Origin of the sequence: Desulfitispora alkaliphila, from assembly GCF_050433185.1 — a bacterium.
GTDB lineage: Bacteria > Bacillota > Desulfitisporia > Desulfitisporales > Desulfitisporaceae > Desulfitispora > Desulfitispora alkaliphila.
Window position 1 is genome coordinate 1 of the sequence record NZ_JBNPXS010000013.1, and the last position, 57,671, is coordinate 57,671.

General features: G+C 38.2%; 58 protein-coding genes and 1 pseudogene. 48 read left to right on the plus strand and 11 right to left on the minus strand.

Features of this window, described 5'->3' with window-relative positions; all coding sequences use genetic code 11:
- Nucleotides 1-275 precede the first annotated feature (275 nt).
- The 4 genes from GGQ84_RS06375 (at nt 276) to GGQ84_RS06390 (ending at nt 4,924) form a co-directional block, all read left to right on the plus strand.
- Nucleotides 276-1,841 carry a BCCT family transporter gene (locus GGQ84_RS06375; protein WP_429160702.1) on the plus strand — a complete coding sequence of 522 codons (1,566 nt, stop codon included), beginning with the start codon at nt 276-278 and terminating at the stop codon, nt 1,839-1,841.
- A 174-nt stretch (nt 1,842-2,015) separates the two neighbouring features.
- Nucleotides 2,016-2,561, plus strand: a complete 546-nt coding sequence (locus GGQ84_RS06380; RefSeq protein WP_429160705.1) for an RNA polymerase sigma factor — start codon at nt 2,016-2,018, stop codon at nt 2,559-2,561.
- Nucleotides 2,562-2,894, plus strand: coding sequence for a hypothetical protein (locus GGQ84_RS06385; RefSeq protein ID WP_429160708.1), 333 nt, complete (start codon nt 2,562-2,564; stop codon nt 2,892-2,894).
- A complete protein-coding gene (locus tag GGQ84_RS06390; protein ID WP_429160710.1) occupies nt 2,891-4,924 on the plus strand; it encodes a tetratricopeptide repeat protein in 2,034 nt (677 codons plus the stop codon). Before GGQ84_RS06385 ends, GGQ84_RS06390 begins: the two co-directional genes overlap by 4 nt.
- On the opposite strand, the gene GGQ84_RS06395 is transcribed toward GGQ84_RS06390, so the two are convergent.
- Nucleotides 4,898-5,254: a DUF1694 domain-containing protein gene (locus GGQ84_RS06395; protein ID WP_429160712.1), complete on the minus strand. Its 357-nt coding sequence runs from the start codon at nt 5,252-5,254 to the stop codon at nt 4,898-4,900. The genes GGQ84_RS06390 and GGQ84_RS06395 overlap by 27 nt on opposite strands.
- A gap of 215 nt (nt 5,255-5,469) precedes the next feature.
- Here GGQ84_RS06395 and GGQ84_RS06400 point away from each other — a divergent pair, with 215 nt between their 5' ends.
- Nucleotides 5,470-5,892 carry an SHOCT-like domain-containing protein gene (locus GGQ84_RS06400; RefSeq protein ID WP_429160713.1) on the plus strand — a complete coding sequence of 141 codons (423 nt, stop codon included), beginning with the start codon at nt 5,470-5,472 and terminating at the stop codon, nt 5,890-5,892.
- A 70-nt stretch (nt 5,893-5,962) separates the two neighbouring features.
- Here GGQ84_RS06400 and GGQ84_RS06405 read toward each other — a convergent pair whose 3' ends face one another.
- Nucleotides 5,963-7,282, minus strand: a complete 1,320-nt coding sequence (locus GGQ84_RS06405) for a hypothetical protein (RefSeq protein WP_429160715.1) — start codon at nt 7,280-7,282, stop codon at nt 5,963-5,965.
- A 116-nt stretch (nt 7,283-7,398) separates the two neighbouring features.
- Here GGQ84_RS06405 and GGQ84_RS06410 point away from each other — a divergent pair, with 116 nt between their 5' ends.
- The 7 genes from GGQ84_RS06410 (at nt 7,399) to GGQ84_RS06440 (ending at nt 14,869) form a co-directional block, all read left to right on the plus strand.
- Entirely contained in the window at nt 7,399-8,778 is a 1,380-nt protein-coding gene (locus GGQ84_RS06410) for a tryptophanase (protein WP_429160717.1), read from the plus strand.
- Between the two features lie 128 nt (nt 8,779-8,906).
- Nucleotides 8,907-9,704 (plus strand): polysaccharide deacetylase family protein, encoded by a 798-nt coding sequence (locus GGQ84_RS06415; protein ID WP_429160720.1) that lies wholly within the window; start codon nt 8,907-8,909, stop codon nt 9,702-9,704.
- A 163-nt stretch (nt 9,705-9,867) separates the two neighbouring features.
- Complete coding sequence (locus GGQ84_RS06420) at nt 9,868-10,212, plus strand: hypothetical protein (RefSeq protein WP_429160723.1); 345 nt, start codon at nt 9,868-9,870, stop codon at nt 10,210-10,212.
- Entirely contained in the window at nt 10,212-11,498 is a 1,287-nt protein-coding gene (locus tag GGQ84_RS06425; protein WP_429160726.1) for a hypothetical protein, read from the plus strand. The genes GGQ84_RS06420 and GGQ84_RS06425 overlap by 1 nt, the downstream gene beginning before the upstream one ends.
- 101 nt (nt 11,499-11,599) lie before the next feature.
- Nucleotides 11,600-13,924, plus strand: coding sequence for a bifunctional diguanylate cyclase/phosphodiesterase (locus tag GGQ84_RS06430; protein ID WP_429160729.1), 2,325 nt, complete (start codon nt 11,600-11,602; stop codon nt 13,922-13,924).
- A gap of 65 nt (nt 13,925-13,989) precedes the next feature.
- Nucleotides 13,990-14,598 (plus strand): stage II sporulation protein R, encoded by a 609-nt coding sequence (gene spoIIR / locus GGQ84_RS06435; protein WP_429160732.1) that lies wholly within the window; start codon nt 13,990-13,992, stop codon nt 14,596-14,598.
- Nucleotides 14,599-14,641: 43 nt separating this feature from the next.
- On the plus strand, nt 14,642-14,869 hold the full coding sequence (locus tag GGQ84_RS06440) for a sigma factor G inhibitor Gin (RefSeq protein ID WP_429160735.1): 228 nt from the start codon (nt 14,642-14,644) through the stop codon (nt 14,867-14,869).
- A 6-nt stretch (nt 14,870-14,875) separates the two neighbouring features.
- On the opposite strand, the gene GGQ84_RS06445 is transcribed toward GGQ84_RS06440, so the two are convergent.
- A complete protein-coding gene (locus GGQ84_RS06445) occupies nt 14,876-15,112 on the minus strand; it encodes a hypothetical protein (RefSeq protein WP_429160737.1) in 237 nt (78 codons plus the stop codon).
- Nucleotides 15,113-15,254: 142 nt separating this feature from the next.
- On the opposite strand from GGQ84_RS06445, the gene GGQ84_RS06450 reads away from it, so the two are divergent.
- Genes GGQ84_RS06450 through rsmI form a run of 7 tightly spaced genes read left to right on the plus strand, consistent with a single transcriptional unit; the run spans nt 15,255 to nt 20,860 of the window.
- The gene (locus GGQ84_RS06450) at nt 15,255-16,721 is read left to right on the plus strand and encodes an aminotransferase class I/II-fold pyridoxal phosphate-dependent enzyme (protein WP_429160740.1); all 1,467 of its coding nucleotides are present in this window, start codon (nt 15,255-15,257) and stop codon (nt 16,719-16,721) included.
- Nucleotides 16,722-16,743: 22 nt separating this feature from the next.
- Nucleotides 16,744-17,367: a dTMP kinase gene (tmk, locus tag GGQ84_RS06455; protein WP_429160743.1), complete on the plus strand. Its 624-nt coding sequence runs from the start codon at nt 16,744-16,746 to the stop codon at nt 17,365-17,367.
- A 1-nt stretch (nt 17,368) separates the two neighbouring features.
- On the plus strand, nt 17,369-17,812 hold the full coding sequence (locus GGQ84_RS06460) for a YaaR family protein (RefSeq protein WP_429160746.1): 444 nt from the start codon (nt 17,369-17,371) through the stop codon (nt 17,810-17,812).
- A gap of 31 nt (nt 17,813-17,843) precedes the next feature.
- Nucleotides 17,844-18,821 (plus strand): DNA polymerase III subunit delta', encoded by a 978-nt coding sequence (gene holB / locus GGQ84_RS06465; protein ID WP_429160754.1) that lies wholly within the window; start codon nt 17,844-17,846, stop codon nt 18,819-18,821.
- Between the two features lie 15 nt (nt 18,822-18,836).
- Nucleotides 18,837-19,658, plus strand: coding sequence for a PSP1 domain-containing protein (locus tag GGQ84_RS06470; RefSeq protein WP_429160757.1), 822 nt, complete (start codon nt 18,837-18,839; stop codon nt 19,656-19,658).
- Between the two features lie 12 nt (nt 19,659-19,670).
- Nucleotides 19,671-19,976 carry an initiation-control protein YabA gene (locus GGQ84_RS06475; RefSeq protein ID WP_429160759.1) on the plus strand — a complete coding sequence of 102 codons (306 nt, stop codon included), beginning with the start codon at nt 19,671-19,673 and terminating at the stop codon, nt 19,974-19,976.
- A 5-nt stretch (nt 19,977-19,981) separates the two neighbouring features.
- The gene (gene rsmI / locus GGQ84_RS06480) at nt 19,982-20,860 is read left to right on the plus strand and encodes a 16S rRNA (cytidine(1402)-2'-O)-methyltransferase (protein WP_429160762.1); all 879 of its coding nucleotides are present in this window, start codon (nt 19,982-19,984) and stop codon (nt 20,858-20,860) included.
- A 96-nt stretch (nt 20,861-20,956) separates the two neighbouring features.
- Here rsmI and GGQ84_RS06485 read toward each other — a convergent pair whose 3' ends face one another.
- Nucleotides 20,957-21,205, minus strand: coding sequence for an AbrB/MazE/SpoVT family DNA-binding domain-containing protein (locus tag GGQ84_RS06485; RefSeq protein WP_429160882.1), 249 nt, complete (start codon nt 21,203-21,205; stop codon nt 20,957-20,959).
- A gap of 199 nt (nt 21,206-21,404) precedes the next feature.
- Here GGQ84_RS06485 and metG point away from each other — a divergent pair, with 199 nt between their 5' ends.
- The 7 genes from metG (at nt 21,405) to GGQ84_RS06520 (ending at nt 27,786) form a co-directional block, all read left to right on the plus strand.
- Nucleotides 21,405-23,366 carry a methionine--tRNA ligase gene (gene metG / locus GGQ84_RS06490; protein WP_429160765.1) on the plus strand — a complete coding sequence of 654 codons (1,962 nt, stop codon included), beginning with the start codon at nt 21,405-21,407 and terminating at the stop codon, nt 23,364-23,366.
- A gap of 17 nt (nt 23,367-23,383) precedes the next feature.
- Nucleotides 23,384-24,154, plus strand: a complete 771-nt coding sequence (locus GGQ84_RS06495) for a TatD family hydrolase (RefSeq protein ID WP_429160768.1) — start codon at nt 23,384-23,386, stop codon at nt 24,152-24,154.
- 179 nt (nt 24,155-24,333) lie between these two features.
- Nucleotides 24,334-24,891: a 3D domain-containing protein gene (locus GGQ84_RS06500; protein WP_429160771.1), complete on the plus strand. Its 558-nt coding sequence runs from the start codon at nt 24,334-24,336 to the stop codon at nt 24,889-24,891.
- Between the two features lie 62 nt (nt 24,892-24,953).
- The gene (locus tag GGQ84_RS06505; protein ID WP_429160774.1) at nt 24,954-25,757 is read left to right on the plus strand and encodes a 3D domain-containing protein; all 804 of its coding nucleotides are present in this window, start codon (nt 24,954-24,956) and stop codon (nt 25,755-25,757) included.
- Between the two features lie 56 nt (nt 25,758-25,813).
- The gene (gene rnmV, locus GGQ84_RS06510; protein WP_429160777.1) at nt 25,814-26,389 is read left to right on the plus strand and encodes a ribonuclease M5; all 576 of its coding nucleotides are present in this window, start codon (nt 25,814-25,816) and stop codon (nt 26,387-26,389) included.
- Nucleotides 26,370-27,236 carry a 16S rRNA (adenine(1518)-N(6)/adenine(1519)-N(6))-dimethyltransferase RsmA gene (gene rsmA / locus GGQ84_RS06515; protein ID WP_429160780.1) on the plus strand — a complete coding sequence of 289 codons (867 nt, stop codon included), beginning with the start codon at nt 26,370-26,372 and terminating at the stop codon, nt 27,234-27,236. The genes rnmV and rsmA overlap by 20 nt, the downstream gene beginning before the upstream one ends.
- A 94-nt stretch (nt 27,237-27,330) precedes the next feature.
- A complete protein-coding gene (locus GGQ84_RS06520; protein WP_429160782.1) occupies nt 27,331-27,786 on the plus strand; it encodes a Fur family transcriptional regulator in 456 nt (151 codons plus the stop codon).
- On the opposite strand, the gene GGQ84_RS06525 is transcribed toward GGQ84_RS06520, so the two are convergent.
- Nucleotides 27,763-28,560 (minus strand): glycosyltransferase family 2 protein, encoded by a 798-nt coding sequence (locus tag GGQ84_RS06525; RefSeq protein WP_429160785.1) that lies wholly within the window; start codon nt 28,558-28,560, stop codon nt 27,763-27,765. The genes GGQ84_RS06520 and GGQ84_RS06525 overlap by 24 nt on opposite strands.
- A gap of 221 nt (nt 28,561-28,781) precedes the next feature.
- Between GGQ84_RS06525 and yabG the strand changes: the two genes are divergently transcribed.
- From yabG to GGQ84_RS06560, 7 genes are all read left to right on the plus strand, one after another.
- Nucleotides 28,782-29,648 carry a sporulation peptidase YabG gene (gene yabG / locus GGQ84_RS06530; RefSeq protein ID WP_429160788.1) on the plus strand — a complete coding sequence of 289 codons (867 nt, stop codon included), beginning with the start codon at nt 28,782-28,784 and terminating at the stop codon, nt 29,646-29,648.
- Between the two features lie 118 nt (nt 29,649-29,766).
- Nucleotides 29,767-30,036 carry a Veg family protein gene (locus tag GGQ84_RS06535; protein ID WP_429160791.1) on the plus strand — a complete coding sequence of 90 codons (270 nt, stop codon included), beginning with the start codon at nt 29,767-29,769 and terminating at the stop codon, nt 30,034-30,036.
- Between the two features lie 100 nt (nt 30,037-30,136).
- Nucleotides 30,137-30,823, plus strand: coding sequence for a LuxR C-terminal-related transcriptional regulator (locus GGQ84_RS06540; RefSeq protein WP_429160794.1), 687 nt, complete (start codon nt 30,137-30,139; stop codon nt 30,821-30,823).
- A gap of 186 nt (nt 30,824-31,009) precedes the next feature.
- On the plus strand, nt 31,010-31,849 hold the full coding sequence (locus tag GGQ84_RS06545) for a CAP domain-containing protein (protein ID WP_429160796.1): 840 nt from the start codon (nt 31,010-31,012) through the stop codon (nt 31,847-31,849).
- 97 nt (nt 31,850-31,946) lie between these two features.
- On the plus strand, nt 31,947-32,981 hold the full coding sequence (locus tag GGQ84_RS06550; RefSeq protein WP_429160799.1) for a CAP domain-containing protein: 1,035 nt from the start codon (nt 31,947-31,949) through the stop codon (nt 32,979-32,981).
- 170 nt (nt 32,982-33,151) lie between these two features.
- Nucleotides 33,152-34,837, plus strand: coding sequence for a hypothetical protein (locus tag GGQ84_RS06555; protein WP_429160802.1), 1,686 nt, complete (start codon nt 33,152-33,154; stop codon nt 34,835-34,837).
- A 90-nt stretch (nt 34,838-34,927) separates the two neighbouring features.
- Complete coding sequence (locus GGQ84_RS06560) at nt 34,928-36,265, plus strand: YheC/YheD family endospore coat-associated protein (RefSeq protein WP_429160804.1); 1,338 nt, start codon at nt 34,928-34,930, stop codon at nt 36,263-36,265.
- 21 nt (nt 36,266-36,286) lie between these two features.
- Here the strand turns inward: GGQ84_RS06560 and galU are convergent, their stop codons facing one another.
- The 3 genes from galU to GGQ84_RS06575 are packed head-to-tail and all read right to left on the minus strand — an operon-like array spanning nt 36,287 to nt 39,451.
- Nucleotides 36,287-37,162: a UTP--glucose-1-phosphate uridylyltransferase GalU gene (gene galU / locus GGQ84_RS06565; protein WP_429160807.1), complete on the minus strand. Its 876-nt coding sequence runs from the start codon at nt 37,160-37,162 to the stop codon at nt 36,287-36,289.
- Nucleotides 37,163-37,178: 16 nt separating this feature from the next.
- The gene (locus GGQ84_RS06570) at nt 37,179-38,144 is read right to left on the minus strand and encodes an NAD-dependent epimerase/dehydratase family protein (protein ID WP_429160810.1); all 966 of its coding nucleotides are present in this window, start codon (nt 38,142-38,144) and stop codon (nt 37,179-37,181) included.
- On the minus strand, nt 38,141-39,451 hold the full coding sequence (locus GGQ84_RS06575; protein WP_429160813.1) for a UDP-glucose dehydrogenase family protein: 1,311 nt from the start codon (nt 39,449-39,451) through the stop codon (nt 38,141-38,143). Before GGQ84_RS06575 ends, GGQ84_RS06570 begins: the two co-directional genes overlap by 4 nt.
- Nucleotides 39,452-39,612: 161 nt before the next feature.
- Between GGQ84_RS06575 and galE the strand changes: the two genes are divergently transcribed.
- From galE to GGQ84_RS06600, 5 genes are all read left to right on the plus strand, one after another.
- Nucleotides 39,613-40,593 carry a UDP-glucose 4-epimerase GalE gene (galE, locus tag GGQ84_RS06580; RefSeq protein ID WP_429160816.1) on the plus strand — a complete coding sequence of 327 codons (981 nt, stop codon included), beginning with the start codon at nt 39,613-39,615 and terminating at the stop codon, nt 40,591-40,593.
- Nucleotides 40,594-40,662: 69 nt separating this feature from the next.
- Nucleotides 40,663-41,664, plus strand: coding sequence for a glycosyltransferase (locus GGQ84_RS06585; protein WP_429160819.1), 1,002 nt, complete (start codon nt 40,663-40,665; stop codon nt 41,662-41,664).
- Between the two features lie 23 nt (nt 41,665-41,687).
- Entirely contained in the window at nt 41,688-42,824 is a 1,137-nt protein-coding gene (locus tag GGQ84_RS06590; RefSeq protein ID WP_429160821.1) for a glycosyltransferase family 61 protein, read from the plus strand.
- 35 nt (nt 42,825-42,859) lie between these two features.
- Nucleotides 42,860-43,933: a glycosyltransferase family 2 protein gene (locus GGQ84_RS06595; RefSeq protein ID WP_429160824.1), complete on the plus strand. Its 1,074-nt coding sequence runs from the start codon at nt 42,860-42,862 to the stop codon at nt 43,931-43,933.
- A gap of 13 nt (nt 43,934-43,946) precedes the next feature.
- Nucleotides 43,947-45,170, plus strand: a complete 1,224-nt coding sequence (locus GGQ84_RS06600; protein ID WP_429160827.1) for a glycosyltransferase family 2 protein — start codon at nt 43,947-43,949, stop codon at nt 45,168-45,170.
- Between the two features lie 7 nt (nt 45,171-45,177).
- Here GGQ84_RS06600 and GGQ84_RS06605 read toward each other — a convergent pair whose 3' ends face one another.
- Together GGQ84_RS06605 and GGQ84_RS06610 are read right to left on the minus strand one after the other, a co-directional pair.
- Nucleotides 45,178-46,302, minus strand: coding sequence for a YheC/YheD family endospore coat-associated protein (locus GGQ84_RS06605; protein WP_429160830.1), 1,125 nt, complete (start codon nt 46,300-46,302; stop codon nt 45,178-45,180).
- A gap of 68 nt (nt 46,303-46,370) precedes the next feature.
- Complete coding sequence (locus tag GGQ84_RS06610) at nt 46,371-47,108, minus strand: hypothetical protein (protein WP_429160832.1); 738 nt, start codon at nt 47,106-47,108, stop codon at nt 46,371-46,373.
- 309 nt (nt 47,109-47,417) lie between these two features.
- Here GGQ84_RS06610 and GGQ84_RS06615 point away from each other — a divergent pair, with 309 nt between their 5' ends.
- The 7 genes from GGQ84_RS06615 to GGQ84_RS06645 all read left to right on the plus strand — a co-directional run bounded on the left by GGQ84_RS06615 (nt 47,418) and on the right by GGQ84_RS06645 (nt 54,195).
- Nucleotides 47,418-49,145 carry a DUF3794 and LysM peptidoglycan-binding domain-containing protein gene (locus tag GGQ84_RS06615; RefSeq protein ID WP_429160833.1) on the plus strand — a complete coding sequence of 576 codons (1,728 nt, stop codon included), beginning with the start codon at nt 47,418-47,420 and terminating at the stop codon, nt 49,143-49,145.
- Between the two features lie 120 nt (nt 49,146-49,265).
- Complete coding sequence (locus tag GGQ84_RS06620; protein ID WP_429160836.1) at nt 49,266-50,084, plus strand: electron transfer flavoprotein subunit beta/FixA family protein; 819 nt, start codon at nt 49,266-49,268, stop codon at nt 50,082-50,084.
- Between the two features lie 24 nt (nt 50,085-50,108).
- Entirely contained in the window at nt 50,109-51,356 is a 1,248-nt protein-coding gene (locus tag GGQ84_RS06625; RefSeq protein ID WP_429160839.1) for an FAD-binding protein, read from the plus strand.
- A 12-nt stretch (nt 51,357-51,368) separates the two neighbouring features.
- Entirely contained in the window at nt 51,369-52,670 is a 1,302-nt protein-coding gene (locus GGQ84_RS06630) for an FAD-dependent oxidoreductase (protein ID WP_429160842.1), read from the plus strand.
- A complete protein-coding gene (locus GGQ84_RS06635) occupies nt 52,667-52,942 on the plus strand; it encodes a ferredoxin family protein (RefSeq protein WP_429160845.1) in 276 nt (91 codons plus the stop codon). Before GGQ84_RS06630 ends, GGQ84_RS06635 begins: the two co-directional genes overlap by 4 nt.
- A 104-nt stretch (nt 52,943-53,046) precedes the next feature.
- Nucleotides 53,047-53,235 carry a hypothetical protein gene (locus GGQ84_RS06640; RefSeq protein WP_429160847.1) on the plus strand — a complete coding sequence of 63 codons (189 nt, stop codon included), beginning with the start codon at nt 53,047-53,049 and terminating at the stop codon, nt 53,233-53,235.
- Between the two features lie 69 nt (nt 53,236-53,304).
- Nucleotides 53,305-54,195, plus strand: a complete 891-nt coding sequence (locus tag GGQ84_RS06645) for a glycosyltransferase family 2 protein (protein WP_429160850.1) — start codon at nt 53,305-53,307, stop codon at nt 54,193-54,195.
- A 45-nt stretch (nt 54,196-54,240) separates the two neighbouring features.
- Here GGQ84_RS06645 and gdhA read toward each other — a convergent pair whose 3' ends face one another.
- Nucleotides 54,241-55,575, minus strand: a complete 1,335-nt coding sequence (gene gdhA / locus GGQ84_RS06650; RefSeq protein ID WP_429160851.1) for an NADP-specific glutamate dehydrogenase — start codon at nt 55,573-55,575, stop codon at nt 54,241-54,243.
- Nucleotides 55,576-55,823: 248 nt separating this feature from the next.
- On the opposite strand from gdhA, the gene hisC reads away from it, so the two are divergent.
- The 3 genes and pseudogenes from hisC (at nt 55,824) to GGQ84_RS06665 (ending at nt 57,597) form a co-directional block, all read left to right on the plus strand.
- Nucleotides 55,824-56,930 (plus strand): histidinol-phosphate transaminase, encoded by a 1,107-nt coding sequence (gene hisC, locus GGQ84_RS06655; protein WP_429160853.1) that lies wholly within the window; start codon nt 55,824-55,826, stop codon nt 56,928-56,930.
- Between the two features lie 75 nt (nt 56,931-57,005).
- Nucleotides 57,006-57,113 (plus strand): RCKP-type rubredoxin-like domain-containing protein, encoded by a 108-nt coding sequence (locus tag GGQ84_RS06660; RefSeq protein ID WP_429160855.1) that lies wholly within the window; start codon nt 57,006-57,008, stop codon nt 57,111-57,113.
- An 83-nt stretch (nt 57,114-57,196) separates the two neighbouring features.
- Nucleotides 57,197-57,597 (plus strand): annotated as a pseudogene (locus tag GGQ84_RS06665) (PaaI family thioesterase).
- The last annotated feature ends 74 nt before the right edge of the window (nt 57,598-57,671 follow it).

Here is a 57,671-nt window from a genome sequence, read left to right on the forward strand (position 1 = left end):
GAGTGAAACCTTTACTTTATTCAAGTCAAATAGCAAAATAAGCTGTTTGGTAAAGTTAATTTTTAAGCAAAAAGCTTATTTTGCAAAAGTCTCAAATAAGAGACTGTCATAGGGCAGTCTCTTATTTGTGTTAAACTATTTCTTAAAATTCTGAAGATTTTTACATAGGCAATAAGCCTTGGGTTATTAGCAATATTGTGTTAGGTTATAACTTATAAATTGGAACCCCTTGTAAAAAACTAGGGGTCACAAAAAACTAGGGGGAAATTTTCTTTATGAGTAAAAAAAATGAAATTGATTGGCCTGTTATGATTATCAGTGGAGGACTTCTTGTTCTATTTGTTCTGGCCTCGATAATCAATGTAAATTTTGTTAGCAATATAGTCAATGTGACATTTGGGTGGTCTGTAGACTACTTCGGTTATTTTTGGCAAGTGCTAATGGTAGCGACATTTTTTATTGCCATCTTTTTGGCTTTTTCCAGATACGGCCAGGTTAAACTGGGCAAGAAAGAAGAACCTGAAATGGGAAATTTTAAGTGGATTTCAATTATTATGTGTACATTATTAGCTGGTGGTGGAGTCTTTTGGGCTGCAGCTGAACCTATGTATCACTTTTTATCAGTACCTACGTATTACAATGCTGAAGCGGGTACAGCACAAGCGGTGGGCCCGGCTTTAGCGCAATCATACTTGCATTGGGGCTTTTTAGCTTGGGCTATCCTGGGGACACTTAGTGCAATTGTAATTATGTACGGTGCTTACCATAAGGGTATGCCACTAAAGCCTAGAACTTTATTATATCCAATGTTTGGTGAAAGCATAATGAAAAACAGCGTGCTTGGAACTGCAGTAGACGCTTTCTCAATAATAGCTGTTGCTGCGGGAACAATTGGGCCTATAGGATTTCTTGGATTACAAGCTGCCTACGGAGTCAATGCTTTGTTTGGCATTCCAAATACTTTTTTAACCCAATTCTTAATTATTGCAGGTTTAATTAGTATTGCATCTATTTCAGCTGTTACAGGAGTGCATAAGGGTATTCAAATCTTGAGTCGCTTCAATGTGGTTTTTACACTATGTTTAATCTTAGCTGTTTTAGCATTAGGACCTCACACTTTTATCCTTAAAAGTTTCTTTAACTCCATGGGTTCATATGCTACTGACTTTTTACCTATGAGCTTCTATAATGGTGATACCCAGTGGTTAGGCTTTTGGACTGTTTTTTTCTGGGGCTGGTTTATAGGGTATGGGCCAATGATGGCAATTTTCATTGGTCGTGTTTCTAGGGGGAGAACGATCAGACAACTGGTTACAGCTGTAGCCATTATTTCACCAATAGTGACTAACTTTTGGTTTACAGTGGTTGGAGGAACAGGTATATTCTTTGAACTGCAAACTCCAGGGTCTGTATCAGAAGCATTGAATACTGGAGGCATGCCTGCTGCCATGATAGCTATTGTGGAACAGCTTCCCATAGGGACATTTTTAGTAGCGGCATTTTTAATAGTAACAGTGTTATTTGTTGCTACTACCAGTGACTCCATGTCCTACACTATCTCTATGGCCTTGACAGGCGACAGTAATCCATCTAGCTCACTTAGAGTATTCTGGGCTGTTACTATGGGTGCTGTGGCCAGCGTACTGTTGTTAATTGGCGGTGGGGGCATTGATGCTCTACAATCATTTATTGTTGTAACGGCAGTACCTGTTTCAATAATCCTGCTGCCTATGCTGTGGCTAGCACCTAAGGTTTCTAGCATCTTAGCAGCAGAGCAGGGGATAGAAACATTACCAAAGGTATATAAAGAAACAGCTAGCTCCACTAGCTTTGGCAAATAGACAAACGCCTTACAGGCTGTATTAAAGGAATATTTCAAACAGGAGGGCAGCAGGCTTAAAGCTTGCTGCTTTCTAGGTTTTAAGAGAACATTAAAAGATTTTAAAAAAATATTTAATAATTTTGCAACCAACAGTAATTATTATGTGTCTAATAGGGTGAGAGGAAGTGAGTTCATGGTAAACTCCCGGGATGAGTTAGTACAGCGCTTACAACTAAATGATGAAGTTGCTTACCATGAGTTAATAGATGCTTATGGAGATAAAATAATTCGTCTAGCCTATATGGTGGTGGGGGATAGACAGGTGGCTGAAGATGTAGTTCAGGAGTCCTTTATCGCCTTATATCAAAAGGTAGGTCAGTTTAGAGGGGCTAGCTCCCTGGAGACGTGGCTCACTAGAATTGCCCTTAATAAGGCAAAAAATAAGGTAAGACCGTCTTTCTTGCAGCGGATTACATATATGTGGGAGTTAAATTTTGTAGACAAGAGGCCGTCACCCCAAGACAGTTATGAAAGCAAAGAGCGTCAAGAACTAATAAAGGAAGTAATGCTATCCCTGCCCCTAAAATATAGAGATGTCCTCTACCTCTACTATTATGAGGAGATGAAGATCAGAGAGATAGCAGAGGTTTTAGATATAACAATCTCAGGAGTCAAGTCTAGATTACAGCGGGGTAGAGAGCAGGCTAAAAAATTACTTGGAGAAAGGGGGCTGGAGTAGATGGATAAGCAAACAGGTGATGATATTCGATTTCTCTTTAAAGAGAATGTGAGTGACATGAGTTTGGGAGAAGATCGGAAGCGGGAACTCATTATGATGAAAGATAGGGTGAAACCAATGAGTCCGGTGGAAAAGTTTTTGGAGAAAGAAATCTGCATCCATGTATCTTCGTTAACTACAGCGGCAGGAGCTATGGTGGTGGCGGTTGGTCTATTGTTCAATGCCCTTTTGTTACCTGGTGATGTACCCGAGCCCAAGTATCAAATAATTGAGATGCATAACTCCTACTCTTATAACTATAGCCAAACAGATAATGGAGGTGGCCGGCCATGAAAAGACAGATTAGGTTTAAAGTAAAACACATATTAGGTTTAGCGGGAGCAATGATGGCAATTGTAATCTTGGTTTACGCCTTTTTACCAGCTACCTTGCTATCAATTGCAGAAGGGTACTATAGCAGTGGGGAAAGAGAAGTGGCTAAAGTTTATTATGAGAGAATCGATAACTATTTTCCCAATAGGAAAGAGAATGCCAATGCTCTAGAGCAATTAGCTCAGCTTGCCACCTATGATAGGGATGATATGCTGGTGATCTCACCCATGGGAATAGGGGGGGGCCACGGTGTGAAAGGAAATTTACCTGAGGAGGCGCGAGCATATTATACCAAACTAGTTGAGCGCTTCCCCGCTACTTTTCAGGGTAGAAGAGCGCTAATGGAGCTAACCAAACAAGAGGCTAGGGATTATGTAAATAGTGGTAAACCCGATGAAGCTGTCGCAGTAGTAAGGGATTACTATCAGCGTGATGATGTGCGGATTTATAATACGGATGTGGCAATGGACGCAGCTAGAGCGATGCAAATAAATGGTTACAATCCTCAGGGGATAGAGGTTCTTGAATACGCCTTAGAGGAAAATGAAAATGTAATTTACCCTGAATTGTTTGAGCTAGCAGGAGATTTATATGCCTTTATGGGCGACAAGGAGAATGCTCGAGCCTATTATGAAAAAACTCTAAGAAGCTATGAAGAAATAGAGAAAAAGGACAGGGAATTGATAGACGAGGGGCACCCAATTACTAAAAGTATTCATGGAGAGAGAAAAGAAGTGATAGCAAAAAAAATGGCTAGACTTACTGATGAACCATTAGAAACTGGAGCTGTAAAGGGAACGATTACTTTGTCAGGAGAGCCTTTAAGCGATGTACAAATGATGCTTCAGCCTTTAACACAGCCTAACGTATACCCTGTAAGTTCTTCTGATGCTATCTGGGTTGTCACTGACAGTCAAGGCCAATTTACCTTTGAGCATATTTCCCCTAGCTGGTATGCCTTGGGGTTTGTGCTGGATATAGATAGGGTGGGAGATGTGGTTCTTGAAGGAGGTCATTTTCCTCAGTCTAAATTTGACGTTGAGGCGGGAGAGACTTATAACTGGGACTTTAATCTAGTTGAGACTATGAAGGTGGTATCTCCAGTAAATGATGTGGTAATTAAAGAAGACACAATTGAGTTTTCGTGGGAACAATTTCCAGATGCGGCCTACTATAAATTAGAGCTGGGAATGTATCTGGGCAATGGTTCTTCCTGGAGAACAATCCCTGAGGAGCACCCCTCTAATCGGGCAACTTTAAGTATAGAGGAGCTACAATCTATTGAAACAGGTGTTAGTTATGACGAGGAAGGACCTACCCCGGAATCATTATTCGGGTACGCCATCATGCCTGAGGGCAAGTACTTCTGGGGTGTTATAGCTTATGATGAAGAGGGAAATATACTATCTGCTTCACGAGGCTATTTGAAAGAGCAAAATACGGATTTCTCCTTTGGTAATACAGAGATGACTGAAGGAGACAGGTTATTATTAGACAGACAATACGGAGAGGCAATTGAAGCCTATGGGGAAACCTTGACAGAAGAGCCAAATAATCTTCACGCCTTGAGAATGTTGGCCTCTATGCACCGGATTTCTATCTCAAATGATATAGCTGATTATCCATATACTGATTATAATAAAGCTGTTCAGTACTTTGAAAGGCTGTATGAGCTCACAGGAGACACGGTTTACCTGGATAGTATAAGCGGTCTATATTATCACTCCTTAGGGGAGTACGGAAAAGCACTAACTATTCTCAAGAAAAAGCAAGAAATTGACCAATTGAGTCCTTGGCAACAAATGATGCTAGCTAGACTTGAAAGTCACTTTGGCAATTACCATGAGGGGTTGAAGCAGCTATCCTTTGAAATGATTGAACCCTCCCTACGTAGAGAGGCGGACAGTCGAGTACAAAGCTATATCAGCAGAAATCAACATCACTTAGAGTTGGCAAGAATAGCATCAACATTGTTTTTGCACCACAATTAGCCTAACATCTCCCCGTAGCTCTGGATCGTTTACAGTGCGCACGGGGAGATCTTTTTCGTTTGCTCGCTGGCGATACTTGTTGACCCAATCCTGAAAGGCGATTTTACCTGAAAGCACAATATGGCTTATATCATCTCGATCGGTTGCTTCAACAAACCCTTTATCTAATGTGGGTTTGGCCATCTGAGAGGATGTCAAGGAGCAGACTACTCTTTCCTTCAGTTCTCCTAAATATCTTCTTCGCTCTTCCTTTTTTATCTCCACAGGACCATGAATTCCAGTAAATAAAGCTCTATCTATATCAGAAAAATCAGATGGTTTCTTAGTCATTCTGTTTCACCTCAGTTTATAAAATGATTGTTTCTGTTGTTAGTAATACTTAATCTACAAACAAATTATACCTGTACATTCTGCATTCGTCAAAACAGAAAAGGTAACCTTTCTGTTGACAGTATTTTAAAAGCTCTGTATATTAAAATTAATAGGAAAAACAAGAAATTTATTACATAGAGTCATGATAAAAATTTATGAAAGGGTGAGTTAATATGGAGAATGAAAAGCTTAAAATTTTGGAAATGATTCAGGAAGGAAAAATATCTTCTGCCGAGGGGCTAGAATTACTTAATGCCCTGCAAGGTTCTGGACAAAAGCAAAGTAGCAGTGTTAAGAATAAGGATAGGTTTTTAAGGGTGCGAGTGTCAGGGGAGGGCTCAGGAGTGAAAAAGGTAGAAGCCAACATTCCTCTGAGCTTGTTAAAGGTGGCTTCAAAATTTGTGAACATGGGGATGGGTATGATTCCCAGGGAAGCTAGAGAGCAAATGGAACAGCAGGGGATAGATTTAGCTCAGATAGACTTTGACGAACTAGTACAGTTAATTGACCAAGGACTTTCTGATGGCAAATTAGTAGACGTGGATGTGGAAGATCCAGAGCAGGGAAGAATTCTGGTGGAAGTATATGTTGATTAAGAAACTATTAATCTAGTTTTTTATTTAAAAGTTAAATCTGTTGGCAATAAAACACCTGATGGCGCCACTATTAAATAAGCAGCTTTAAAATTCTACTTGGCCTTCCTGCCTTACCAACTATCTTATTGCCTACAATTTCAATATATCCTGCTTGTTCAAGTTTTTTAATAATTCTGTTCATGCTTCTAAGTGAATTTCCAAACTCCTCAGACAGCTCTAAAGTGGTGAAGGTATCTTTTCTATATATGTCCATAATGCATTTTAATTGATAGATGGTGTTGATGCTGATACCGCTTTTCTCTGAGATGTCTTTGTAGGGGAGGTCTAAAGGCGTGCTATTGTTGTTGGCTCTATCTAATGGTGTGATTCTTTCCATTAGCTTTTTATCGTATACTACGAAACATTGATTTCCACCCATCTTCAAGGACTTATTCTTTCCAATAATAGCATTGGACTTGGCTTCCCTTGCTGTGATTCCAAAACCAATACCTACACTAATGGTATTGTTAGTTTTATTTTTCGTGGAACTCAGAATGGGAAGCTCCCTTAGATTCTTTGTCTCGAATTCCAATATTTGTTTTGTGGTGAAAAGTAAATAGTTTTTTTCTGTTTCTATTACTGCAGCTTGAATACGTTGCGCAAACTTATACACTTCTTCAGTAATTCTAGTCTTTTGAAGCATAACGCTATATTCATTCTCTAATATCATGTCATATTCATTATTTATATCGATTTCTATAGATATGACAACGATCTGACTGATAATCATATTTTCAATTCTAATCTTTTCCAACAGGTCGTACAGTTTGTTCTTAATTGCATTTACATTGGGTGTTAAGAGTAGGCTTGGGACATTATGGGATTGAAGCATCTTGCATACAGTTGAAATTCCAGTGATGGCGATTAAGTTTGGGTGTGATAAGTGGTTGTTTAGATGAAAGTTAAATAGATCATCTAAAAGAGTTTCATGGAAAATATCAATCTTTGATACATAGGCAAGGTATTGCCCGTTATTTAGTCCAAAGTCTTCATAAATGGTTTTCACAGTATCTTCAGAATAAGAGTCAATACTTATTTGAGTGATATCCATATTATGTTTAAGACTGGCTTCTAGTAAGCACCGCTGTAATTGACTCTCATCATTTTCAATATATACCCAAGGATTTTGAGAATGCATATTATGATTCATAATGTCATAAAGGATTTTTCCGGTGAAAATAATGCCATCAAAATCATTGATATGCTCTTTAAGATAATTCACAGTTGTTTGTATTTGGCTCATCTCATTGATTTCAATAGGGTAGGCATCGATGTTTGGAAAGCTCTCGTAAATGACCCGTTGAATTCGTTTGATGTTATCAATATGACCTATTATGCCGATTCTTTTCATGTGATCACCTCAATATGATTTTAGGGTAAATAATAAATAAAGTCAAATTAAAGACACTATAAGGCCTCAACTGCATATGTTAGACTTTAATCAATAAATCTAAAGGAGGTATTATAGTGATTAAATACGTTGCGGAACCCTTTAAGATTAAAATGGTTGAACCATTAAAAATGACTACAAGAGAAGAAAGAGAAGAGAAACTAAAAGAAGCTAACTATAACCTTTTCGGGCTTGATTCAGACGATGTTTATATCGATTTTCTGACAGACAGTGGTACTGGTGCAATGAGTGATACTCAGTGGGCCGGCATGATGTCTGGCGATGAGTCCTATGCTGGTGCAAGAGGATACAAGAGGCTTCAAAATGCTGTACAAGATATATTTAACTACAAGTACTGTCAGCCAGTGCACCAAGGTAGAGCTGCAGAGCAAGTTCTACTTCCAAGTCTGCTTAAGAAAGGCCAAAAATGTATTTCAAATATGCATTTTGACACTACAAGAGGTCACGTAGGTCTTCTTGGTGCGAGACCTGTTGATATCGTTGTACCTGAAGCAAAAGACACACAAACATATTTACCATTTAAGGGTAATATGGATATTGAAAGACTGGAAGCTTATATAAATGAAGTTGGTGCTGAGGACGTTGGACTGATTATCGTGACAATTACCAACAACTCTGCTGGTGGACAGCCTGTTTCAATGGCAAACATTAAAGCTACAAGAGAAATCGCTGATAAGTATGGTATTACAATGATCATTGATGCAGCAAGATATGCTGAAAATGCCTACTTCATTAAGGAAAGAGAAGAAGGGTATGCAGATGTTGAAATAATCGATATTGTTCGAGAAATGTTCAGCTATGCTGAGGCATTTACAATGAGTGCCAAAAAAGATGCTATTGTAAATATGGGTGGCCTCATCGGTGTTAAAGATTCTGAAAAACTTTATACAGAGGTAAAAGGCCTGACAATTCCATACGAAGGTTTTGTAACTTATGGTGGGCTTGCGGGTAGAGATTTAGAAGCGCTTTCTATAGGTCTGTACGAAGGTCTAGACAAGGATTACCTTCGATACAGAATAGGTCAAATAGAATATCTTGGTGCAAAGCTTAAGGAAGCGGGAGTTCCATTTCAGTACCCTGTTGGTGGGCATGCGCTATTCCTTGATGCAAAAGCGTTGCTTCCGCACATTCCGTACTTCCAGTTTCCAGGCCATGCACTTGCGTGTGAACTGTATCTTGAAGCAGGTATTAGATCCTGTGATATTGGGTCTTACCTTCTAGATTTAGACCCTGAGACTGGTGAACAGCAGGAAGCTGAAATGGAATTTACAAGACTAGCTATTCCAAGACGAGTATACACTCAAGCTCATTTTGACGTGGTTGTCGAGGCTCTGAGTAACATCAAGGAAAGAGCAAGTGAAATCAAAGGTTACGAAATTACATGGCAACCGCCTGTACTAAGACACTTCACCTCAAAGCTAAAGCCAGTTGAATAATGATAAGCTAAAGTTACAAAAGCCAATAAGATAAAGAAATCTTATTGGCTTTTGTAAAATTGATTTTCTTTAATAGTATTAAACACACTTCATGGACATATATATTTAAAAAATATAGTGTTTTGGAGGTGAGAAAGATTAAAGTTATTACAATCTCTCGTAAGAGAATATTTCAGGCTTTGACTGGAGGAGTTGCCTTAATAGCGCTTTTTGTTTTAGCAGTTGTTCCTCTTATAGGTGGAGCTACTAATTTAGTCGCTACAGTAACTGGAACAGGAACTGCCAAATTGGTACCCATTTACAGTGTAGCCACAGAGGAGAAAAAGGTGGCTATTTCATTTGACGCCTGCTGGGGGGCCGAGTACACTGACGATATCCTTGAAGCTATGGATAAATATGAACTAAAGACTACATTTTTTCTAGTAAACATTTGGCTAGAGGAGTATCCGGAGCTGGCGAAGGAGATAAGCGAAAGAGGACATGAGCTTGGGCTGCATACGGTAAGCCATCCACATTTAGGAGGGCTGTCTGAGGGGGAAATCAGAGAAGAACTTACAGATAACGCTAATCTAATTGAGGACTTAACAGGCCAGAAGCCAAAACTCTTTAGGCCTCCCTTTGGGGAATATAATAATAAAGTGATTAAAGTGGCTGACAGTCAAGGTTTTCAAACTATTCAATGGAGTATCGATTCTTTGGATTGGATGGAGGGCAAGACTGCACAGCATATAGCTGATCGGGTGCTGGATAACATTGGGCCGGGTGACATAGTTCTCTTTCACAATAACGGGGAACATACTGTAGAAGCCTTAACCCCAATAATAGAGCAGTTAAAGAAAGATGGATATGAGATAGTTCCCATCTCTGAATTAATCTATCATGAGGACTTCTACATAGATTCAGCAGGGATCCAGCGGAAAAAATAAATTTAGAGCTTAGGTCAACAGTTTTCCATACCAAGGAAGTTGACTTAGGCTTTTTTTATAGGAAGAAAATTGATATTAGCAGGTATTTAGAAACATTTGTGGAAGACATTTTATTGGCCAAATCGAGGGGATCTAAATACTAAACTAGGAGTTTGAGTAAAGTATGAACATATTAATCTTTGAGGAACACGAGAACTTACACCAAATGCTTAGGTTTTTAGTAGAAGGTTGCGGATATAGTCCCATAGACACCTATGATCAAGAAGTGAAGATAGCTATTTTAGATTTAGAGTGGATGGGAAGAGAACAGGTAGAAGATTACATTAGCAGTAAGTTTTCCGGGATAGAGAAGTTTATAATTCTTACTAATAATCAGAGGGAATTTTTGGAGGGAACCAAAGATAAGCGCATAAAAATAGTTCTTTCTAAACCATTTGAAGTACTTGAATTGAGCAGTTACTTAAATACTATAAAATCACAATCACAGATAGCAGATGAGGTAATTTAATGCAACTAGCTATTTTCAACTTTGGACATTCTTTTTTAGAAGCTTTTTTATCTGCATCCATAATCTTAACTTTATTCAATATCCATGTGAGACAAAAGAGTTACTCAGTTATCAAATACGCATTTTTTATCAGTTTAACTGTATTTCTGTTAAATTTTCTTGATACCGCTCTTTGGCTCAGAATACCAATTATTTTATTGGTGGCTTCTATACTTATAGCATTTTTTTGTAGGCTTAGGTATCTTGAGGCTTTTGTTGTCCATTTTTTTAGTTGGATTATAATTTTATTTGCAGAAATCATTGTGTTTTTGGTGTTCAATTTTGGTTTTGGAATATCTATTGGGGATGTAGTTGAAAATAGTGTTCGCTTTTTTATGATTGCAGGAGTTGCTCATCTCTTAATATTAGCTTTAATTCTTTGCGTTTTCCACAAGGTAGATAATAGGCACTTTCAAGAGCTATATAAAACTTTGATTAAAATTCAAAAAAGCAGAAAAGAGCAAGTGATTATTTTTTTATTCATTTTATTAATTAGTCAAATAACAGTCAGCTTTCTGTTAATAGTAAATACCTTGTTTGAAGTTCAGGAAACAGGAAATTATATACTGTTAGGGCTATTTTTACTATTGCTAGTTATAATCTTTCTAACATTTTCGGTGATAGAGCGAACAGTTAATTATATTCAAGAAGATGCTGGAAAATCATACATGAGAAACATAGAGGATATGTTTATGGCCTTTAAGATTCAACAAGCAAGCTACACAAATGAGTTGCAGGTTCTAACTGGATATTTGCAGCAGAATCAAACCAGTGCTATGAAGGAGTATCTGGAAGAGTTAGTGGGTAAGACTAAGCAAAACAACTTATTTTTATATTTAGGCAATCCCAGTGTGAGCGCGTTACTCAAAGCGAAAATGACAATATATGAGCAAAAGGGAACAGTCTTATCTGTAGAGTCAAACAGCAGTTTAACAGACTTGCCCATAAGCGACTATGATCTAATTAGATTATTAGGTCTAGTACTGGATAATATCCAGGCTGAGGCAATCAACCTAAGTTTCCAAATAGATAAGGGACAGTTTTTAATAAGAATAGGTACTAAAGAAAACTTAGAAGTAATTAATAAATTTAAAGAGGGGTATAAGCGGCATTTCTTTGAGCCCATAGATAAAAATGAATTAGTTGGATATATTCTAAAAAAACATAGAGGAAAAATATATGAAAGTAAGCGTAATGGGTTGCACTATATAAATATATTATTCCCAAGAAAAAATTTAACCGCCTAAGAAAAATCAGGCGGTTTTCTTTATGCATTTGGTATATTTTGCAGGGGATTAGCGCTGTGTCGAAGAATGTAGAACAAACTAGAAATAAAGCGGGTGATTGAATGAGGGCATCAATTCGAATGCAGATACTTATCTATTTAATAACAGGTTTAATTACCATCTTTTCTGTGCTCAGCTTCTTTATAGGTATTAAGCTGAACTTGTTGCCCGAATATGCTAAGGAGCAATATTTACAGATAGCAAGCGCTAGAGCTGACGAGGTCAGTAAAGAGTTGAACGGATTTTTAGAGCAAATGCAAATCATATCTCAGTCACCAGTAATTAAAACAATGGACTTTGACTTGATTAAGGAATACTTGCCAAAAATGGTGCTTGAGGGTAAGCATCGCAATATGACTATCGCTAATACAAAGGGACAGGCATGGAGTACGATGGATCAACACCTATCTATTATTGGGCAAGAGCAGTATGAAAAGATCATCTTAAATGGTGAGGAAAGTTTAATATCCCAACCATTTATCAGCGAATATGCGGGGGCTACACCCATCACAATAATATCCCATGCAGTAAGAGATGATACAGGGAAGTTACTTGGACTAGTGAACGTTGTTATAGAAATAGAGTTCCTAAATAACATCGTTGAGCAGATGCAATTTGAACATACGGGCTACGGGTGGATTATAGGGCAAAATGGAGTAGTAGTTTCCCATCCAGATATGAGTCTACCTATGAGCAAAAATATTGCAGATATAACTTCAGTGGATAGCCAAAAGGTGGATAAAGTTCTCACAGCGGATTGTGGAGCTTTCGAGTATTTCAATGAAAATGGAGAGAAAATTATAGCTGTATATCATACCATTGCTGGGTCACCAGACTGGAAGCTGATTATCTCCATACCTGAGGACGACTTCTATGCAGAGGTTATAAGTGTTCGCAATATAATTTTGGGAGCAATTCTGATAGCCCTTGTGTTAGCTGTATTCTTTTTGTACAAGCATTCTGCCAATATTTCTAGGCCCATTATAAAGTTGCGAGAGGTTTTTAAAAGGGCAGCAGACGGGGACTTGCGTGTCAAAGCAGATGAAACAGTGCCTAATGAGATAGGACAGGCTGCTAAATCTTTTAATCAAATGTTGGAAAAGATTAAAAGCTTAACATATAAGGATATTATCACGGGGCTTTACAACTATAATGGTTTTACTTTAGAGATACCCTATAAGCTTGACAAATTAAGGCACGGGGAAATGGCTGCTATAGTAATTATCTCCTTAGATGACTTCAAACACATCAATAGTATTAGTGGATATGACGGAGGAAACGAGTTACTGGTAGACTTGTCGAGGAAATTAAAAAACTTTATTGGGGATGGCGAGATAGTAGCGCGTTTTTTTGGGGATGAATTTATTTTAATGCTTCGGAGTGAGAGTATGTCTTCCTTGAAAGACCGAGTATATCATTTGAGGCAGCGATGTAATGATGTGATAACAATCAAGGATAATAATTACAAGATTAAGACGAGCATTGGCGTTAGCATAGTAGAAAAAAACGAAAGCTTAGGGGAAACCATTGATCAGGCTACCATTGCAAAATTAAAAGTCAAAAAACTAGGCGGAAATAGTGTTCAATTTTACAATATGGATATTGCTGCAGAATTAAAGACAGAGCAGAAAATAGAAAACAGCTTAAGTGATGCCATTAAGAACAATGAGCTTTATTTAGTATATCAGCCAATTATAGATACTGTTTATGGAAAAGTGATAGGAGCAGAAGCTTTACTGCGCTGGAGGCATAAGGAGTTTGGAGAGATTTCCCCCATTACAATCATAGAAGTTGCTGAAAAAGGGGGCTTGATCTTAGAGATAGGAAACTGGGTGTTACAAGAGGCCTGTAGGCAGAACAAAAAATGGCAGGAGCAAGGGTATGTGCCCGCTGTGATTTCTGTAAACGTTTCTGCTCTCCAGTTAGAACAGGCTAATTTTGTGGAAATGGTTAGGAGTGTCCTCATAAAAGAGGGGCTAGAGGCCAAATATCTTGAGTTGGAAATTACTGAAACCCATGCCATGTCAGGAGTAGATGACAAAATGGAAAAAATGAAGCTACTGAAGGAAATGGGAGTTCGTATTGCAATTGATGACTTTGGGACTGGATATTCTTCTCTAACTTATTTTGCTCAATTTCCCATTGATACTTTAAAAATAGATCGATCTTTTATTAGCAGAATGCTTATAGATGAAAATGTAGAAACCATAGTAGCTACAATGATAACAATGGCTAAAGCAATAAAAGTACAGATTACCGCTGAAGGGGTGGAGAGCCAAGAGCAGTTAGAGCACCTAAGGGTTGGAGGATGTGATAGAGCTCAAGGCTATTTAATAAGTAAGCCAGTAGTGGCGCAAATTGTTGAGCAATATTTTAGAAAGATTTGATTAAATTTTCTCCTGAAGGCAATACTCTAGATAAATAAAGAGTTGCATTTATAGGGGGGAGTAAGGTGAAAAAGGGGAATAATCTGTTGCGATGGGTACTTATAGGTAGTTTTATGACTTTATTTTTTGCTGCTACTATTTGGAGTCCTTCAGAGGTAGAAGTTGAACAGACAGTAGTGGACGGAGATCAATTGATTCGCTTTCATGTAATTGCAAACAGTGATGATGAAGAAGACCAAATAGTGAAGGAGCAAATCAAAGATTACTTAGTTATTCATATGGAGGACAAGCTGGTGGGAGCCGAGGACGTTCATGAAGCCAGGGAAATAATTTTAGATGAACTAACTATTATGGAAGAGTTAGCTCAAGACTTACTAATGGAAAAGGGATTTGCTTATTCGGCCGCTAGTGATCACAGCACAGTATATTTTCCAACACGCATGTACGGCAGTGCCGTTTTCCCCGCAGGTGAATATGAGACAGTGCGCATAATGCTAGGAGAAGCAAAGGGAGAAAATTGGTGGTGCTTATTGTTTCCTCCCCTGTGCTTTATAGATGCAACTCAGGCTAATAGTGATCTGGAAGTTAAGTCCGATGAAGAAGTAGTAGTGAGGAAGTTCAAGTTAGTTGAATTATGGAAAGATTTTCTTGAATTTTTTAAAAGCAAAAACTAACTAATAGCATAGATTATATTACTAGAGCAATGGAGGTGGAAGCATGAATCTAGTCCCAAAGTGTATCATTTGTGAACAAGTGCCTGAAAAAGGGATAGTTGAAGGGGTCTTTTTAAACAGAAAATTTATTTGCGATAGCTGTGAAGAGCATATAGCCAATGTTATGCCTGGAGATCAGCATTATGATGAAATTGTGGAGAAGATAAGATTAATCTGGAATCATAATAACTCTCTTACTAATACATTTGTAAATAAAAATTATAAGCAGTAGTATACTCTAATCTAAAGTAAACATGTGAATGGAGCCTTTTGAGTAGCTTTTTATGGGAGCAAGATAGTGGCTTTCAAGTTCCTTTCGCAACTCGTAAAGGTCTAAATAATCAATATCCAAAGCTTCAGATATTTCTGTATCGTGTTTGTTTGACTTCCACAAACCAATAACTTTACCTACATTAAATCCGTATTTTTTGTTCAGGGCCTTGATATCTGGCTCTGAATTTTTATTTTTTCTCATTTAGAATCACTCCTTAAATATATTTTTTCAAAATGTCAATCTTATTATGTGAATGCTGGGGAGTTAGTTTATGGAAGCAATGAAGAACATATGATATACTAAAGTATTAGTAAGTGATGTACTTTTATAAAGGAGAAATATTGTGTCAACACCGCTAATTAACGCTATAGAAAATCATTTAAAAAAATATATGACTTCATTTCATACACCTGGTCACAAAGGAAGAATGATGGGCACTAGAAAATTGTGGGGGATAATGAAGGATTACGGATTAGGTGTGGATCTAACAGAGGTGGCGGGTTTAGACGAACTTGCAGAGCCCACAGGAGCTATTGCTGAAGCAGAGAAGCTAGCTGCCCGCCTGTTTAATTCACGGGATACAGCTTTTTTAGTTAATGGAGCTTCAAGTGGCTTAATAGCAAGTATTTTGACTTGTGTTAAACCTGGAGAAAAAATATTGGTGCCACGCAATATACACAGATCCGTTTATTCAGCTATGGTTTTAGCAGGAGTTGAGCCAGTGTATATTAGACCAGAGGTTTGCTCTGGGTGGAATATGCCGTTGCCCATTGAAGGGAAAACCTATATAGAAGCCATGGATAGAGAAAATCCTAAAGCGATTATTGTGGTTAATCCTACCTATGATGGATTAGTGGGACCTGATTTGGGCGAGGCAATTAAATTTGCTCGGAAACAGGGAATAGCGACTATTGTAGATGAAGCCCACGGGACATTTTTTCCTTTCAGCAAGAAATTGCCTGAATCTGGCTTGGAATTAGGTGCAGATTTGATTATTCATGGAATGCATAAGACTTTTGGGTCTTTAACTCAAACGGGTTTGTTGCATATTGGTAGAAAATCTAAGATTAGCTTTAGCGGAATTAAGAGGGCCTTAAGTTTAGTTCAATCTACTAGCCCCTCATATATATTAATGGCTTCAATAGATGGAGCTAGATCTGAGTTTGAAAATGGGGGCAGGGAAGGCCTGAAGGATTTAATTGATAAATGTGAAAAAACAAACCATATAATTGGGACAAATAAAGGGTTTGACACACTTTATAAAGAAATTAATTCTGATGAGAATAAACATAATTCTCGTGTTGACCCTACAAAAATTGCTGTTAAGGCTTCAGATATAGGTTTCAATGGATTTACGCTTTCCCGTTTATTTAGAGAAAACTATGGTATTGAGTCAGAAATGGCGCAAGATCAATATTGTTTACTTTTAGCGGGAATAGGAACTAATGACGCAGACTTAGAAATTGTTTTGAAAGCCTGTGAGAAAATAAGTAAAGCAAAAAAACAAAAGCTTCAGAAAAGTAGCTGTGACTACATTATTTCCTTGCCGGAGCTTCCCCCTAGGGAGTACATGCCTCGAGAAAGCTATTACTCTAATGGAGAGGTAGTTCCACTAAAGAGAGCAGAGGGAAGGATATCAAAGCAGTTAGTTTGCCCCTATCCACCAGGAGTGCCAATTCTCTATCCTGGGGAGCGGGTAACCGAGGATATAATAGCTTATATTGAAAGGCAACTGGAGTATGGTGCTACAGTACAAGGTTTAGAGAGAGATGGAAACAAGAGTATGGGCTTAGAAGTCATAGAGAATTAAAAATATAACTGGAGGAAAAGCTGTGTTTATAACACTAGAGGGAGTTGATGGCTCTGGGAAATCAACCCAGGCAAGAAAACTAGAAGAATTCCTTACGGCAAAGGGGCTAGAGGTAGTGCTTACAAGAGAGCCGGGAGGAACTGATATAGCTGAACAAATAAGGGAAATATTGCTTAATCCTGACAATGATAAAATGCATTATGCAACGGAATTAATGCTGTATGCTGCAGCCCGAAGGCAGCATTTAGAAGAATTAATTCTGCCAGCATTAAAAAGGGGAGCTTGGGTAATTTGCGATCGCTTTAGCGATTCAACAATTGCTTATCAGGGATATGGAAGGGAGATTCCTTTAGAAAAAGTTGAGGAAATTAACAGAATTGCCACTGAAGGCATTAAGCCGGAGGTTACTTTTATTTTCTCGCTCCCAGCCAATGTAGGTCTAGAGCGAATTAAGGCCAAGCGGGGAATTGGAAGTTTAGATAGGTTAGAAGCAGAGCAGGGGGATTTTTATAAAAGAGTAGCCCGGGGTTTTGAGCACATTGCAACCCAAGGCGAGCATCGAATAATCACTATCGATGCATCTGTCAGTGAGGAAGAAGTATTTAACGCCATGCTGGTAAGGTTGAAGGACAGGGGGATGATTTAACATGAAAATAAGAAGCAATGATTATGGAGTGCCACCCAAGGTCAAACCAGAGCAATTGCAAAAAGCTGGCACTCAAAAAGCTTCTTTTAATGAAACCCTACAGCAAAATAGCATTAAGGTATGGCATCAAAAGTTGGATCAACTCCTATTTAAGGTCTCTGAGCAAGGCAAAAGGCTGGTTAATAATCGAACTATCCCTGAGCTTTTCAAATATAAGCGCTTGGTGCAGTCTTTTTTAAAAGAAGCTGTATCAGGCATGTATGAGCTAGAAGATCATTCAGGATGGACTAGGAGAGGGACTAGGCAATCACTTGTGATTGTTAAGCAGGTTGATGAAAACATGGAAAAGCTCACAGAAATGTTAGTGGCAGAGGAACAGGATTCACTTAAAATATTAGAGCAAGTAGACCACATTAGAGGGTTACTAGTGGATTTATATTCTTAAAAGCAAATGATAACAGTTGGTGATTATATTTATGAAATTAAGACAAATAAAAGGGCAAGATAAAGCTATAAATCAACTTTTTGGTGCAATAATAAAAGATAGAATTAGTCATGCCTACTTATTCGCAGGTCCTGAAGGAGTGGGAAAATTCTTAACCGCCCTTGCTTTTGCAAATGGCCTTAATTGTCAAAGTCCTCATGAGGGAGACAGCTGTGGTACGTGTCTTTCATGTAGAAGGTTCGCGTCGGGCAATAATTCTATGGTTACTGTTATTGAACCTGAAGGTATGTCGATTAAAATTGACCAAATTAGGACACTTCAGGAGAAGCTAAAGTACAGTATTGAGGATGGACAAAGGCATATTGTAGTATTAAGAGAGGCCCATGTGCTCACATTACAGGGGGCTAACAGTTTGCTTAAAGTGATAGAAGAGCCTCCTCCTAATACAATATTTGTTCTTACAACAAGTCAACAGCACAGCCTATTACCAACAATTATTTCCAGGTGCCAAGTGGTAAAGTTTAATTTTTTAGGGTATGAAGTGTTAGAAGAAATCTTAATTCAGAAAGGTTTCACAAGCCAAGAGCGAAAACTGGCATGTCTAATGGCCAAGGGAAGTGCAAAGCGGGCTCTAGAGTTGTGCCAAACTGAGGATATAATGACTTGGCAATATCAGAGCTGGGAGATGCTTCAGCACATATTTTCCAAGGATTATTTAAAGATAATGGAAAAAATTGATTACTGGGAAGAAGAAGAATATTCCCTAGCGGGGATTCTAGACGCACTGGCTGTTTGGTATAGAGATTATCTAATCTGGAAGGAAACAGGTGAAGATGACTTGTTAATAGAAAAAACTAAAAAAGGTGAGTTTGAACGCTATCAGCAGGACTTAGATACCATTCTTATTCATTTGGAAATGATAACAGAATGTCAACAGATATTACAATCTACAGCAAATGAGAAAAATAATGTAGAAACGCTATTACTAAATTTAAGCAGAATTGCTTGAAGGGAGGGGTAACAAATGGTAACTATTGTGGGAGTAAGATTCAAGAGTGCAGGGAAAATATATTATTTTGACCCTGTAGATATAGAACTGAATGTAGGTGACAAGGTAATTGTAGAGACAGCACGAGGGATGGAAATGGGTGAAATAGTGGTAGGACCAAAAGAAGTTACGGAGGATCAAATAATACAGCCTTTAAAACAAGTAATAAGAAAGGCTACTGCTGAGGATAAATTATTTGATGTGACTAATAAAGAAGCAGAAGCAGAGGCATTTAGTTTGTGTCTTGAGAAAATCAAAGAGCATCAATTGCCTATGAAATTAATTGATGTAGACTATACATTCGATAACAATAAGATCATCTTCTACTTTACTGCTGACGGTCGGGTGGACTTTAGGGAGCTAGTAAAAGATTTAGCAGCAATATTTAAGACCCGAATCGAATTGAGGCAAATTGGAGTTAGAGATGAGGCCAAGATGGTTGGTGGATTGGGATCATGCGGCAGGGTCCTTTGCTGTAATTCGTTTTTAGGTGACTTTGAGCCAGTTTCTATTAAGATGGCTAAGGAGCAAAATTTATCACTTAACCCCACTAAGATATCTGGTATTTGTGGCAGGCTCATGTGTTGTTTGAAATATGAAAATGATGTTTACGAGGAAGCAAAGGGCAAGTTTCCGAAATGTGGGCAGTGTGTATCAACTCCTGCAGGTAAGGGAAAGGTAATCGATACTAATATCCTAAAGGAGATAGTCACTATTGAATTGCCAGAAAGTGTTATAGATAGTTTTAAATTAGATGATATTGAGTTTGAGAGAAAAAATAAAGATACAGAAAATTAAGGGGGGAGGAAAGTGAAAGTTACAGAGGCCTTAATAGAAGTGGAAAGCAAAATAGAGCAGTTACTAGAAGAGGTACAAACCTTAAAGATGCATGTCTATGCTTTGGAAGAAGAAAATCAAACGTTGAAGGCCCAAATATGTTCCTATGGCCCCGAAAAGAAAAAAGAAGTAAAAGAAAATGTGAAAAAGATACAGGGAGAGGGGTACGATAATCTAGTGCAACTCTACGAGCAAGGGTTTCACATTTGTCATCTTCACTTTGGGCAAGCCAGGGATGAGGATTGTCTCTTCTGTATGGGCTTTTTGAAGCGAGAGTGATATAAATGAAAAAAACTGAAAAGGGTGTTCTGTATCTTTGTGCAACTCCAATTGGCAATTTAGAGGACATGACCTTTAGAGCGGTTAGAATTTTAGATCAAGTAGATCTGATAGCTGCAGAAGATACAAGACATACTATTAAGCTGTTAAATCATTACCAAATTAAGAATAAACTTATTAGTTACCATGAGCACAATAAAATAAGTAAGGGCAAAGAAATTATAATAAAAATTAAAGAGGGAAATAATATAGCTCTAGTCACTGATGCTGGTCTGCCTGGGATTTCTGATCCAGGTTCTGACTTGGTTCAACAAGCTGTTGATGAGGGGATTGAAGTAGTGGCGATTCCAGGTGCTAGCGCGTGTACCACAAGCTTAGTGGTTTCGGGTTTAGATACAGATAGATTTATGTTTGTAGGTTTTTTGCCTAGAAATGCTAGAGAAAGAAATGCTGAGCTTCAGGATTTAGCAGAAATAAAGTGCACTATGATTTTTTATGAGGCTCCTCACAGAATTATAAGTACACTAAAAACTATAGGGGAAATACTTCCAAATAGACAGATGGCCATTGCCCGAGAGCTCACCAAAAAGTATGAGGAAGTAGTTAGAGGAAAGCCTGATGAGTTGCTTGAGTATTTCAAGATGCAAAAACCAAAGGGAGAATTTGCTCTAATTGTGCAAGGAAATAAGGATGAGTTCAATAATCTTAGGGATGACAGTGTTAATTCTCTGGAACCGGAGTTTGAAGTACAGAGGTTAATTCAGGAAGAGGGTATTAACAAGAAAGATGCTATTAAAAGAATATCAGCAGACAGGCAACTAAAAAAGAGAGATGTGTATCAGAGGGTGTTGGCTCTTGAGGAGCAACTAGGTGAAAAGCTGTAAAAGAAGATGCAAAAAAGAGAGGTTAGAAACCTCTCTTTTTACACCTATTAGGGACTGGTATCAGCATCTATGGTAGTATCAAGATATTATGTATTATTAACTGGATTCTTCAGCCATGGCTTTGACGCAAACAGTGCAGATGTTTTTACCTTTAAAGTTAATAACATCTTCTGCATTACCACAGAATACACAAGCAGGTTCGTATTTCTTAAGGATGATTCTTTCCTGATCTACATAAATTTCTAAAGCATCCTTTTCGTCGATTCCCAAAGTTCTGCGAAGCTCTATAGGAATCACGACTCGACCAAGCTCGTCTACTTTGCGGACTATTCCTGTTGATTTCATCATACTAGCCCTCCCCTTTCTACATCTTTCGACAAGTTCTTACAAGTAGATAGTAACAAGAATTCCATTAAAAGTCAACACCTTTTTGTAAAGAGGTCTGACCACAGAAAGAATATTCATAAGCAATAAGGGGAAAACTTGACAAAAAACCCTAAATATTTTTATACTAAATAAAAGTAAATCCTTAGGAGGAGAAGAAATGAGCAATAATGATACATTTTACATTACTACACCTATATATTATCCCAGTGATAATTTACACATAGGTCATGCTTACACAACAGTAGCGGCAGATACGCTAGCTCGATATCATCGCTTTAGAGGCAAAGACGTTTGGTTTCTCACTGGCTCAGATGAGCACGGGCAAAAAATTGAGCGAAAGGCCAAGGAGATGGGTATGGAGCCCTTAGCCTATGTGGATAAGATTGTTGCGAATTTTAAGCACCTGTGGGATAGTTTACATATTTCATATGATGATTTTATTCGTACCTCTGAGGACAGACATAAACAAGTGGTTCAAGAGATATTTACAAAAATATACAACAAAGGCGATATTTACAAGTCAACCTATGAGGGATTATATTGTACACCCTGTGAGACTTTTTGGACAGATAGACAGTTAGAGGAGAAGAAGTGTCCTGATTGCGATAGGGAAGTTGAGTTGCTACAGGAAGAGAGCTACTTCTTCAAAATGAGTAAGTATCAAGATAGATTATTGCAATACATAGAGGATAATCCTGATTTCATTCAGCCTGTAAGTAGAAGGAATGAGATGGTTAGCTTTATTAAGAGTGGGCTAGACGATCTATGCGTCTCCAGAACTACCTTCGACTGGGGGATTCCTGTTCCCATTGAGAACAATCACGTTATATATGTATGGTTTGATGCTCTGACAAATTATATCTCAGCACTGGGATACGGGAGCGGAGACCCTAAATACGATAAATATTGGCCTTGCGATGTTCACTTAGTGGGTAAGGATATCGTTCGCTTTCACACCATTATATGGCCTATAATTTTGATGGCAGCAGAAATGGAGTTGCCCAAGAAAGTCTTTGGACATGGGTGGTTGCTTTTAGATCAAGGGAAGATGTCTAAATCTAAAGGAAATGTGGTAGATCCACTTCAGTTAATAGACAAATATGGGGTTGATGCGGTACGCTATTTCTTGCTAAGAGATATGCCTTTTGGCCAAGATGGTTATTACTCTGAAGAAGCTTTGGCAATGAGGATCAATACAGATTTGGCCAATGACTTTGGCAACTTGTTGAGCAGAACTACGGCCATGATCAATAAGTTTGCGCAAGGAGTGATTCCAGAGCCGGGCGCTGAAGAACCGCTAGATACAGAACTGAAAGAGGTTAAGGCCCAGGCAGTGGCTGAATTTGAAGATATAATGGAAAAGTTAGAACTAAACAACGCTCTTGCTGCCGTTTGGAAGTTAATTAACCGAAGTAATAAGTATATTGATGAGACTATGCCCTGGGCCTTAGCTAAAGATGAAGCAAAGAGGGATAGATTAAACACAGTGTTATATAATTTAGCTGAGAGTCTAAGGATAGCAACAGTAATGATAACACCCTTCATGCCTAGTTTGCCGGAAAAGGTATGGCAACAGTTGGGTATAGTGGAACATACTAACGCTCATAACTTTAATAGCATTTACCAGTGGGGTGGATTACCTGTAGGTGTTGCAATTAATAGGGGCGAACCTGTCTTCCCTAGAATAGATTTAGCTGCATTGCGAGAAGAGGCTTCTGCAGACAAAGAGGAAAAGCAGCAACAGCAAGATAGTAAAAAGAAAGAAAAAGCTAAAAAGAAACCAGAGCCACCAGCAGAAATAGGTATTGATGATTTCTTTAAAGTTCAGTTCAAAATTGCTGAGGTTTTAGAGTGCGAGAAAGTTCCAAAAGCGGATCGCCTATTGAAGTTAACTTTAGATGTGGCTGGAGAAAAGAAAACAGTAGTTTCTGGAATAGCGGAGCACTACGGCCCCGATGAAATGGTGGGGAAAAAAGTTGTTTGGGTTGCAAACTTAAAGCCGGCTAAGCTTAGGGGGATTGAATCCCAGGGTATGATACTAGCAGCCTCGGATGACGAGGGCAACCTGGAAGTGCTCTCACTGAAGCAAGATCTTCCTAGCGGTAGCCTTGTAAAATAAGTAAAGGGGTTTTTTGGATGTTATTTGATAGTCATGCCCATTTAGATGATGGGAGATTTACTAATGATATAGAAGAAGTGGTACAGAAATGTGTAGATAAAGGTGTAAGCAAAATATTAAATGTGGGGATCAATCTGGAATCATCTCAGAAGGCTATTGAATTAGCTGAGCAATATCCCTTCATCTATGCTAGTGTAGGAGTTCACCCTCACGATGCTAAGCACGGTACAGCTGAAGTACTCTCACGGCTAGAGGAGTTGGCAAGTCACCCAAAGGTCGTGGCCATGGGAGAAATGGGGTTAGACTTTTATCACAACCATTCTACCCCAGAGGTGCAACGGGAAGTATTTATAAAGCAAGTGAGGTTAGCAAAAAAGCTAGGTCTTCCCATTATTGTTCATGATCGGGATGCCCATAATGAAGTTTTTGAAATATTAGAAGCGGAAAAAGACGAGAATCTAACAGGAGTTTTCCACTGTTTTTCAGGTAGCTGGGAGTTTGCTCAGCAATGTTTAGATTTGGGATTTCACATCTCTCTAGCAGGTCCAGTTACCTTTGCCAATGCTAAGAAGCCTAAAGAGGTGGCAAAAAATGTTCCTATAGATAGGCTTTTGATCGAGACAGACTGCCCCTATTTAACTCCTCATCCCTTTAGGGGGAAGAGAAACGACCCTGCCTTGGTTGAATTAGTGGCAAAGGAAATTGCTGCCTTGCGGGGAATAGAACTAAATGAAGTTGCTAGCACAACAGCTGCCAATGCATGTAAACTCTTTAAAATTGACAAGTAAATAGAACACAGATTTCACAGCTCTTTTACCAGATTATACACTGGTGGAAGGGCTTTTCTTTTTGGTTAAACTGAAGTGCTGACACGTTAATATTAGTAATATATGGGAAAAATAAAAAAGGGGACAATTTGGCCAAACGGTTACATAAGATTTAAAGACCAAAGAGAGAGGTGAAAGCTGTGAATATAGGTTTCAAGTCGTTTTTGGCAACCATAGTAATACTGTTGGCTGTAGCATTGGGGACAGCTGAGCTTTATGGCGAAGATGCCATTACAGCAGAATTGGAACAGGAGTTAAGGGTGCCAATTATATTGATGGAAGGTGTGTTAGAGGAACAGGGAATAGAAATAAAGAGCAAAGATGACAACAAGATCTTAGAGGCTGCTGAAGAGGTAGTGGAGGTGGAAGAAAGAAAGCCTGACAGAGCTACTAATGTAGCTAGCAGGGGGGATGTGCGCGGTGCTAAAGAGGTATACACCATGGAAGCTACAGCCTATACTCATACAGGGAATCCTACTGCTACCGGAATATACCCTTATGTTGGTGTAGTTGCAGTGGATCCCAACGTAATACCTTTAGGTTCTAAGTTGTACATCGAGGGATATGGATTTGGGTTAGCGGCAGATACTGGAGGTGCCATTAAAGGTGATATCGTAGATGTTTTCATGGATACTCGGGAAGAGGCCTTACAGTGGGGGCGAAGGAATGTAAATGTGTATTTAATGGAAAAACCCTAGGACTTTGACATTTTTCAGAGCATAGGGTAAAATTACTGTAATAAATCACAGGGAGGCTTGTGGTGTTAAAACTTAAAAAAACATTACTGGGATTATGTATATCTGTTTTAATTTTGGGAGCATTGTTTGCAACTGTCAGCGCTAATCAAAATAAGATGGTTAGGGTGATAGCAGATGGTGTGGAAGTTGATATTAAGACTAAGAAGCAGACTGTAAGTGAACTACTAGAAGAAGCCCAAATTGAAGTGGGTTCTGATGATATAGTTAAACCAGGCCTGCTCCATCCCATTGAAGATGATCAAGTTGTGGAAGTTATCAGGGTAACCATAGAAAACTTAAGTGAGTTCGAAGCTATTCCCTATGAGACTGAATTTAGGGAAGATGATGCAATTCTAGAGGGAACGCAACGAGTGTTGAGAAATGGAGAAGAAGGGGAAAAAGAATATATCTACGAATTGGTTTACTATAATGGAGAAAAATTAAGTAAAGAAATAGCAGAAATAAAAATTGTTAAAGACCCTGTGGGAAAGGTTATTGCTAGGGGAACAAAGCCCAGACCGAAAACCGTAGCCAGCAGGGGAGGCCAGGAGTTGCGATATAGAGAAGAAATTACTATGAAGGCATCGGCGTATACTCATACGGGGAACAGAACTTATACAGGTGCTATACCCAAAGTAGGGATAGTTGCGGTTGACCCTAATGTTATCCCCTTAGGAACAAGGCTTTATATAGAGGGCTACGGTAGAGCTGTGGCATCAGATATAGGGTCAGCAATTAAAGGAAATCGGATAGATTTATTCATGGATACCAGAGATGAAGCCCTAAAGTGGGGTATGAGGAATGTAAAAGTCTATATTTTGGAATAATAAAACCCCTCTCTGATTACAAGAGGGGTTTAATTTTTAGTCTGGAGTGAGGTAGTTTGACTAGTGAAATAATTGTTGTTGAAGGTAAAGATGATGTACAAGCGGTAAAATGTGCAGTAGATTGTGAGCTAATCACAACAAATGGCTTTGCTCTTTCAAGAGAAACAATAAAGCGCATAAAACTTGCCCAAGAAAGGCGTGGCGTGATAATTTTAACAGATCCAGATTACGTGGGTGATAGATTACGAGAGAGAATAGAAAAGGAAGTTCCTGGTTGCAAGCATGCCTTTTTGCCAAGAAATGAAGCTACCGCCCATGGGGATGTGGGTGTAGAAAATGCAACGCCTGAGGCAATACTTACTGCTCTGAAAAAAGCAAGGTTTAAAGAAGGAAACGCTAAAGAAAAGTTATTTGAGAAGGCTGATATGTACAAGTATGGGATTATCGGTGTGGAAGGATCTCAAGAGCTAAGGGAAGCATTGGGGCGAGAGCTAGGAATTGGATATGGGAATGGCAAGCAATTTTTAAATAGACTCAATAGCTATGGTATAACCAGAGAAGAGTTTGTCGAAGCTATTGTCAAAATTAGAGAGAAAAGGTCAGGGGATTACTATGAAGAAAAACCTAGTTAAACCAACTGTTGTGATGGATATAATTGACAAATATAAATTAAAGATGAGCAAAAGCTTAGGACAGAACTTTCTAATAGACGACAATGTAAGACAAAAAATTGTTGATGCCGGTGAGCTGTCGCCAGAAAAAGTGGTAGTAGAAATTGGTCCCGGCATAGGTGTGTTAACACAAGCTATAGCTGAACAGGTGGAAAAAGTAATAGCAGTGGAGTTAGATAAGAGACTGGTGCCGGTGTTGGCAGAAACTCTAGGTGAATACTCAAATGTGGAAGTAATAAACAATGATGTTCTAAAAGTAAATTTGGAGGAACTAGTATTAGAGCGAGCTAATACGCAGAAATTTACTGTGATATCTAATTTGCCCTATTATATAACTACACCAATAATTATGGGGCTACTAGAAAAAAACTATCCCATTGAGATAATGGTTTTTATGATGCAAAAAGAAGTAGCCGATAGGATTGTAGCGAAGCCTGGGACGAAAGCCTATGGTTCCCTCAGTGTGGCAGTGCAATATTACACGGAAACAGAGCTAGTAACTAAAGTTCCACAAAATGTTTTTATCCCCAAGCCCGATGTAGAATCTGCAGTAGTTAAATTTGTTCGGAGGCCTAAGCCTCCCATAAGTTTGGCTAGTGAGGAAGTTTTTTTCAAAGTATTGAAGGCTGGATTTGCGCAGCGTCGTAAAACTCTTTACAATACCCTAAAGGGAAATCTCAATATTGAAGGTGAAGACTTACTTAATGCTCTTGAGCAAGCTGGAATTGATAGTAAAAGGAGAGCAGAAACTTTAAGTATGGATGAATTTGCTGCACTTGCCAATGAAATTAATAAAATACGCAATTAACTGACTATTTTCAACTAAGTAAAGAAGGATAAATAGTTTTAGTGTTGAATATTAATTTAAAGTAAATTATGGAAAACTGAAGGTGGTGTGCAGGTTGACGGAGTTTAATGATTTAGAGGAAGTTTATAAAAGATTTAAGGAGAGAGGAATTAGGCTTACTCCTCAGCGCCGAGTTATATTAGAGTACTTAAAGACTTGTCCTAATCACCCTACTGCAGAGGAAATATATCACTATATAAAAGGTCGCTTGAGTAGAGTAAGCTTAGGAACTGTGTATAATACATTACATATGCTTAAAGAAACAAAGGTAATACAAGAGCTTTCTTTTGGAGATTTATCTAGCCGTTATGACGGGTGTCCAGAAAATCATTATCACATTACTTGCGAAAAGTGTGGGAAAGTAGTTGATTTTAATAGGCCTTTGTTTAACCAAATCGAGGCCGAGGCGGAGCAGAAAACCGACTTTGTTATTAATACACATAGATTAGAATTATACGGTGTTTGCCGAGATTGTCAAGCTGTTGGTTCAGAAACAGGACTTACTTCTTAGGTATTTTTCTAATAAATCAAAACGCCTTTGATTGTTATACCCAATATAGTCGAAGCCAAGATAATTGCGGGTACGAGGAGTGCCGTCATAAATACACTTAGCTTCTATACAATCACCGATAATTGTATGGGCAATTTTTCGTGCATGAATTGACCCTCGCACTTTAGAACCTAGATGCAAGTGAGGTACAGCAGTAGCTACCTTAACGGTCAGGTTATTAAGTTTTGCAATTGATAAAAGTGTTGGAGGGATTGCAAAGGTACTAAAATGGCAATTATCCATCAAGCGTTTGCTTACCCCAGATAGTCCATGAGAGGGAGTGGCCAGCCCTATGTTTTGATACAGACCTAATTTTTTGTTTAGTAGCTGTCTAAACTTTAATGTTGAGGCGCTTAAGGGTTGGCGCTTTGTTATGTATGGATAACAATTTGTAAGTGCTAAATCAACGCCTGAATTTAAGGCTGCATCTATTTCTATTAGGTTATGTAATATATCTCCCACCATATCGCCATCCACAAAAATTACACTATGGGCGCCTTGATTATAGGCGTAGTGTGCGCCAATAGCTCTAGGAATGTCATAACCCAGTGCATCGCTGAAGTAAAGGGCTTTTACTTTCAGTGAATTCAAGCTAAGCACCTCAGCTGCAGTGTTATCAATAGAGCCATTGATTACTACAACAATTGGATTAAAAGCAGAATATGACAATATTTGGTTTAGCAATATAAGAATTCTACCCGCTTCGTCTCTAGCGGGAATTACGATAGCAGACATAGCTGTCACCTGCCTAAGTAAATTAAGAATATACTCAACACTTGTGGTTAAAGACTGAACCGCAAGTGTTTTTTATTATTGTTGTAAATTGACGTTTACTCCTGATACATAATATGGGGATAAATAAAGATAGTTAACATAATGCCAAAAAAAGGTTATGAGCCCATATGTAGCACCAGTTTTTTGGGTAGCCATATGATATATGAAAGGAGGGATTTGGTATGAGCAAGGTAAAAAAAGGAGATATAGTTGGGAGAAAATCATATAATTCTGATATATTGTTTAAAGTAATTGATTTAGATGAGGGTGACAGCAGTTGTAGTTGCGCAAAATTAAAGGGGATTGATCTAAGGTTGTGTGCAGATGCACCTTTATCCGACCTGGAAGTAAAAAGTCAAAGGGAAGTTAGTGAGTATAGACTAAATGATATAAAAAAGAGTCAGTCTTGCATGAAAAGGATTCTTACCAGAAGGAATGCAGATTTAAGTCGGTTTGAGAGCAAGATTTCAAGAAAAAAGGGGGAGTTTTTCAACTTACCCGGACGAATACTGCATTTAGACGGAGATGAAGAGTATTTGGAGAAATGCTTAAATACTTATGAACAACTGAACTTAGATGCAATTGGGTTTTACGTACCTGAAAGCAAGCAACCTGAAGTTATACTAGATTACCTAAAAGAGTACAACTTTGATATTCTAGTGTTAACAGGACATGATGCTTTACAAAAAAAGAAAAAAGGGTTTGTGGATATAAATAACTATCAAAACTCAAAATATTTTGTTGAAGCGGTGAAAAAAGTAAGGAGAATTGTACCCTCTAGGGATAACCTTGTGATTTTTGCTGGAGCTTGTCAGTCCCACTATGAAGCTCTTTTAGCAGCTGGAGCTAATTTTGCTAGTTCGCCTCAGAGAATAATGATCCACGCATTCGATCCGGTTTTTATTGTGGAAAAAGTTGCTTACAGCTCTATAAATGACATATTGCTGCTAGATGACATAATTTCCGATACCATAACAGGTGAAGATGGGGTGGGAGGGGTAGAAACTAGAGGAAGAATGAGGCTAGGTTATCCAAAGTCCCCATATTAAAATAAAAAACAGTTGACATTGAGTATGTTTAGTTAGTATAATAAAACCTTATAACTTGACAACCCCTTAAAGTGATGTTATAATGTGATATATAATGGCGAAAGAAGGTGGTTGCGAAGTGGCACCAAAAAGTACGCTTTCCGCAATCAAGGAGGGCTTAGAGGCTCATGTTGGTCTCAAAATAAAATTAAAAGCAAATAGAGGCCGCAAAAAAATTGTGGAACGCGAAGGTGTACTGGAGAACACTTATCCTCACATCTTTGTAGTCAAGATTAGCGAGACACAGAAGAGTGAACGCAGAGTATCGTATAGTTATACAGATGTGCTTACAGAAACTGTCGAATTGACCCTGTGTGATAATGAAAGTGAAGTTAAATTGAAGTATTAGTTTTGCCTGTAACCCAAGTGGTTGCAGGTTTTTTCTTTCACCAAAAGTTAGTTTTTGCATACTTTATTATAGAAGACGTATCAAACTGGAGGTAACCATTATGGCGGAAAAGAAGATACGCTTGTTAATAGGTGAAGGACAGTTTTTAATTAAACAGGGGCTTTTGCAGATTTTTGCTGAGGAAGACTACATAGAAGTTATAGGTGAAGCAGAAGCTTGCTTTGAACTTGTTAAAAGGGCAAGACTTGAAAAGCCTGATTTAATTTTATTTAATTTGAGCCTAGAGGGTATGGACATAGAATGCATTAAAGAGATTAGAAGGGAACAGCCAGATGTTAAATTTATTTTATTGATAAATAGTAATGGTGAAAATGAATCAATTACAAAATTTATGCAGGCAGGCGTGACTGGGTATTTGGCTCCCAGCTTTGACAGACAGCAGCTAATTAGAGCTGTGGAATTAACCGCTCAGGGCAAGGTATTTCTCCATCCCGAGATTGCTGCAAAATTATTGGAGCATATAAAAGGTTGGATGTATCTACAAACTAATAGGGAAGAGGAAGTTAAGTTACAATTACTTACAAAACGGGAAAGAGAAGTTTTGGGCTTAGTAGCTCAGGGGAGAGATAATATAGACATAGCTAGCAACTTATTTATCAGTGAAAAAACAGTCCGCAATCACTTGAGCAATATATTTCGAAAGTTAGGGTTTAAAGATAGAACCCAAGCTGCTCTGTGGGCGGTGAGAGTGGGCATAGTTTCCATTCAAGAAAGCCCATATTTATAGCATATTATCCCATAGGCCTTTAAAATATAATAACAAATCAAAATTGCATCTAGATGCAATTTTTTTTTCTAAAATCACGGGACAAGCCAAAATAAGGCCGAATTACAGATAATGTAGAATTTTTGTAAAAAGTGTAATTGAGATATAATCTTAAGTAAATCTTAGGCATCGAGGGGTGAGACAATATTGAGTTGTAAAAAGGTAAAAAATTTTTGTAAGGTGATAATGGGGCTATTGTTTTTTGTTTTAGCATTAGGCGTGGGGGCTTCTGCTGAAGCCAGGGATTTAGAGGTTAGGGCCAATCCGGTAAATGGCAATAATGATATATACGAACTCAGCATCAACAACCAGGTGGTTATAAGGTATCGAACCTTATCAGAGCAGTATGATGCAGTGACCCGTAGCCGAATTATTGCAGAGCGCATGGAAAGGTTTGCAGATCAGGGTAAGTTAAAAGAAGAATACATAAGAGCAACTACGGTTAATGGTTTGCCTGTAGTTTCAGTAAATGGGGAACTCTTGGCAACGGTAACTGAATTGGATGCAAGAGCAAATAACTCAACTAAATCAGGTTTGATTCAAGTATGGGCTGAAAATGTTCGCAGTGCATTGAGAACACAATCTACTTCTGTAATAGGACAAGTGCATCCGTATGAAGAAAAGGTAGTGGAGCTTGTAAACATAGAGCGAGCTAAAGTTGGACTTAGTCCCCTAAGACACAATCCAGATTTGGCTAGAGTAGCTAGAGTTAAGTCAGAGGATATGAGAGACAATAACTATTTTTCTCACAACTCTCCAACCTATGGTACTCCTTTTGACATGATGAGACATTTTAACATTTCCTATAGAACTGCTGGAGAAAACATTGCTGCAGGGCAAACTTCGCCTGAGCAGGTTGTAAGGTCTTGGATGAACTCCCCTGGGCATAGAGCCAACATCCTTAACTCTAATTACGAAGAGATAGGAGTAGGCTTTGCTCAAGGTGGTAGTTACAGATACTACTGGACGCAGCTGTTTCGCAGGTAGGATAGATTTACCTAAAGGAAAACTCGAGTTTTTAGTGAAATCTAAGCTTGAATGACACAATATATCTATAGCAGAAAGGAATGAAGGCATGCGAAAAATGAAGAAAAAAGCAATGGGTTTAATATTAGCTACCACCTTTACGCTATCTTCGTTTGTGGGAGTGGCGGAAGCGCATAATGGATATCAGGTTAAAAACAACGTTACTATTAGGGTTAATGGTCAAGAGGTGTCTACTCAGAACAATGTACTGAGGCACAGGTTTACAATCCCTAGTAGGCAGCAAATCACTAATCCGGCGGAAAACAAGCAATTTGTGGAACTTTCCTATGGCAGTAGAGGGGATGAAGTGAAAGAAGTACAACGAGCACTTAGAAATGAAGGATATAGAGTCAATGTTTCTGGGTTTTATGACTTGAATACGCTAATCCAAGTTGCTCGCTTCCAAGTTGAGAACGGATTGTCATGTACAGGAAAGGTAGATAAGAATACATATGAGCTTTTGATTGGGACAACAGAACCAGTTCCAGCACCAGAGCCTCAACCGGAACCAGAACCAAAGCCTGAGCCAAAACCAGAGCCAAAACCAGAGCCAAAACCAGAGCCTCAGCCGCAACCTGAACCACAACCAGAGCCAACACCGGAGCCTCAGCCAGAACCTGCTCCAGTGCCAGAGCCTCAGCCGCAACCTGAGCCAGAACCACAGCCAGAGCCTGAGCAAGAGCAAGAGCAAGATGAAGTTAATGAGCTACACCCCTTTGAAGCTCGAGTAGTAGAACTTGTAAATCATGAACGGGCTAGAGCAGGACTGAGACCACTAGCAGCAGATGTAGAGCTATCAAAAGTTGCCAGAATCAAGTCGGAGGATATGAGAGATAGTAGATACTTTAGTCATAACTCTCCAAACTACGGGTCTCCCTTTGATATGATGAGACAGTTTGACGTTAGCTATAGAACAGCAGGAGAGAATATTGCAGCTGGACAGAGAAGTCCAGAGCAAGTAGTGCAAAGCTGGATGAACTCTCCAGGGCATAGAGCCAATATTTTAAATAGCAGATATACTGATATAGGTGTTGGTTATGCAGAAGGCGGAAGTTATGGGACATACTGGACCCAAATGTTTATTGGAAGATAATAATTAAGTAGTAGGAAACTTTTAAGGACTGAATCCTGGATTACACAGGGCTCAGTCCTTTTGTTTATGCCATAGGAGTATATTTTTTTGTTTAGTGAACTGACCTAGTACATATTATTCAAATCAAGTGAATAAGAGTGTACTAATGGATATTATAGGGTGGGTGAGCTATGGAAAATAAGTCTTCTAAAAGCAAACTGCTAACGTTGAGAAATAGTGGCATTTTGGGACAGGAAATGCTACATGTTAAAAATGGAGAATACATATGGTCTTTACACAACAAAGGCTATGAGCTTTTAGGACGATACTCGCTGGATAAAGGCCAAAGCTGGACAGAGTGGCAGGTATTATTATCTGACTATAGTGGGCACTTTTCATTTACTACTGGACAGGAAGATGAATTACACATAAGCTGCAAAAATATTGCAGGTAATTTAGTCTATGTATACTGGGATGGGGATCAGGTTCTAGTCGATGAGTTAGGAGATAAATGGCTTGATAAAGAAAGAGTATTTTATCAAACAGTTTTAGTGTATGGGGATAAGGTGAGTATGATATATTTTACTGACAGCCCTGTGGAAGATATTTGGAGGATAAAGTACTGTATTAAAGATGAGGGTGGATGGAATATCCCAGAAGTAGTTGATTACGGTACTGGTCAGGGGCAAAATCAAGGAGCTGCTGCAATAGATGATAAGGGAATAATTCATTTAATTTATCAAACCTATGAAAAATCAAAATACCAGTTTGTCTATAGAGAAAAACAGTTAAATGGAGAGGACTGGGGTGAAGGAATTTCGATTACTGATTCCAATAGAAGTAACCTATATCCATGCTTAGTGTTGGACAAAAAAGGGACATTACATCTTACTTGGATGAGATCTGATGGAATGAACTATCGAGTATTATATCGGCGTAAAACAAGAGGCGGGTGGATGGTAGGAGGATGGCAACCAGAACGCTATATCTCTGAAGAGGGTGTAAATGCCTATAATCCAACAATCGGAGTGTTAGATGATAATGTTATAATTATATGGCAGCAGACCGCAGGCATCTTCCAATCTAGCTCCTTTGATGAGGGTAAAACCTTTAATGAGCCGGTGCTCAAAAAGCAGTATCAGAAATTAACCTACAACAACATGCTGTCCTTAGATGCTTACAAGAGAAGGGGCTTAAGTACTACGGCAACCTTTGATACGGGAAGCACATCCATAGCGCTTTTAGCAACTGTTTTTCAAAATGGATTAGAGGAGGATGAGAGCATAGAAAGTAGATTGCCAAATGTAAAACAAGAGGACGGCTTTGTTTTACCCAATATGAGGTACTTAAGTATTGATTACGGGCAGAAGGATTTAGAAAAGCACTTGAAAAATGTAAACGGAAATGTTCATAGACTGATCTTTGAAACGGAAGACGTTCGCGTAACTAATCTACAGATGAAGGACACTATTGAAGAAAATATAAATATAATAGGCAACTTGGAGGAAGGAATAAAAGAGAAGAATCAGGAGATAAATAAGCTTTTAGAGAAGCAGAGAACCCTTGAGAACTTAGTTGTTGCGCATCAAGAGACAATTAAAGAGAAGACCTCTAAGGAAAAGGTTTCTGAGCGAAAAAAAGCAAAATTAGAAGCAAAGATCCAGGAGTTTAAAAATGAAAAAAAAGAATTAGAAGTTAGCATTAAAAAAATCCAACAAAAATTAGATGAAAAGTCAAAAAGGTTAAATCAGTTAGAGGATGAAATGAATGAAAAAGATGCATCTATTTTTAAATTGGAGAATGAAAACCAGGATTTAAGAAAAAAAATAAAAGAGTTGGAAAACAGACCCTTGTGGAGAAAGCTTGTTGATAGGTAAATATCAGCAGGCTTTTTCAGTTTACCAGAACTTACCCTTAAAGTGTGAATATAATAGCTATTAGCAGAAGTTAGAAAGGCAGGTAGTATCATGAGTAACCTTTATACACTGAACATTTATATTAAAGGCTCTGAAAAAAAGCAACTTATTTTAAATAAATACCAGATGGATGTGTTTGCATTTGATCTTGGGCAAAGGATAACTTTAAGGGTTGGATTTGATGAATTGAATGTAGAAGTAGTAGAAGTAAGTGATGACTCTCAAAATAACAATCTATATTTATCAAAGAGTGCTTTTTCCGATCTTACCCACTACCATGGAGGACCACTATGGCTTGCCTTTCTGTCAAAAGATAAAGTCATCTTAGGTCCTACTTTAGGTTTAACTGTATATAAGAGGACATTAAAAAGGATAGGGGAAGTTCAGAGAATAGAAAAGCAGGCAAAACTGGCCTTAGAAAAGGGTATCCTATTATATTGCTTTTCCCTTAGATCTGTAGACTGGGCAAGCAATCGGGTTTATGCACATTACCTGTGCCCAAGAAAAAACAAATGGAAAAGCAAGCAAATACCCGTACCTCAGGTTATCTATGATAGAGGATCCAATCCTAGTTCGAAAAATGTAGAAGGTTACATTAATCGTGGTAAAGTAGATAACATCCAATGGATAAATACTACTAGAACATTTAATAAATGGGATACTTATCAGGCTATAAAAAAATTTGAAGAAACAGCTGAGTTTATGCCTAATACAGAGTTGCTTACACTTACAAATTTAAAAAAATTTATGAGAAAATATGAGACCTGCTATATCAAGCATAACTATAGCTATTTTGGGCGCAAGGTTTTTCGTATTGAAACATCGGGAAGATGGTATCTTCTTAAAACAGGAGGAAGTGTTATAAAGAGCTGGAAATTTACTAGCTTAAAGGCACTCTATTCATTCTTGCATAAAAATATTGGCAGAGACCTTATTATTCAACAACAAATTTATCTAGCTAAAAGAGGGGAAGCGCCTTTTGATATGAGGATCTTAGTTCAAAAAAATAGCATTGGCAAGTGGACAGTTTCAGGAGTAAATTTTAGAATTGCAAAACCTGGGGCAATAGTGACAAACTTTGCGGCTGGTTCTAAAGATATTTTTATAAGACCTGGTGATAGTTTAATTCACCCTAAACTTTCATGGGAAAATTTAGAGGAATTTACTTTCAAGGCTGCTCATGCTATGGAAAATCACATGGGAAGCCTTGGAGAAATAGGATTTGATGTAGCCTTAGACAGGGAAGGAAAACTATGGGTTATTGAAGCCAATAGCAGGCCTAATTACGCAGCGTACAGGGAAGCACCCGAGGATGTTTACAAACAGATATTGGGTTTGCCATTGGATTATGCTAAATATTTGGTTAAGATGAGATATGATGGACAATAAAAGCAACAAAAGAGCCACTCTCTAGCGAGAGTGGCTCGTCATTTTTATTAAGTAATTTTTAAAATCATGGCCGATAGTTTCATCTTGTAGGGCAAGGTCAATAGTAGCTTTTAAATGACCCAGTTTATTTCCTGTATCATACCTTGTTCCCTGGAAAATATACGAGTAGACTTCTTGAGTCTTGTTAAGTTCTTTTAAAGCATCTGTCAATTGTATTTCTCCACCTGCGCCAGGGCGAAGAGCCCTTAAGATATCAAATATTTCGCTGTGGATAATGTACCTCCCCAGTATTGCTAAATTTGATGGGGCGCTTTCTTCATCAGGCTTCTCCACTAAATCGCCTACCTTAACCAACCGATCTGTCACGTTGTGACCGCTTACAATGCCATACTTACTTACTTCGCTGTTTGGCACATTCTGTACCCCAATAATACTAGCCTGATAATTATTAAAAACCTTTATTAATTGGGAGATGCATGGTTCTATGGAAACGACCACATCATCCCCAAGCAACACAGCAAATGCTTCATCTTTATTCATAAACCTTCGGGCGCAGTAAATGGCATGCCCTAAGCCAAGTACTTCCTCTTGCGTTACAAAGTGGATCTCTGCCATGGAAGAAATTTTCTTAATCATTTCTAATAAGTCTAGTTTTCCTGTGTTAATTAAGTGATTTTCCAGGGCTTTAGATCTATTAAAATAGTCTTCTAAGGGCTTTTTATCTTGCCCTGTAATAATTATTATTTCTGCTATGCCTGAATTCACAGCTTCCTCTACTAAGTAGTGAATAGCAGGCTTATCAACTATAGGCAACATAGTTTTTGGCAGTGCCTTGGTAATAGGTAAAAATCTAGTGCCAAAACCTGCAACTGGTATAACTGCTTTCTTTATTTGCACGGAACTCACTCCTAGCTTACATTCTACTCTTATACCATTTAAAGGTTTTTTTGAGTCCCTCTTCAAGAGTTATTACAGGTTTGTAATTGAGTATTTGTTCTGCTGCGGATAAATCGGGAATTCTTCTGGGTATATCCTCATAACTGGTGCCATAAAACTCTTTATAGGGTTGAAATACTATTTCTCCTTTAATTCCTGAAACATCTAAGATAATCTGGGCAAGCTCAAGAATAGGTGTTTCGCGGTGGTGTCCCAGATTAAAAATATTTCCCTCTGCATCTTTACAACTTCCAGCCTCAATGGTTCCCTTTAATATATCGTCTATATAAGTAAAGCACCTTGTTTGACTCCCATCGTTGTGGACTGTTAAAGGCTTGTTGTTAAGAAGTTGGTTTATGAAACGGGTCGCTACACCCCCGTAAGCGGAAGTATCTGCGTGAGGTCCATATACATTAAAGTATCGAATTATTACTGCTCTAAGCCCCTTTTTGATGTAGCCTAGACATAGATGTTCAGCTGCAGTTTTTGATATAGCATAGCACCACCTATCTTTGGTGGAGGGACCATAAACACGGTTTGCACTTTCACGAAAGGGAATATCGCTATTTTTTCCATATACTTCAGATGTGGAAGTGAAAACTACTTTTTTATCATATTGCCATGCCAGTTCAAATAGGCGAGAAGTAAAGCATACATTTACGTCAATTACCCTCACCGGTTCCTCTACATATCGCTTAACCCCTACCACTGCCGCCATATGGTATATTACATCAACTTTTTTTATAACTTCTTCTAGTAGCCCTGCTTTGGATATGCAGCTCTTTGTAAAATGGAAGCGGGGGTGGTCTTTAAGATGCTCTAATCTATCCATATTTCCTTGACTCAAATCATCTATTCCCCATACTTCACTTCCTTGAGCTAGTAATGCTGTGCAAAGATGAGAACCAATAAAGCCAGCGGCTCCTGTTATTAGATACCTCATATTCCTACCCCCACATAATTAATTTTTAAAGCCCCCATACTTTTTTTGTCGAAAATATTTCTCCCATCAACAATCAAAGGATTTTTCATGCTGGCGCAAAGCTTTTTAAAATCTAAGTCTTTATATTCCTGCCATGCAGTTAAAATTAAAACAGCATCTTTATCTTTAGCAGCTTCAAAGGGTGAGGAGATCCATTTTACCCCAGCGATTTCAGCTTCAGAGATCCTTCCTTGCTTAGGGCTACTTACCCAAGGGTCGCTGACAGTTACACTTGCCCCTAGAGCAAGAAGGTGCTTGACAATTGGCAAGCTATGGGAATCTCGTACATCATCAGTTTCCGGTTTAAAGGCCATGCCAAAGACAGCAATATTTTTATCCGCTAAAGAACCTAGGTGTTTCTGTAGTTTTTCTACTACGCCTTGGCGCTGTGCTTCATTAACCTCTAAGGCAGCTTCTAGTATAAGAGGATTTCTTTGTACTTCTTGAAATTGAGCTATTAGAGATTTCAAATCTTTTTCAAGACAGGGGCCACTAAACCCGACACCTGCTTCAATAAAGTGAGGGTTAATTCTTGGATCAAGCCCAATCCCCTTGCTAATAGTCCTCACATCAGCTCCGATACTTTCACATAAGAGGGATATTTCATTGATAAAAGAAATTTTAGTTGCCAAAAAAGCATTGCTGGCGTATTTTATTAGTTCGGAATTCTCCCAGCTAGTTGTTATTACTGGAACTCCTGGTGGTGCATACAACTGAGCGACCTTGTCTGCGGCTTCCCTCTCTTCGGCTCCAACAACTATTCTGGCCGGTTCCCAAAAGTCTTTTACTCCTGAGCCCTCGCGAAGAAATTCAGGACAAGATACCATGGTTACTTTGTCTGAAAGGTTATTTTCCTTTATAAACTGGGTTAATTTACGAGATGTACCCACTGGGACAGTGCTTTTAATTACTGCAAGGCAAGGCTTTTCTCTATTCTGTGCTATCTGTTTTACTGCTGCGTAGACTTGAGATAGATCTGCTTCGCCCCTTGGTAAAGAAGGTGTTCCCACACAGATGAATACTATCTCAGCTTCTTGTAAATCGCTTATTCTAGGTGTAAATGTGAGTAAATTACTGTTTATAGTCTCCATAACCAATTCTGTCAGATCTTGTTCTTGAAAAGGCATGGTTCCATTCAAGATAGCCGTCATCTTTTCTGAGTTAATATCATAGGCTGCTACGTTATACCCTAGCTTAGCTAAGCATGCAGCTTGAATTAATCCAATATGTCCTAAACCACCTACAACGCCTATAGTAGATTTTTTCAAAAGTGCTCCTCTCCTTTTAATCTCAGAATTGTAAAATGTAATAATTACTATATCGTATTCCCTTTGCGAAATAAGTGTTACAAGACCTGGAGGGGAAGATAATTTAAGTAGCATAGGTGCCTAGCTGTGAATAGCTATAGCAGTAGGGGAGGTTGATTACTATGATATTGGTGACGGGAGGGGCAGGATACATAGGGAGTCATACTGTTAAAACTCTTGTAGACCAAGGGTACAAGGTTGTTGTAATAGATAATCTTTCTACTGGGCACAAAGCAGCAGTTGATAAGAGAGCTGTGTTTATTCAAGGGGATATAAAAGATGAACAAATAGTGGAGTATATTTTTTCTGACTTTGACATTAAATGTGTAATCCACTTTGCTGCAAATTGTTATGTGGGAGAATCTGTTATAAATCCAATTAAATACTATGAAAATAATGTGGCAGCATCAATTTGCTTATTGAAATTAATGTTGCAGCATAAAGTGGATAAGCTTGTCTTTTCATCTTCATGTGCAGTATATGGAAACCCTCAGGTAGAGCAGATTGATGAAACATGTAGTACAAATCCCATAAACCCTTATGGGAAAACTAAATTAATTGTTGAGCAAATTATCAGAGACCTGTCCCATGCATATCAGCTAAAATTCATCTTACTGCGATACTTTAATGTTGCTGGTGCGGACCCTTCCGGAGCTATAGGGGAGCATCATAACCCAGAGACCCACTTAATTCCTAACATTTTACTTCATTTACTGGAAAAAAAAGACAGGATAGCAGTCTATGGTGACGACTATCCAACTAAGGATGGTACTTGTATTAGGGACTTTATTCATGTAAATGACTTGGTTGAGGCGCATGTTCTAGCCTTACAAAGTCTGATAAATAACAATCATAGTAACGAGTGCTATAATGTGGGCAATCAGCAGGGGTATTCAGTAAACGAGGTGATTAAGACGTGTGAACGTGTTACAGGCAAAGAAGTTAATGCTGAGTATAAAGCCAGAAGAGAGGGGGACCCGCCAATGCTTATTTCTACTTCAGAAAAAATTCAAAGTCATTTAGGGTGGAGACCAAAGCATTCATTAAAGGACATAGTTGAAACAGCATGGAAGTGGCACTGGCACAATACATTAAATGTATAAACACTAGTTTCTAGGTACTTGCATATCATAGTAGAAGAAAATAAGCAATTAATTTGCGGAGGTGACCATATGATAATAGGAACTATAACTACTTCCAATTATTTATATAAAACAATGGTTTTGGCAAAGTCTGCAAAACAACAGATGCAAGATTGTATTATTGTAGTTTGTCTGGTTGAAGAAGAAATTCCCAGTGAACTTGATGATTTTAAATATTTTGACGAAATTGTATTAGCAAAAGATATAGGTTTTGAGAATTTCTATAGCTTTATTTTTCAATATAATATTTATGAAGGCAGCTGTGCGTGTAAAGGTCAGTTCTTAAAATACTTATTAAAAAAATATCCAAGCAAAGACCAATTTATATATTTAGATAGCGATGTAAGAGTATACGCCCCTTTTTATAATTTAAAAAACTTGCTAAATCAATATTCTATAATATTTACCCCACACAACATTTTTTTTCCTGAGAGTTTAAATGAAGAATTAATTTTAAGATATCGAGACTACGGTCTTTATAATGCTGGGTTTATAGGCATTAAGAGAGGGTTAGATTCAGAAGAATTTCTTTCATGGTGGTCTAGGAGATGTGATAAATATAGTTATATTGACTTTCGAAAGGGACTTTTTCTAGATCAAAAATGGCTTGATTTTGCGCAATGCTACTTTCCTGTTCATTCTTTAAAGCATTCTGGTTATAATGTTGGGTTTTGGAATTTGGATGAAAGACAATTTTTCAAAAATGAAAATGGTGAGTACAGAATAAATAATGAGCAATTAATTTTCTTCCACTTTTCTCATGTCGATACGCATTTAACTTATAAAATCAATGAATTAGTCCCTTCTCAAAAGAAAATTATTAATAAACTAAGGTTAAATTATTTGAATGAGTTGAAAAATTTTAAAGAAAAATTTTTCTTGGATAGAGAGTGGTCCTATAAGTATTACAAAAATGGTGAAAAAATCAAGAGTTCTGCGAGAATAAACTTCAGAAATTCTCATCTTTTAAAAGACCAATACCCAAATCCCTTTGAAATGGATAATCGAGCATTCCGAAATAAAATAAATTGATTTTGAAGGAGGGATGGGTATAAATGAATATTGATTTAAATAGATGCCTTCCGCCGAATGGACTTTATTATAAAACTGTTGATTATCATATATCTAAAGGTAACACTCAAAGCTTAAGGAATGTATTTTATGAATTTGAGTTTGAACATAAAAGAAAAAAGAGAATGCCTAAAAGTATCTATTCAAAGGTTCCGTGGGAATTTATCAGATCTTACTTTAATCAACCACCTAATGAATTTGTTTCAGAGATAACTCAAGGAAGAGTAGTAGGACATCACGGATATGTAATAACATCAAATAATAAGCTTTTATGGGATGCTTCTATTCAATATGGAGTAGTATTAACTGTGGAACCTGAACAACATCCAATTTTTCAGTACGAAAACCTGCCAGAAATTGAAGACATAGACGAAAGAATTTTAGCACTCACTTTTTGTGCGAGTCAAAACTATTATCATTGGATGTTTGATGTTCTTCCGCGTATAAAACTGCTATCTATGAAAGGGATAACAGTTGATAAATACATAATTAATAGAAATGGTATAAAACAGCCTTTTCAGGATGAAACACTTAATTTATTAGGAATCGATTCAGATAAAATTATTGAAGCGGACGAAAACTTTCATCTAAGAGTTAGTAAATTAGTAGTAGCATCTTCATCAGGATATAATGGTCAAATGCCAAAGTGGGCATGCGACTTTATTAGAAACAAGTTTCTTAATAAATCAAATAAGTTTGAGGGCTATGAAAAGATATATATCAGTAGGCAGCATGCAAAGTATAGAAATATTTTAAATGAAGAAAGCATAAGATCAATCCTAAAGAAACTAGGCTTTAAAGTTGTCATATTAGAAAGAATGTCTGTGCTAGAGCAAGCAGAACTATTTAATAAAGCCAAAGTAATAGTAAGTGCCCATGGTGCTGGGTTAACAAACCTAGTTTTTTGTAACGCTAACACAAAAGTAATTGAAATATTTTCACCAAGGTGGGTAGTGCCGTTATATTGGGTGTTAAGCAATCATGTTGATATAGATTATTATTTTTTATTAGGTGAGGGGAAACGACCGCCTGACTTCATTGACGTTCCTGGATGTTTTGACCATATAATGGTCGATATTAGATCTTTAAAGAAGACACTAAAATTAGCAAAGGTTTATTAACGGAATGTGTTTTATTGCATTATCAAAGAAGATGAATGGGGGTAATTAAAATAAGTAAAAAATTTAGTGTTATTATTCCAACTTATAATCGGGCTGAACAATTATTATTAACACTTACCTCTTTTAATTTGCAAACTTATAAAAAAGATGAGTTTGAAGTAATTGTTGTTGATGATGCTTCTACTGATAATACCAAAGAAGTTGTAACAGACTTTAGGGCATCATACAACTTAGTGTATACTAATACAGGTATAAATTCTGGAAGGTCGCATGCAAGAAATCAAGGTATTTCACTTGCAAAAGGACAGCACCTTATTTTCTGCGATTCTGACTTTATTGTCTGTCCTGAATTTATACAAATATTTCACGATTACCATCGTAAGTATCGCAATACTATCATATCTGGAATTCCTAATGCATGGGAGAAAGCCTACACTCAGTATTATTCTGGATTTAACGACCAGCAAAAACAGGAAATGCATCATATGCTAGAGCCGATAGGTTTATGGAAAGAAAGTTTTTGGGGGGAGGAGGATAACAATGTTCCCCTTCTAAAACCGGAGGATATAAATAAAAATTTTCACATAATAGAAAAGCACTCACCTCCACTTAATATAAGCAAAAGGTTAGAAAGGGAATTAAGAAAAACTGATGTTGCGCCTTGGATGTTATTTATCACCAGGTGTGTTTCTGTAAAAAGGGGGTATGTCAATAAGGTAGGCGGATTTGATACAAATTTTGTTAAATGGGGTTTAGAAGACTGGGAACTTGGTTATCGTTTGAATAAACTTGGCTTGTCTTTTATCAGTATAAATAAAAAAGTGGGATACCATCAAGAGCATCCATATAATAAAAAAAATAAACTTGATGAAACTGCCATTAATCTCTGTCATATTTATAAAAGACATGGCTTTTCAGATCCTGAGCTGACAGCACTTTCGGTATATATGCTTGATATAATTCCATATAAAGCAAACTTAAGAAAATATATGACATACATTAGAAAAGGTTATAAAACAAAAGCAAAACAGTTAGAAAGCAAGTGGAGAAAGAAAGCAATTGATTTTTACAATAAACATGAAAAAAATAAAACCTTAGAAAATACATAGAGGAGATGTAAGAATGAATAAGCTTGTAAAGAATGTAAGTGTAATTATTCCAACCTACAATAGGGCGGAGCTGCTTGAGCTAACTCTACTGTCATTATACAAGCAAAGTGTTTCCTCGGATGCTTATGAGGTTATTGTAGTAAATGATAATTCTAAGGATAATACAGCAAAGTTATTGGAGAAAATGAAACCTCCCTTTGAATTAAGGGTCCTAAATAATGAGGTTAATAGAGGAGCAGCATATTCACGGAATAGGGGGGTAAAGGCATCAAAGGGTAGGGTGATTATATTCCTGGATGAAATGCTAGTAGGCAGGGATTTTATAAAAGGCCATTTAAGGTACCATGAAAGAGATAAAATGGTCATCAACACTCACTGCAATGGGCAAAAAATATTTTCCCATTACTACCCTAAATTCTCAAAGAAACAAGAGCGCAAATGTGAAAGAACAACTATGCAAACAAGCAGTACTTGTAAACCAATGAAGAAAAAAGGTGTAGTGCGCCTCTTATCAAAAGAAGAAGTTATAGACCACAGTGGGTTGAAGCATGGATATGAGATTTCTAGTTGGTATGATCGGCTTCAGAAAGTGTACGGCAAAAATCTCGAAGAAATGGCTACTCCCTGGTTTTTATTTATTACAAATGGCATATCATTGTCTCGAGAGCTGATAGAAGAAGCAGGTCTATTTGATGAGAAACTGAGAACATGGATGGAAGACTGGGAATTGGGATATCGATTGCATTTAGCGGGGGCAAGCTTTTATAATGCAAAGGAAATTGCATGCTATCATCAGAATCATCCCATAGGAAGGGGAACTGAGGATAAGCTAAAAAGCTATCTTTATTTTTCTGAAAAGCACCCTACAATAGAAGTGTTGTTAGTTCCTGCCATGTCAGTAGTATTTTATTGGAATGTTGTAAAGCTGGGGAAATTTATTACTCAATATAGAGAATTGGAAAAGAACCATGGTGATCGTTACAAGGAATTATTGGAAGGTGTTAGAATTCTTGCTGAAACTTTCCGCTGGCATTTACAGCAAACAGTGGATGCAAAGGCGTTGCCCATGCTAAATTCCTATAAAGTTGGACTCAAGAGGTGGGAACCTTCACTTACGAAAAGGGTAAAAGAACAGTTGGATAAATTAGAGCAAGACACTGCTTTGGCAGGGAAGTATAGTGAACTGGCAAAGGGCTTTAAGGATTTGCTCCACCTTCCAATAATGAAACAAAGGTAGCCAAAAGCTACCTTTGTTTATTACTATGCAAAAACTCAGCATACTCTAACAGATTTCTAAATGAATTGCCGATTGTACTCTCGTCGTATGCATTAAACATGGACACCTTTAAAGAGCGAGAGTTACACTCAATAAACCATAGGTGGCTATTTTTGTCCATGCCTATATCTATCCCAATTTCCCCACTTGGCCCATAGGATTTTTCGATACATTCATAGGCTAGCTTTAAAAAATTATTTACTCTGTCTTTCAAAGTTAGAATTTCTTCCTTAGAATACTGCATAAAGTTTTCAAAGAAATGTTCAAAAGTATAGCTTGAGGCGTGAGCGGTAATAGGAGAGTTTTCATTACTAAGGCGAATAGGGATTGCTGCAATTGTTATTTCTCCATTGCCGTCTCTTTGCACTTCAGCCCTCATGTCTACGATACTATTATTAACGGTAATTAAATCAATTGCATTTTGGACTATAAACTTTCTCCCTGCAAAAAAAGTGTGGATTTTCTGCAAAAGGCCATGAAAGCTTTTTGATTTATAAGTATATAGACCATCAGTGAAATAACTAACCTGGTAACCTCCATCGGGAAGCTGCAGAGCCCGCATAACCTGTCTTCCACGGCCACCACTACAAGCTTTTAAATAAAGTTTTTTTGAGATATTAAACATGTTTTTTAAATCGTCAGGTGTATTATATAAAACAGTATGAGGGAGGTGGGGTAAGAACTGGCTATGCTGCTTTAGATTTTGGTATACATGCCACTTATTAAAGCCGTACTTATAATTTAGTGTAGGTATATTCAATTTCTTTTGCTGTTTTTCAAACTCATACAGTATACCCCACTTGGGTTTAGCTACATACCCCCTTCGGTATACAATATCAGGATAAGGAAATTTTTTATTTACCCATAACTTTTTGCTTTCATCATAATAGACTCCGGATATTTTTTTCTTTTGTAAATCAACATCTTGGATTGAAAAAAAATAAAGAGTTGTTTTAACTTCTTTGTTAGCTCTGTTTAACCTCTCTAGAGTAATATCGGGGGCTTGGTTTTTAAATTTTATAATTTTACTTTTACGAACGAGTACTCCGATTACCGGACTGTTAATACGAGCCTTTGAATTTACCTCTTTCATTAAATTGTCACATCCTTTGGTAAAAAAAGAGGCCTTGAGAAAATCTCAAAGCCTCTCTTTCTAATTCTTTAGCAGCCAGAACATCCGCCATTTCCGCCATTGTTTTTACCATTTCCCCCTCTGGTTTGAGGTGGGTAAGGAGGCCACACGGGTTCGAAGTCGGGAGGACACACACCATTATCTGGAAGCGGCTCGATGCGAGGTGGCTGCGGTGGATAGCCGTACACTGGAACCATGAGTTGCACCTCAGCTTCTAACTTAAGTACAATCATGATGCCCACGCAGGCGATAACTGTTACCACAGACTCATCTTCGTCTACTTCTTCATCAGTAATAACTGCTTTAAGACATTCTGGGTAGATATGGCTCTGAATGTCTAATCCTTCTTCACCAGATCGATTTAACCTAAACCTCTTTTCGATTTCGAATTGCTCAGTCTCCAACATGCCATTTAGTCTGACTGTAACCTCTAGAGTAGCAGTTACCCTTATTATGCCACTCTTTAATATTACACTTTCTTGTTCAATAACTCTTACAGATACGCATTCTGCTTCTAGAGTGCATGGAACAAAGTCTTCCACTTCAAATTCAAGTGGTACTTCTTCAACCTGAACATTTTTTGCCTCTTCAAACACCTTTTTAACCTTTATAATGTCAATTTCAACAGGTGGAGGGCATACCGGTACACCGTCAACTATTGGACACGGCCCTGGTGTCACAGGCGGTGTAGGAGTAGGTGTAGGAGTAGGTGTTGGACGTGGTGGGCGTGGTGGCTTGAAGCCATCATATTTAACATCATCACTCATATTTTCTTATACCTCCTCAAATAAATTTTTTGGATTTAATATCCTAAATCTCAATATCATATTATGAGGTATGCATAAATAGTGTTCGTGTAAAGTAAAAATTATGATCGAGAACTTTTAATTTTTTTTCTCGCATAGTACTAAGACAACTATTTTCAGGAGTAGATATATAAGAAGCCAAGTAATCACATAAAAGTTATTTACACATAGAATAAAGTGTATATAGATATAAATTTTGGAAGGAGGGAGACACATATATAAGTTTGCAGCATATAATTTATTGAATAACATGAAAGGAGGTTAGTCTGCATGGTTAATCATGATTTAGACATTGTGAGGAAGTTATTAAAAGTAGAAAATGTTATCGGCGAAAAAGCCACACAGGTGTCAGTTGTCAATGATGTGCAGTTTGATCGAGATGTAAAAAAGATATGGGATGTGGTTGCAGACATTAGGGATGTCAGCACTGAAGTGATAAGGGATAAGGTAATAGTTGAAGGAACCATTCATAAGCAAATATTTTATGTGGAAGAGGAAACTAATAAAGTATTTGAGAAGACGGTTGAAGAAAAATTTGTAGCTCACGTAGATATTCCTGGAGCTAGGCCTGGAATGAATACTCAGGAAGATGTGAGAATTGAGTTTATTGGACACGATCCAATAAAGCATAAACATCATCGCGGATCAGAAAAACCTGAGTTTTGGAAGCCGTCTCATCCACCAACTAAGCCACCTACACCAACACCAACACCAACGCCAACGCCAACACCAACACCATCACCTGTGATTGATGTGTGGAGACAGACTGTAGTAATTGAGGTGTTTGTTAAGGTTACTGAGACAGTACAACTAGAAGTTATTACAGACGTAATTCCGCCAAAAGATGTTGAACTTGATATTGTTCGGGAACTATTAAAGGTGCAAAGTGTAATTGGCGAAGATGAAGAGCAAGTTGCCTTGGTAAAAGACATACAATTCCCTAGAACGGCAAAAAAGATTAAAGACGTAACAGCTAGAGTAGAAGATGTAGAGACGACAATTGTCAATGACAAAGTAATCGTGGAGGGTAATCTGCACAAGCAAATCTTCTATGTAGAGCAAAATACTAACAGGTTATTTGAATTTGGGGTAGATGAACGATTTACAGCACACGTTGACGTACCAGGTGCTAGGCCGGGTATGAATGCTCAGGTGTATATAGATATTGAGCATATAGCCCATGATCTGAGAAATGGTTCGCCTAAAGAAGGTTTTGCTGGAGCAAGGCAAACAGCTATTTTAGCTGTATTTGTAAAGGTAACAGAAGAGCTGCAGATTGAAGTAGTAACCGATGTAATTGGTCCTGACGTTGAGGTATTTAGAGATTTACTTAAAGTTGAATCAGTAGTTGGTGAAGCACAGAGACAGACTACAATTACTGAAGACATTGAGTTTGACCACCCTGTTAAGAAGATTATCGAAACAGATGCTACTATAGAAATTAAGCGTAGAGATACTACTATTATAAAGGATAAGGTGATAGTCGAAGGGGTTCTGAAAAAGCAAATCTACTATGTTCGGAAAACAGATGATGCTATATTTGAGCAAAGCGTAGTAGAACAATTTACTACATTTGTGGATATCCCAGGAGCTATGCCCGGATTAAACCTGCAAATTTATCCAGAGGTAGAGTATATAGCCTATGATCCAATTCCAGGTAAGCCGGATAATTTTAAAAGGCAAACAGCAGTAGTTGCAATTTTCGTGAAGGTTACAGAGAGCGTACAACTGGAGATTGTTACAGATGTAGTTCTCCCAGTAACACCAAAACCAACTCCAACGCCTACACCAAAACCAACTCCAACGCCAAAGCCTACAGTATGTCCGCCTAGCTTTACTATTTATGTGGTGCAAAAGGGAGATACGCTGTTCAAGATAGCCCAACGGTTTGGTACTACTGTAGATGCCATATTAGCCGCTAATCCAGACATAACGCACCCTGATCGTATTGATATAGGTCAGCAAATATGTGTCCCTAGGATAAACGGCAAAGGTTAAGAAGTGAATCGAACAGAGCTGAACGTGTTTTCACGTCAGCTCTGTTTTTATTCATTGAATAAAAACTAGTAAAAGTCCTTAAACTAAAAAAAATACTGGTTAGACTGGAGTGATTAATAAGTGCATATTGTGGTTTGTATAAAGCAAGTACCTGATACAACAGAAGTTAGAGTAGATCCAAAGACAAATACTCTAGTGCGCGAGGGAGTTCCATCTATTGTTAACCCTTACGATATCCACGGGGTAGAAGAGGCAGTCCGGTTAAGGGACAAATATGGAGGAAAAGTAACAATAATCAGTTTAGGTCCGCCTCAGGCAGAAGAAGCTCTGCGGCGAGCCATTGCTTTTGGTTCTGACGAAGCTATCTTAATTACTGATCGGTCATTTGCTGGTTCAGATACACTGGCTACTAGTTATGTGATCACTCAAGCCATAAAAAAAATACAAGAAAAAGAACCTATAGACTTGATTATATGCGGCAAGCAGGCTATTGATGGTGATACAGCCCAAGTTGGGCCTGGAATCGCAGTGCGTTTGGGGATTCCTCAACTGACCTATGTCATGGAAATTAAGGGTGTAAACCTAGAGGAGGAAGAAATAACAGTTGCTCGTAAATTAGAAGGCAGTCAAGAAGTGGTTGCAGCAAAGATGCCAGCATTGTTAACGGTATTAAAAGATATTAACGAGCTCAGCTATTCTAGCTTACCAAATTTAATTAAATCGGCAAGGTACAAGCCTAAGCGTTGGACCAGCGATGATTTGGAGATTGACGGAGAGAAGATTGGCTTAAAGGGATCTCCAACCACAGTGCGCAAAATATTTCCGCCACCTGAGCCTGAGCAAGGAGAGATACTGGGGAATAGTGAAAGTGATATCCAAGAAGTAGCGTCTAAATTAGTAAATAAATTGCTAAAAACCAAGATAATAGCAGATAGATAGATTAGTTGTGAGGAGGTGCTTAGATTGGTAGTAAAAATATACAAAGAAAAATGTATTGGCTGTGGTCTCTGCTTGGAGGCATGTCCCTTTGATGTACTTACCCTTAAAGACGGAATAGTTGATGCAGACGGAGAACGCTGTACAGATTGTGGCGCATGTGAAGAAGTTTGCCCTACTGAGGCCCTGGAAGTGGACAAGCCACCAAAGGAAATGTCACAGAAGGAAGCAGAGAAAGTAGAGATTCAGAAAGAAAAAGCTCATGAAATACATAAAGAGTTGGAGCGCTATAAGGGTATTTGGGTTTTTGTTGAACACAATAGGGGGGAAGTGGCCCCTGTTTCTTGGGAGCTAATGGGTGAAGCCAGAAGACTAGCAGATAAATTACGTACTGAAGTAGCGGCAATTGTTTTGGGGGAAGATGTGCAGGGGATTGCTCAACAGGCTTTTCACTATGGGGCAGATAAGGTGTACTTTATTGAAGATTCGGTGTTAAAAGATTACCGTAACCAGGCATACACTCATGGAGTAGTAAGCCTAGTGAATAAATACAATCCTGAAATTTTCCTTATAGGAGCTACAAGCTTAGGGAGGGATTTAGCAGGGTCTGTTGCCACAGTAGTAGAGACAGGGCTTACAGCAGACTGTACTGTATTGGACGTGGAGGATGAATCTAGATATCTCCTTCAATCGCGACCTGCCTTTGGGGGCAATATTATGGCAACTATTTTATGTCGCCATCACAGGCCTCAAATGGCTACAGTGCGGCCTAGAGTATTTGAGATGCCTAAACCGGATGAGTCTAGAAGTGGTGATATAATTCAGGAAAACCTAGATTTAAAAGAAGAGGACATATTAACCCGGGTAGTAGAGGTGGTAAAAGAAAGAGGAAGCGGAGTCTACTTGGACAAAGCTGAAATAATTGTAGCTGGGGGAAGAGGAGTAGGGAAAAAAGAAAATATGGAACTCCTTCAAGATTTAGCAAACACATTAGGTGGGACGCTGGGAGCTTCAAGGGCCGCTGTAGATGCTGGCTGGATTTCTGTGGAGCATCAAGTGGGACAAACAGGAGTTACTGTTAGGCCCAAAGTATACTTTGCCCTGGGCATCTCAGGAGCGATTCAGCATTTAGTTGGAATGCAGTCATCAGATATTATTGTAGCGGTGAACAAAGACCCTGATGCGGAGATATTTAAGGTTGCCACTTATGGCATAGTAGGGGACTTAAGTGAAGTAGTACCAGCTATAACTGAGGAATTTAAAAAACGGATATAGGAGGTGGCTTTTATGACTGAAAAATTTGACTCTATTGTGGTTGGGGCTGGGCCAGCTGGAATAGCAGCAGCATATACAATGGCTAAGGCCGGTCTTAATGTGGTTATGATTGAACGGGGAGATCATCCAGGAGCTAAAAATGTTATGGGCGGAGTTCTTTACAGACAACCTACAGAAGAATTGTTTCCTGAGTTTTGGAAGGCAGATGATGTTCCCCTAGAAAGGCACTTAGTTGAACAAAGGGTGTGGGTGTTGGATGAGGATTCTGCTGTAACTATGGGGTATAAGACTCAGAATTATGGAGAAGAGCCATATAATAACTTTACTGTGATTAGGGGTAGATTTGATCGATGGCTTGCGGATAGAGCTGTGGAAGCAGGCGCTCTCCTGATTACAGAAACTGTAGTAGAGGAATTCTTATATGATGGGGACAAGGTAATTGGAGTTAGGACGGGGAGAGATCAAGGAGACCTTCACGCTGATGTGGTTATCTGTGCGGAGGGTGTAAATTCACTATTAACCCAAAAGGCTGGATTACAGAAGCATATAGCTACAGATAAGATTGCTGTAGCAGTTAAAGAAAATATTGCTTTGCCAAAGGGGGTAATTGAGGATAGATTTAATATAGAGGGAGACCAGGGTGCCACGATAGAACTAGTGGGAAACAATACTTTAGGCATGTTAGGAACAGGATTCATATACACTAATAAGGATTCCCTTTCAGTTGGAGTAGGGGCAATTCTTTCACAAGTTGCGGAAAACGGCATAGCCCCTTACCAGCTGTTGGAACACATGAAGAAGCATCCCATGGTAAAACCACTACTCCAGGGCGGTGAGATTAAGGAGTATCTAGCGCACCTAATACCAGAGGGTGGCTACGACTATGTACCCAAACTATATGCAGATGGCTTGATGATAGTAGGGGACGCTGCCATGCTCTGTAATGGTTTCCATAGGGAGGGCTCAAATCTTGCCATGACTTCAGGTAGGTTTGCTGCGGAAACAGTGATTGAAGCTAAGGAGCAGGAGGATTATTCAGTAAAAGTACTCTCAAAATACAAAAAGAAATTAGAAGACAGTTTTGTTTTAAAAGACCTTAAAAAGTACAGACATGCAGGGAGCTTTTTTGAAGCAAATCCACACTTTTTTACTAGTTATCCAGGGCTGTTAAATTATGCTGCTAAAGAGCTGACAACAGTAGATAGTACTCCAAAGCGGGAGAAACAGCAGAAGATAATAAGAAAAGTAAAAAAAGAGCGATCTCTATATAATATTTCAAAGGATCTTTTCAGAGCTTGGAGGGTGATGGGATGAAAATTGAAGATAAGTTATTCTTAATAAGGTTTCAACCGGATAACCAAACCCATATTAGAATAAAAGATGAGGACGTTTGTAGGGAAAAATGTGAAAAAAAGTGGTGCACTTATATTTGCCCTGCTAAGGTTTACGATTGGGAAGATAATGAAATCAAGGTGGCATATGAGGGCTGTGTTGAATGCGGTACCTGTCGGTATGGCTGCCTGTTTGATAATATCGAGTGGAAAAATCCACGGGGTGGCTTTGGTGTGATGTATAAATATGGCTAATAAAGGACTCCTGTAGCTCGTTGGCACATTTTACAAAGAGGTTTTAGCTATGCTTTGTTGAAAATTGTTAGGAAAACGCGGGCAAAAGGAGTGCTTTACATAACATGTCAGTTAGAATTGTACATGAGACAAAAAGAGTTAGCAAGTTTAGAAAAGAGATTGAAAAAATGAATCGGGAAGAGCTAGATTTTTTAAACCACTTAATCGATCAAGAACGCCAGCGCAGGAAAAAAGAGGTCTATTCAGAGTGGCTAGACTATTTAGAAACCTATAAAAAAGTTACAAGTCATTAATATTAGAGGCATTTGAAACGCTTTTTAGCATACTCCTTTATACTAGAACAGTATAAAGGAGGATTTTGTGTGGAAAAAACAACTGTTTCCATTGTGATACCATGCAAAAATGAGAGTCCCCACTTAGAGAAAATGTTAATATCCTTGGCAGAGGTTTATCAGGACAGAGATTTAGAAGTTATTGTTGTAGATGATGCCTCTACTGACGATAGTTGCCATTTCTTAAATGGAGATGGTAGAGACAGGTTTCCGTGGGAGGTTAACTTGTTGAAGTCACCAGGTATAGGTCCTAGCAGAGCTCGCAACAAAGGGGCGTGGTCAGCTAAGGGAAGTATTCTTATATTTTGTGATGGGCACCTGTTGTTTAGTCATAAGGATTGGATTTCTAAACTTGTTAACTCTTTAAAAGAAAATTCTGCTGCAGCAGTGGTACCTGGGATTGGTGCTGTAGGGGCTGAGGAAGTTGTGGGGTATGGTGTAACCTTAGATAAAGATCTATCCTTTACGTGGCTACCACAGCCTAAAGAAATAACAGAGGTACCAGTGGCTCCAGGAGGATGCGTAGCTGTAGATAGGGAGATTTTCAAAAAAATCGGGGGCTTTGAGGATAACTTTTTAAGCTGGGGCTTTGAAGACATTGAGTTTTCTATTCGACTATGGCTTTTGGGATATAGGATTTTGGTAACACCAGATACCAGAGTAGAGCATGTATTTCGTACTAAACATCCATATAAGGTGAAATACGAAGATATAGATTATAATTTGTTATGGATGGCAATCTGTCATTTTAATCGAAGAAGGCTACTTCAGGTAGTGAATAAGGTTGCCAAAAGAGGAACTTTAAGTAACAACTTATTTGAATTGGATAAGGCAAATGTGTGGGGGAAAAGAGAAGAGCTATTAAAAAAGAGGAAGAGAACCGATGATTGGTATTTTGACAAATTTAATATCCCTTTTTAAAAAGAAAAAAGCCAGCAAGCGCTGGCTTTTGTTGTTTTTCTACGTTTATACTGCTCCTTGAGCTTTCATAGCTTCTGCAACTTTTAGGAAGCCTGCAATATTTGCTCCTGTCACTAAATCATCTTCCTTACCGTACTCTTTTGCAGCTGTTGCTGCACTGTGATAGATGTCTTTCATGATCTGTTGTAGCTTGGCATCAACTTCCTCAAAGGTCCAAGAATAACGCATGCTATTCTGAGCCATTTCAAGAGCTGAAGTGGCAACCCCACCAGCGTTACCAGCTTTTCCGGGGCCAAATAGTACGTTGTTTTTCTGGAAAACCTCAACAGCTTCAGGAGTACAAGGCATGTTTGCACCTTCGGCTACAGCTATAACCCCATTTTTAACTAACATCTCGGCATCTTCTTTTTGCAACTCATTTTGAGTAGCACATGGAAGTGCAATATCACACTTAGTTGACCAAATACCAGAGCAACCTTCATGTACTGATGCTTTTGCATCTCGGTCTTTGTACTCTCTAATACGTCGTCTTTCTACTTCTTTTAACTGTTGTACTATGTCACAGTTAACACCATCTTCACAGCAAATGTATGAGTTAGAGTCAGAAAAGGCAACTACCTTAGCACCAAGTTCTTCCGCTTTTCTAGCCGCATAAATCGCCACGTTTCCAGAACCGGAAATAACTACTCGCTTTCCTTTGAAGGAATCACCTTTGGCTTTTAACATTTCTTCAACAAAATATACAAGACCGTATCCTGTAGCTTCTTTTCGTACAAGGGAACCGCCATATGTTAGGCCCTTCCCTGTGAATACTCCTTCGTATACGTTTCTAATGCGCTTGTATTGACCGTACATGTAGCCCACTTCTCTTGCTCCTACACCAATATCTCCAGCGGGGACATCAGTGTCTGCACCTAAGTGCCTATATAGTTCAGTCATAAAACTTTGGCAAAAGCGCATAATTTCATTATCGGATCTACCTTTTGGGTCAAAGTCAGAGCCACCCTTGCCGCCACCGATAGGCAGGCCTGTTAAGGAATTTTTAAAGATTTGCTCAAATCCTAAGAATTTAATAATGCTCAGATTAACCGAAGGGTGAAAGCGGATACCGCCTTTGTAGGGTCCAATACTAGAGTTATACTGTACTCTAAAGCCTCGGTTTACTTGGACTTTGCCATTATCATCCACCCATGGCACCCTAAAAACTACTTGTCTTTCAGGCTCTACTAGACGCTCCATAATACCAGCATCTATATACTGGGGGTTTTTTTCTAAAACAACTTCCAGTGATTCCAATACTTCTTCTACAGCCTGGTGGAACTCAGACTCATTGGCATTTCGTTGTTTAACTTGCTCAAGCAACTCACTGACGTAAGACATTAACTTTCCTCCCTTATGATGAATATACTTATTTTTCCGGATAATGCAATTGCATTTTTACAGTATAAAAAAATTATAGCATAAATGGCCCTTGTTTCAATAGAAAAGGAATTAATTATATTGTATACATTACTATTTTGTGCAATAGTAAACCCTTTTATTGTATAGTTTTTATGATATAATTGGGATAACTTTATGTTTAATGAAAACATGTTTCAAACCCTTATAACCCAGAAAGGAAGTGTAGTATGGAAGGAAAAGATTTAGCGAGAAAAAACTTGATGGAGTTGACTCCGTACCAGCCAGGAAAGCCTATTGAAGAAGTGGAGCGGGAGCTGGGAATAAGTAATGTGATTAAAATGGCATCAAACGAAAACCCCTATGGCCCCAGCCAACGAGCTCAGGAGGCCATGCAAAAAGCTATTCAACAGGCAAACATGTATCCAGATGGTAACTGCTACTACTTAAAGCAGCTATTATGTGAAAAGTTAAATGTGGAGATGGACCAGTTAGCCCTTGGTAATGGCTCAAATGAACTCATCAAGCTTATATCTAAAGCATATTTAAGCCAAGGTGACGAAATAGTAATGGCAGACCCATCTTTTTCAGAATATAAAACAGCGGCAATAATAAGTGGTGCTAAAGCAGTGGAAGTTCCTTTAACAGAAGAATATAAGCACGACTTGGACAAGATGGCAGCGGCTATAGGACCCAAGACAAAGCTAGTATATATTTGTAATCCTAATAATCCCACAGGTACATTAATTACTGCTAGTGAATTAAGTAATTTCTTAGAGAAGCTTCCTGAGCATGTAATCTTGATTATGGATGAAGCTTATTTCGAGTATGTCAGTAGCGAAGAAAACCCTGATTCCGTTGCAGAAGTAAAAAAAGGTAAAAACATTATTGTATTGAGAACTTTCTCCAAAATGTATAGTCTTGCAGCTTTGAGAGTAGGCTACGCAATTGCTAGACCAGACATTATTGATTTTATCAATAGAGTGCGGGAGCCCTTTAATGTGAATAACATAGCTCAGGCAGCGGCAACTGCTAGCTTACAAAGTGAAGAGCATGTTGAGAAAAGTGTTAAATTAAATGAAGCTGGCAAAGAATACTTAATGGCGGAGCTGCAAAAAATAGGATTGAACCCAATTTCAACCGAGACAAACTTTATTTTTGTGGATACGGGTGTAGATTCTAAAGAATTATTCCAGCGGATGTTGAAAAAAGGAGTAATAATCAGATCTGGAGATATTTTTGGCAATCCTACTTTTGTAAGATTGACCATAGGATTTGAACAAGACAATGAGAGAATGGTTAAAGTCCTGGCAGAAACTATAGCTGAGATGAAGTAGTTGACAAGTCCCTCTGAAGAGTGTAAAATATACACAAGAATTAACAGTAATAGTTATCAATAAGGAGGGGTATGGATGGCAGTATTTGTTTGTACTGAATGTGGAAATGAGAGAGAAGGAAGATGTAAACCTCGCAAATGTCCTGAATGTGGAGGGCAGAGCACTTACGAGAAAAAGGAATAATTAATAATAAAGGCGCTCCATCAAGTCCTATTGGGTTTGGTAGAGCGCTCTTTGTGTATTACTTGTCTTAGGGAGGGATGATTATGAAGCATAAAGTTGAGAAAAAACAGCCCATAGGGAAAAAATGCATAGTATGTGGTTATGATAATAACTTTGGTCTGAAGGCGTCTTTTTATGAGTTAGATAACAATGAAATTGTGGCAATATTTAAACCTCTTGAGGAGCATCAAAGTTATCCTGGGAGATTACATGGGGGAATTTCAGGGACAATGAAGAACTGCGAGTGGTGGGAAGGATTACTAAGGATTCCAGTAGATTGTTTGAGGGTGAAGGGGAAATTCTTTTAAAAAATGGCGATGTAGCTGTAACTGCACATGGCAAGTACATGAAAGTGCCTATAGAGAAAATAGTGGATTCCGATGTGGAAGAGTATGAGTGGAAGACAATAGAAACAGATGAGGATCCTGTTGAAATAGATATTTAGTCTGATGGAGGATTAAAATAAATATAGAAGTGAGATGATAATATAGAATTAATTAACTAAGGGGGCAATATCTA

Coding starts and splice junctions, on each gene's coding strand:
- GGQ84_RS06425 (WP_429160726.1), top strand. CDS start 10,212: ATGCAACTAGCTATTTTCAACTTTGGACATTCTTTTTTAGAAGCTTTT.
- GGQ84_RS06460 (WP_429160746.1), top strand. CDS start 17,369: ATGAAAATAAGAAGCAATGATTATGGAGTGCCACCCAAGGTCAAACCA.
- GGQ84_RS06525 (WP_429160785.1), bottom strand. CDS start 28,560: ATGTCTGCTATCGTAATTCCCGCTAGAGACGAAGCGGGTAGAATTCTT.
- GGQ84_RS06570 (WP_429160810.1), bottom strand. CDS start 38,144: ATGAGGTATCTAATAACAGGAGCCGCTGGCTTTATTGGTTCTCATCTT.
- GGQ84_RS06375 (WP_429160702.1), top strand. CDS start 276: ATGAGTAAAAAAAATGAAATTGATTGGCCTGTTATGATTATCAGTGGA.
- gdhA (WP_429160851.1), bottom strand. CDS start 55,575: ATGTCTTACGTCAGTGAGTTGCTTGAGCAAGTTAAACAACGAAATGCC.
- GGQ84_RS06595 (WP_429160824.1), top strand. CDS start 42,860: ATGGGGGTAATTAAAATAAGTAAAAAATTTAGTGTTATTATTCCAACT.
- GGQ84_RS06630 (WP_429160842.1), top strand. CDS start 51,369: ATGACTGAAAAATTTGACTCTATTGTGGTTGGGGCTGGGCCAGCTGGA.
- GGQ84_RS06445 (WP_429160737.1), bottom strand. CDS start 15,112: ATGAGAAAAAATAAAAATTCAGAGCCAGATATCAAGGCCCTGAACAAA.
- rsmA (WP_429160780.1), top strand. CDS start 26,370: ATGAAGAAAAACCTAGTTAAACCAACTGTTGTGATGGATATAATTGAC.
- GGQ84_RS06555 (WP_429160802.1), top strand. CDS start 33,152: ATGGAAAATAAGTCTTCTAAAAGCAAACTGCTAACGTTGAGAAATAGT.
- GGQ84_RS06395 (WP_429160712.1), bottom strand. CDS start 5,254: ATGACTAAGAAACCATCTGATTTTTCTGATATAGATAGAGCTTTATTT.
- GGQ84_RS06540 (WP_429160794.1), top strand. CDS start 30,137: ATGGCGGAAAAGAAGATACGCTTGTTAATAGGTGAAGGACAGTTTTTA.
- yabG (WP_429160788.1), top strand. CDS start 28,782: ATGAGCAAGGTAAAAAAAGGAGATATAGTTGGGAGAAAATCATATAAT.
- galE (WP_429160816.1), top strand. CDS start 39,613: ATGATATTGGTGACGGGAGGGGCAGGATACATAGGGAGTCATACTGTT.
- GGQ84_RS06470 (WP_429160757.1), top strand. CDS start 18,837: ATGGTAACTATTGTGGGAGTAAGATTCAAGAGTGCAGGGAAAATATAT.
- GGQ84_RS06635 (WP_429160845.1), top strand. CDS start 52,667: ATGAAAATTGAAGATAAGTTATTCTTAATAAGGTTTCAACCGGATAAC.
- GGQ84_RS06420 (WP_429160723.1), top strand. CDS start 9,868: ATGAACATATTAATCTTTGAGGAACACGAGAACTTACACCAAATGCTT.
- GGQ84_RS06385 (WP_429160708.1), top strand. CDS start 2,562: ATGGATAAGCAAACAGGTGATGATATTCGATTTCTCTTTAAAGAGAAT.
- holB (WP_429160754.1), top strand. CDS start 17,844: ATGAAATTAAGACAAATAAAAGGGCAAGATAAAGCTATAAATCAACTT.
- GGQ84_RS06440 (WP_429160735.1), top strand. CDS start 14,642: ATGAATCTAGTCCCAAAGTGTATCATTTGTGAACAAGTGCCTGAAAAA.
- GGQ84_RS06495 (WP_429160768.1), top strand. CDS start 23,384: ATGTTATTTGATAGTCATGCCCATTTAGATGATGGGAGATTTACTAAT.
- GGQ84_RS06600 (WP_429160827.1), top strand. CDS start 43,947: ATGAATAAGCTTGTAAAGAATGTAAGTGTAATTATTCCAACCTACAAT.
- metG (WP_429160765.1), top strand. CDS start 21,405: ATGAGCAATAATGATACATTTTACATTACTACACCTATATATTATCCC.
- GGQ84_RS06605 (WP_429160830.1), bottom strand. CDS start 46,302: ATGAAAGAGGTAAATTCAAAGGCTCGTATTAACAGTCCGGTAATCGGA.
- GGQ84_RS06660 (WP_429160855.1), top strand. CDS start 57,006: ATGGCAGTATTTGTTTGTACTGAATGTGGAAATGAGAGAGAAGGAAGA.
- GGQ84_RS06550 (WP_429160799.1), top strand. CDS start 31,947: ATGAAGAAAAAAGCAATGGGTTTAATATTAGCTACCACCTTTACGCTA.
- GGQ84_RS06590 (WP_429160821.1), top strand. CDS start 41,688: ATGAATATTGATTTAAATAGATGCCTTCCGCCGAATGGACTTTATTAT.
- GGQ84_RS06400 (WP_429160713.1), top strand. CDS start 5,470: ATGGAGAATGAAAAGCTTAAAATTTTGGAAATGATTCAGGAAGGAAAA.
- GGQ84_RS06430 (WP_429160729.1), top strand. CDS start 11,600: ATGAGGGCATCAATTCGAATGCAGATACTTATCTATTTAATAACAGGT.
- hisC (WP_429160853.1), top strand. CDS start 55,824: ATGGAAGGAAAAGATTTAGCGAGAAAAAACTTGATGGAGTTGACTCCG.
- GGQ84_RS06380 (WP_429160705.1), top strand. CDS start 2,016: ATGGTAAACTCCCGGGATGAGTTAGTACAGCGCTTACAACTAAATGAT.
- GGQ84_RS06610 (WP_429160832.1), bottom strand. CDS start 47,108: ATGAGTGATGATGTTAAATATGATGGCTTCAAGCCACCACGCCCACCA.
- GGQ84_RS06640 (WP_429160847.1), top strand. CDS start 53,047: ATGTCAGTTAGAATTGTACATGAGACAAAAAGAGTTAGCAAGTTTAGA.
- GGQ84_RS06405 (WP_429160715.1), bottom strand. CDS start 7,282: ATGAAAAGAATCGGCATAATAGGTCATATTGATAACATCAAACGAATT.
- GGQ84_RS06390 (WP_429160710.1), top strand. CDS start 2,891: ATGAAAAGACAGATTAGGTTTAAAGTAAAACACATATTAGGTTTAGCG.
- GGQ84_RS06585 (WP_429160819.1), top strand. CDS start 40,663: ATGATAATAGGAACTATAACTACTTCCAATTATTTATATAAAACAATG.
- GGQ84_RS06560 (WP_429160804.1), top strand. CDS start 34,928: ATGAGTAACCTTTATACACTGAACATTTATATTAAAGGCTCTGAAAAA.
- rsmI (WP_429160762.1), top strand. CDS start 19,982: ATGAAAAAAACTGAAAAGGGTGTTCTGTATCTTTGTGCAACTCCAATT.
- GGQ84_RS06615 (WP_429160833.1), top strand. CDS start 47,418: ATGGTTAATCATGATTTAGACATTGTGAGGAAGTTATTAAAAGTAGAA.
- GGQ84_RS06485 (WP_429160882.1), bottom strand. CDS start 21,205: ATGAAATCAACAGGAATAGTCCGCAAAGTAGACGAGCTTGGTCGAGTC.